Source organism: Nocardiopsis xinjiangensis YIM 90004, assembly GCF_000341145.1.
GTDB lineage: Bacteria > Actinomycetota > Actinomycetes > Streptosporangiales > Streptosporangiaceae > Nocardiopsis > Nocardiopsis xinjiangensis.
Genome location: NZ_ANBE01000044.1, coordinates 1 through 57,671, shown reverse-complemented (window position 1 = coordinate 57,671; position 57,671 = coordinate 1). Strand labels below are relative to the sequence as shown.

Here is a 57,671-nt window from a genome sequence, read left to right as displayed (position 1 = left end):
TCGGGACGCGAAGGCGGTCGACGCCGCCGTCGACGAGGCGGCACAGGCTTTCGGCGGGCTCGACGTCGTCGTCAACAACGCGGGCACCGGTTTCGTCGGAGCTCTCGAAGAGATCGACGAGCGACAGGCCGAGGATCATTTCGAGCTGAATCTGTTCGGAGCCATGCGGGTCTCCCGGGCAGCGATTCGTCATCTGCGGGCGGGAGGCGGCGGAGACATCGTCCAGATATCGACGGTCGGAGCCATCGGTTCGATGCCGATGCTCGGGCTGTACAACGCCGGCAAGTGGGCTCTCGAAGGATTCAGCGAGGCACTGTCCGCCGAGGTCTCGCAGTTCGGGATCCGCGTGACGATCGCCCAGCTCGGCGGGTTCGCAACCGACTGGGCCGGGTCGAGCATGCCGTTCGCCTCGCCCATGCCCGAGTATGACGAGCTGCGCACGAGTGTTTTCGGCACGGCGCAGATTCCTTGGCCGGCCGCCGATCCCGACGCTCCTCCGACCGACGCCGATCCTGCCGTGGCCGCCGAGGCGCTGATCACGCACTTGTCCGAGCCGGATCGCCCGCTCCGAGTGCTCATCGGCGAGGACGCCCGCGAGCACGCTGCTTTCGCATATGCGGCCCGCCGAGATTCCTACGGCACGCGCAGGGACTTCGACTGGCCGGTGTAGGAACGCTTTCCCCTCGGAGCGCACCGGGAACTTCGCCGGCAAGGCGCTTCTGTCGACCCGGGAGGCAGAGGTCGAACCGGGATTCCACCGAGTTCCGGTTCGACTTCTGCTCTGTGGCACCGATGAGGACTTCGCTCACATGACTCGCGGGAGTGCCCGTGTCGGACTCGAACAGCGTGGAGTCGGAAACAACCGGGTGGACGGCGGCCTGGAACGGCCGCCGGGCCGGGGCCGGCCTCCGGATCTCGGTCCCGCGCCCGGGCCGTTCCTCTCCGTGCCCGCCGCTGCCGACCGGTCGCTCCCCACACGGCCGGAGACGGAGCGGTATCGCCCTGAGCGGCACTGGGGAAACGGGCCTGCGGCAGTTCCCCGCGGCNGGTCGCGGGCCTGCCGGTGCATGAGGACCTTTCGACGTTGCCCGCGGCGGCCGATACCATGAGTGCCGCGCATCGTCGCATGGTTGGAATCGCTGACCGAGGACGCCGCGATCACGACGGTCGCGCTCGCGCAACTGCTCGCCTTCGATCATGACGCAGCGGATGCGTATGCCGATGTGCTCATCGCACAGGGACCGTGGCGCGGGACCACGCGGAGCCCGGTGCAGCTCTCGGGCCGGATGCTGTGCCGGAGCTTTCCCGAGAACATCGCTCCCTCTGCCGCATCGCCGCCGGTGAACCGGGATGTGAGCAGGAAGAGGGCAGACGTCCGGGCCGGGGCACATCGACGTGGACCCGGCCTCTCTTATGCAAAGGAAACGGTGCAGCGTGTCCGTCCCACTGAGTATTCTCGATCTCGTCTCCATCCCCGAGGGATCGACGGCCCGCGAGGCCATGGCTTCGTCGATGGCGGCAGCGGGAACGGCTGACCGCCTCGGCTACACGCGGCTGTGGTTCGCGGAGCACCACAACACGATGAACCTCGCCGCCAGTGCCACGGGGCACCTCATCGGCCGGGCCGCCTCGGTCACCGAGCGGATCCGTGTGGGTTCGGGCGGCGTCATGCTGCCCAACCACGCCCCGCTCATGGTGGCCGAGGAGTACGGCACACTCGCCAACTTCCACGGTGGCCGGATCGATCTCGGTCTGGGCCGGGCACCGGGCACCGACATGATGACGGCCCGCGCACTGAGCCGCTCCTCGGCCGAGCCGCAGGAGTTCGCGCAGAACATCTACGACCTGCAGGGCTGGTTCAGCGACGAGGGGGCCGCCCGGAGCGTGCAGATCTCCTCGGCGGTCTCCGCCGGTACCGAGGTTCCCATCTGGGTGCTCGGGTCGACCGTCAACGGCGCCTCGATCGCCGGTCAGCTCGGGTTGCCGTTCTCCGTCGCCTCGCACTTCGCGCCCGACCAGCTCGACGACGCGATCAGGACCTACCGGAGCAGCTTCAACGCCGAGGCCCCGACGGCGCAGATCGGCGAGCCCTACGTCATGGCGGGTATCAACGTCATGGTGGCCGACAGCGACGCCGAGGCCGAGCGCGAATTCACCTCGGTGGGCCAGATGTTCGCGGACGTCTCACGGGGCCGGTCCCGCAAGATCCAGCCGCCGGTCGATCCGGCCGAAGCACGGGGCCTCGACAACCCGATGCTCAGCATCAGAGCGGTCGGTTCCCCGCAGACCGCCGTGCGGCAGTTGACGGAGTTCGTCGAGCGCACGGGTACCGACGAGGTCATCACCACCACCTATGCCTACGACCCGGCCGTCCGCGAACGCTCACTCCGGCTGCTGGCCGAGAACTGGTTCTGAGCGTGCGGCGCACGGGCTGAACGCCGTCGCCACGGTCCTGGCCGCACTCCGGCCCGTGGCCGACCACCGCGGGACCGACTGTCGGCGCGGTTTCATCGAGGCCGAGGCGGCCTCCTTCGCCGGCCTCGTGCCGGCCGGCGACATGCGGACCGCGCGCTCGGCGGGGGAGGTCCGCATCGGGGGCAAGGAGTACGTGAGGTCCGACGGGAACGTGGTGGAGTTCCGCTTCGACGTGTGAGATCCCGGCCCGCCTGCAACTCCTGACAGCACTGAGCGCCCTGGTCGCCTCCCTGCGGAGACGACCAGGGCGCTGTGGTTTGCGCGGTGCTTCACGCTGCGCTGTGGGGCTCTGGTCCGAGGCTCGACCCGATGATATCATGGGCGATATCAATGACGGGGGTGATTGCGATGGTGTCCATCATCGTCCGAGGGCTCGATGAGTCCGTGAAGAGTCAGCTCGCCGCACAGGCGAAAGAGCACGGGCGCTCCATGGAGGCAGAGGTGCGCGAGATCCTCACGAGGTCCGTGTGCCGACCCCATATCGGGCTGGCACTCATGCAGGCGGCCCGTGACGTCGGTGGCGTTGATGATCTCCCGGTGCCTGAGCGCACCGACGCTGCGCGGGCGGTGGACTTCGGGTGATCGTCCTGGACACGAACGTGATCTCGGAGGTCTTCCGCCCGCAGCCGGATGCACAGGTGGTCTCGTGGTTGGAGTCCCTCAGTGGCGACGTCGCCATCACGGCTGTCACTCTCGCTGAGCTGCTGTCTGGTGTGCGTCGGCTACCGAGCGGCCGGCGCAGGGAAACGCTGACAACGAGAATCGAGGCTGCGCTCCAGCCCTACCGGGACACCCGGGCGGTGCTCTCCTTCGACGACAGGGCCGCCGATCACTATGCGGACATCCTCGTGGCGAGGGAGAGGGCCGGACTGTCTATCAGCACGGCCGATGCTCAGATTGCTGCGATCTGTCGGGTGTACGGCGCAACGTGCGCGACCCGGAACGTCAAAGACTTCGTCGAGACCGGAGTCGAGCTCGTCAACCCGTGGGCTGACTGAAGGGCGCACTCGAGTACGAAAGGTTCTCCAACCGCGGGAGTGCCGCGGGAACGTCGCGGAACTCCGCTGCGAGGTGTGAACCCCCGGCAGAGACGGAGACGAGCCACGGGTGGGCGGGGGAACCGCCCCCTGTGGCTTTTTCGTGGCCGCCGGTCCCGCTCCTCGCCACCGTCCCGTCCTCGACGGCGGCAGTGCGTGAGCTTTCCGGAAAATTTCCGCTCGTGATGTCGAGAACGTGTTCGCGGCTCCGTCTCCACAGTGAATGCGCTCACAATGAGCCGTAGCGAGGGGAAGGAAGAAGCGATGCCCAAGTACCTGTTGCTCAAGCATTACCGCGGTGGCAAGACACCGCTCAACGATGTTCCCGGCGATCAGTGGACGGCGTCCGAGTGGGAGGCGCACGTCGCGTACATGGACGAGTTCGCGGACCGCCTGCGGGATTCGGGAGAGTTCGTCGCCAGCGCCGCACTCGCGATGGACGGCGAGTGGGTCCGTTACGACGGGGAGGGGCGGCCACCGGTGACGGACGGGCCGTTCGCCGAGACGAAGGACCTCGTCGCCGGGTGGATGCTCATTGACGTCGATTCCTACGACCGCGCTCTCGGCCTCGCCTCGGACCTGTCGGCGGCACCGGGGGCCGGGGGGCGTCCCCTGGGCGAGTGGCTCGAGGTGCGGCCCGTGATGGAACCGGCGCCCACCATGACGGAGTGAGACGTGGGACGGGAGGTGTCGCACGAGGGGGATCCGATGGAGGAGCCCGGGCTCCGTGAGCGGGTCCCCCACGTGGTGAACACACTGGTCAGGAGAGGATTGTCGTTCGTGGCGGCCGAGGACGCCGTCCAAGCCGCCCTGGTGCGGGCAGTGGAGGTGTGGCCCCAGGACCCGCCCGGCAACCCGACGGGGTGGTTGGTCACCGCTGCGTGGCGTGCGTTCCTCGACCAGGTCCGCAGCGACGGTGCGCGTGCTCTGCGGGAGGAACGCAGCGCCGTGGAACCGCAGCCGGGCGCCGCCCCTTCGCGGGACGACACCCTGTGGCTGTACTTCCTCTGCGCGCATCCCGCCCTCACGCCCAGCTCGGCGGTCGCCCTCACGCTGCGTGCCGTGGGCGGGCTCACCACACGGCAGATCGCGGAGGCCTACCTGGTGCCGGAGGCGACGATGGCCCAGCGGATCAGCCGCGCCAAACAGCGGATCGCCGGTGTCGGACTGGACAGGCCCGGGACCGTGACGACGGTGCTGCGAGTGCTGTACCTCCTCTTCAACGAGGGGTACTCCGGCGACATCGACCTGGCGGCGGAGGCGATCCGGCTCACTCGGCAGCTCACCGCCCAGATCGATGAGACCGAGGTGAGCGGACTGCTCGCGCTCATGCTGCTGCACCATGCCCGCCGTGAGGCGCGTACGGGCACCGGGGGCCGCCTCGTTCCGCTGTCCGAGCAGGATCGTGGGCTGTGGGACACGCGCCTCATCGCCGAGGGGATCGACCTCCTGCAGAAGGCCCTGGCCCGTGAGCGGCGTGGCGAGTACCAGGTCCAGGCGGCGATCGCCGCGTTGCACGCGGATGCGCCGAGCGCCGAGGAGACGGACTGGCCGCAGATCGTGGAGTGGTACGACGATCTCGTGGCGCTGACCGGATCCGATGTCGTGAGGACCAACCGTGCCGTCGCGCTGGGCGAGGCCGAGGGGCCCCGGGCAGGGCTGGCCGCACTGGCCGCGATCGACGGGACGACGCCGCGGTATGCCGCGGCGTCGGCGTATCTGCACGAGCGCGCAGGCGATCTGGACATCGCCGCGCCCGCGTACGCCGAGGCGGCACGTCGTGCCACCTCCGAGGCCGAACGGGTCCACCTGGAACGTCAGGCGGTGCGGCTGCGCGGCGTGCAGGGGTGGGGACGTTCGGGGGAAGGGAGTACGTGAGGTCCGACGGCGGCGCCGTGGACCACTCCGATGTTTCGTCGGTGGCGACACCGCCGGGGCGACCGGGTCCCGGGCGCCCACCCGCCGGCCCGTCCGCTCGCCCCGATCCACGGGGCGCCGAGCGTGACGGGCCGGCCCACATCAGATCTGTGCGCCGCCGGAGTCCGCCCGCTGCGAGGAAACAGTGGCCTCGGTGGTCTCCGTCTGCCTGGTCTCCTTGATGAAGAACGCACCCACGATCCCGAGGGCCCCGATGACTGCGGAGACGAAGAAGGCGACGTTGACCCCGTGGATGAGTCCGGCCACGCCGTGCTCCGCCGGGTCCAGAGCGGCCCCGGTCATGACGGTGACCAGGATCGCCGTTCCGACGGAGGCGGCGATCTGGCGCATGGTGTTGTTCAACGCCGTGCCGTGGGGGACCATCCGCTGCGGGAGCTGGTTGAGCGCCGCCGTGGTCACCGGCATGATGATCATCGCCGTGCCCAGCATGCGGCCGGTGTTGACCGCCGCGATGTAGGTGAAGGACGTGTCCGCGGTCAGGGTCGTGAACATGAAGGTCGTTCCGGTGAGCAGGGTGAACCCGATGACGGCGAGCCACCTGGCCCCGAACTTGTCGTAGATGATCCCGGTCACCGGAGACATCAGCCCCATGAGTGCGGCACCGGGCAGGAGGGCCAGGCCCGCCTCCATCGCCGAATAATCGCTCATGTTCTGCATGAACAGGGGGATCATGATCATCCCGCCGATCATCGCGATGAACACGCACATGCCCAGCGCGGTGTTGAGCGTGAACATCGGGTTCTTGAGGACCCGGAACTCCAGGATCGGATCATCCAACCTCAGCTGGCGCCAGACGAACAGGGCCAGCACGATCGCACCGATGCTCAACGACAGGACCACCCCGGGACTCGTCCAACCGGTGTTGCCGCCGGCGCTGAAGCCGTAGAGGAGGCCGCCGAAGGCGACCGAGGACATGATGATCGAGAGAACGTCCAGGCGCGGGAAAGTGCGGTCGGTGACGTTCGCGAGGATGAAATAACCGATGATCATGGCGATCACGGAGATCGGCAGCATCATCAGGAACAGGATCTGCCACGGGAAGCTGTCGACGATCCAGCCGGAGAGGCTCGGGCCGATCGCAGGTGCGAAAGCGATGACCAGGCCGAACGTTCCCATCGCGGTACCGCGCTTGTGGCGTGGGAAGATCGCGAAGAGGATGGTCTGCATGAGGGGGATGATGATCCCACCACCGGAGGCCTGAACGATCCGTCCTACGAGCAGCACGGCGAACGTGGGAGCCATCGCACACACGATCGTCCCGGCGGAGAACAGGCCCATCGCGGTCAGGAACAGCGTGCGCGTGGTGAACTTCTGGATGAGGAACGCCGTGGTCGGGATCATGATCCCATTGACCAGCATGAAGATCGTCGTCACCCACTGCGCCGAGTTCGCGGTGATCTCGAAATCCCTCATGAACGCGGGCAGGGCGGTGTTCAGCAGCGTCTGGTTGAGGATGATGACGAAGGCACCCAGAACCAGGACTGCTAATACGACGTTGCGGTTGACCGGTAGGGCCTTCGGGGATTCCTCGCTCGCTCTCTCCGGTTCCTGAGTGGCGGAGGCGTCCCCCGTGGTTCTCTTCGCCAAGCGAATCGCCTTTCCAAGCGTGGCGCCCCGGGCGGCTCGCCGCCCGGAGGCTCTTCTGGTCTTCGACGGCCCGGAGGTCTTCCGACTGCCTCGTCGGGCCATCAGATCGTGGGCCGGACGGGGGGTTCGCTCGATCCCCCGTCCGCATCACGCCCGCCGAGAGGTCCTCAACAGCGCTGTGCTCAGGTCCCGGGCAGGGTGAGGTCGTGTTCTTCGATGGGCCTCCCGGACCGGCCCGCACCATCGATCGTTCCTGCGTCAGCTACCACGGCGACGGCGAGTGCTCTCGTGTCGGGTCCCCGCGCCGGCTCGCTTCTCCGGCCGGCGTGCGTTGTCGTGGCGCACCCGTTCGGGTGGCCCACTCCTGCAGCGCGCGGTGGCAGTTCGTCCGTCAGCCGGTCAACGGCCGATCGGCGCAGTTCGGTCCTGTCTTCGGGCTCTCGGTGGCCCGCGGGTCTTTCCGGGTAAGCATTGTTTACCCCCAGAGTATCGCCTTTGGCGACCACGCTTGTGGTGGTTTGGCACACCTGCTCCGAGCAGGGTGGAAGCCCCGGTGCAGGTGGTCCTGGCGCTGAAACGCCGACCACCGGAGGCTTCGTCCGTCCTTCAGTACGGCCTACCCGGCGCGCTCGGTGTCGATCCTGCGATCGTGGGGTTTCCTCTCTCCGGCCGCCGACGCGTCCGCTGCCGTCCCAGGCAGTGCACCGCCGCGAGGCGTCGCCGTCCCGGGCCCGCCGGTGAGTAGAACCGGTGCCGGGTGGTGCGGTGCGGGCGAGCAGGACCGGCGGCGGAGGAGCGGGATCGTTCCGGAGTTTCTCTGTTTCCGGGCCACGGTCGCGCGCGCGGCGGTACGATCACTCTGTGCAGCGTCGCGGACACGATGGTCGTGGGCCTCTTCCCGTGCGCCTGCGCCCCGGAACCGGGTCGTGTCCCTCACCCCTCCGACGGGCACGACCCCTCGCGGCTCCTTCCGCGAGATCTCGGCACCGGGGCCGGCGCCCTTTTCGGGGGCGGGGAAGCCGGCGGTCACCGCGCACGCCGCACCGCGCCCGCCTGAGTGTGTCGCTCACTCAGGCGGGCACCGGCTTGCCCGCCTCGGACTCCCTTCCCGGGGCGGGCAACCGGGCCCTGCCCCCGGAGGGGTAGGGCCGTGGTCAGTCGTTCGGCCGGCTCAGTTCGAACCGGCCCTCCGGGGTGATGCGCATGTGTGCGGTCGAGGGGTTGTGCGCGAACTCCCACAGGTGTCCGTCCGGATCGGCGGCGTAGCCCGAGTAGCCGCCCCATCCCTTCTCCACGGGTTCACGCACCACCCTCGCCCCGGCCTCGGCCCAGCGCGCGAGCATCGCGTCGACCTCGCCGGGGGAGTCGAGGTTGACCGCCATGGTCACGCCACGGAACCCCGTTCCGTCGGCGGGGAGCCCGGCGTCGGCAGCCAGGTCGTCCCAGTTGTAGAGCGCCAACGCAGGGCCGGTGGTGGGCAGGAAGACGATCGTGCCGAGGTCGTGGCGGCGCTCGAACCCGACCGCTTCGTAGAAGTCCGCGGCACGGGCCACGTCGTGCACGCCCAGTGTGAGTAGTGAGAATCGGTGGTCCATGGCCGGGAACCTTAACCCGCGCCCGTGACGTTCCCCGGCCCTTGCGCGGGACCAGCGCCTCCGGGTCGGCTCGCCGTGTCCACCAGGACAGCGGCAGAGGCTGTGACGGGAGGGGAACGAGGTGCCTCAGGGGCGGAGAACCTCGTCCCTGAGGTCACACCTTCCTGACCGACAGGCGACTAATGCCTTTACGGGCGAACCATAATCGGGTCATCCTCCCCACCCCGCGAGGGCGATTCCTGGACCTGAAGTGCACGTCGCACCATTTGAGTGGATTGCTCGGTGCGTGCAATGCACTGAAGTAGGGGAAACGCGGAGTCTTCATGGGCGATCGCAACCCGCACAATGCCTCACTATAGGGATGGGGTAGACAAGACCTTGGCGAAGCCCCGACAGAACGTTCAGTGAGGAGGCGGGATGGCGAAGGGCGCACGGCGCGGCACCGCCGTGCAGGACCGGGCGGAGGAGACCGGGTTCGACGGACCGCCCACGAAACCACCGGGCCGGTGGTCCGGCGGGCGATGGCTCGTCGGCCTGGGCCGCGTGGTCCTGTGGGTGTTCATCGCCGTCGTCATCGTCAACGGCATCATGATCCCCCTCCGAGGGGGCTTCGCCCTGCCCGCCGACGGCGACGAACCGGAGCAGACCGAGACGGTCGACTACCCCGAGACCGCCGCGGCCGCGTTCGGCCAGCGCTTCGCCGAGGTCTACCTCAACGCCGAAGACCCCGGTGAGGAACGCCTGGAGGCCCTGGCCGCCTACGTGCCCGAGGGCCGGGCCGCCGACCTCGAACTGCCCGCGGAGAGCCTCGCCGCCGAGAACCTCACCGTCTTCGCCGTCGACGTCGAGAACGAGAACAACGCGATCGTCGTCGTCCGCGCGGAGGTCAACGGCGAGGCCATGAGCCTGGAGGTGCCCGTCTACTCCGACGGCGGCTCCCTCGTCGTCTCGGGCCGCCCCGCGCTGATGGGCCCGCCCACCCGGGCCGAGCTCCCGTCCGGCAGCTCCTTCGAGACCGACGACGCCGCCGCCCAGGAGCTCCAGGAGGTCCTGCCCGGCTTCTTCGAGGCCTACGCGCAGGAACCCGGCCACCTCGACCGTTATGTGGAGGCGGAAGCCTCGATCACGCCGCTTCCGGACCATAGCCTGGAATTCGCCGAACTGTCCGAGATCACGGTGCCGTCCCGGTCCACGTCCGGGGAGGAGGACGTGCGCCGGGTGGCCGCCACGGTCCAGTGGGCCCTCCCGGACCCCGACGGGGACGACCCCGGGCAGCTGACCCAGGATTACCTGGTGACCGTCGTCGCCACCGGCGGCGAGTGGCACGTGCGCGACATCCAGGGTTCCCCGCGCTCGTACGGAGAATGACGGGGACCGCAGGCAAGGAGACGAGGAACGACATGATGACACCAGAGGCGACAGCGGGAGGCGGCGACTGACATGCTCCCCCTGCTCTCTTCCACAACGGACGCCCTGAGTTCCGGCGGTACCGAACTCCTCAACCTGGCGGTGGAGACCACCACCAACGAGGACGCCCCCGACACCGGCGGTCTGGCCGACTTCCTGCGCGGTTTCTTCGGCCCCCTCTTCCTCGTCATCGTTTCCATCGTGGCGGTGTTCTTCCTGTTCACGAGGGAGATCACGCGGTTCGCGCAGTTCATCATCCTGGCGATCTTCATCGGGATCGTCTTCTACGTCCCCGGCATCATCGAGGTCATCGCGGTCGCGCTCGCTCGGGCGATGGGCGTGTCGACGGAATAAGGCGAGGGAGGCCGGCAAGCGTGGATCTGCCCACGTACACCAACATCTGGCGTATCGAGAAGCGGCTCTACAAGCTCTACGACTTCCGGCTTCCCATGCCGCTCCCGGTGGGGACCTTCGGGGTCGCCATGGGGATCTTCCTCATCTGGGTCGTGCTGCTGAGCGTCCTCAACGCCCCGTTCGATTTCGGCAACGGCTGGCACCTGGTGCTGTGGGTCGTGCCGCCCGGGGTGATCACGGTGCTGGCCACCCGGCCGGTGATCGAGGGCAAACGGCTCACGGAACTGCTCATCTCCTATGCCCGGTTCTTCACCGAGCCGCGGGTCATGACGCGGTTGGCCCCCGAGTACGAGCCCGGAGAGGTGCGGGTGTCGGTACGTGTGTGGCACCGGAGCGCGGACGCCGGGCCGCTGCCGCTGCCGCTGCCGCGCCGGCACCGCGCGGAGGCCGAGCACGGCACGGAGGGGACGCACGAGGCCCAGGAGGCCGGGGGTGCCGCCGACGCCCCGCCGCTGCGCGGTGTCGCCGGTCCTGCGAAGGCGGCCCCGGTCCGTGCCGAGTCGCTGGAAGAGCTGTACACCCCTGCCGAGACGGACCGGACCGCTCGTTCGGGCTCTGTGGCCGACGGGGCCGCTGAGCCCGACGAGACCCACGAGGCAGCCGGTGCCGGGGGCAGTGCGCGCACCGCCGACGAGGACGGACTCCAGGAACCTTCCGGGGCCGGACACCGGGACGAGCAGGACCCCGGGGCCGGGCAACCGCCGGAACACGAGGGCCCGAGCGAGCCCGACCGACCGCGCGCACGCGAGCGGGTGCCGGCGTTCGCGGCCGCAGCCCCGGTCCACGGCGCCGCTCCCGAGGAGCCCTCGAGCGCGGCCGCCGCCCCGGCCTCCGCCGTACACGAGGAGTACCAGGAGGCCGATCCGCACTCCTCCACCCGCGCCGCAGGGGATCCGGGACCCGGCCAGGGCCGCCGGGGTGTGGGACGCAAGATGCTCAACTACTTCGGGTTCGCCCTGGAGCCCGGCTCTGCAGAGCCCTCCGGCGGCGGCAGCGGCCGTGGCAGCGGTGACGGAGCCGAGGAAGCCGGATCCTCCGACCGCCCCGGGGAGTCCGGCAGGCACGGCGAGTACGGCGAACACGACGAGGGCGGGGGCGAAGGCTTCGACGGGTTCGAGGAAGAACCGGTCTTCATCACCGAGGAGGACGAGGACCGCGACCGCGACGCCTGGTTCGCGTCCCTGCGCGCCTCTTCGGGACACACGCCCGTGGGCCTGACCTCCAAGAGTGCGTACACGGCCGGCGACACCGGGCCGATGTCCAGCGCGGAACTGGCGGAGGCCGCCGGGGACCCCGGCCGGGACGAGGCCTCGCGAACGCAGCAGGAATCCGCTCCGGCACGCCGTCTGCGCGGACGGACCCAGGGCATCCGTGTCGTGCGGGAGTTGGACGAGCGCCGGAGCGGAACCGAGCGTCTGGAGGCGTCCGAGGCGCCGGAGCAGGAGCGTGAACAGGCACCGGAGCGGGACGGTGCGCGTGGGAGCTCGGCCGGGCAGGGACGCGTCCGTGGGGCCGGCGACGGCCGTGCGCAGGAGAGGGCCTCCGACCACGCGGTCGAGCATGCGCCCGAGCGTGTCTTCGTCGAACCCGCCCCTGAACGCCGCCGCGCGCAGGGACAGGGCCAGGCCCTGCCGGCCGAGGCCGCGCCCCCCGAGGCGAGCGCCACCGGCGTTCCCGAAGCTCCTGGGCAGCCGCGCACGTCGAAGCGCCGTCCGCACGCGGCCCCGTGGGAACTGGACCGGGGACGCGAGCGCGGCACGTCCGCGAAGGACCGCGAGGGTCCGCAGGAACGCGAGAGCCGGCGGGAACGGCAGGGTTGGCAGGGAACCAGCGGGGGAGCGGAGCGGTCCGACGGTTCGGACTTCTCGGACCTCTCGGATTATGCGGCCCGGTACGCCGCGGCCACCGGCCGTCCGACCGCCGACACCCCCCAGACGCCGTGGTTGCCGCCCGCATCCGACACACCCACCGAGGAGGGGACGGAGCAGCGCGCCTCCCACGAGGAACCCGTGGCGCACGAGCCCCGGGCCGAGGACCGGGGCGAGGAGCGGGCCGCGCAGGCGGGCTCCGCGTCGGAGCCGGGTTCCGCTCCGGGGCAGAACACCGACTCGGAGCCGGGTTCCGGTGCGGCGGCAGGCGAGGCCGGACCGGCGCTCGAGCTCGACCACGGCACCGGCGAACACGACGCCATGCCGCTCCGCCGGTACGAGGATCCCGACGCCCGTGGTCCCGAGTGGAGCGAGCACATGTCCGTGCTCGACAGACACCTCAGCAAGGCCGACACCCCGGCCCCTCCGCGCCCCGAGTTCGCCGACGCCGTCCCGGGCAACGAGCGCGAACCGGAGCAGTCCGGGACCGCCTGGTTCGAGGACGGCGAGGACAACCACCCCGACCGGCCCCGAGCCGGGGACCGCGGCAACCCCGTCATCTCCGCGCGAGACCTGCGTGAGCGGGACCGTGGTGCGGAGGAGACCGAAGGGACCGACGGCGCCGAAGGCATCGACCGGGCCGATGGGGCTGCCGGGACCGACGAGACCACCGGGGACGCAGAGCCCAAGGACACCGAACCTGCCGAACCCGTCGGCGGGGAGGAGGACAGCTCCGCCCGTCCCGACGCGACCGACACGGCCGTGCCGACCGAGGACCCGGGTACGGCCGAGCCGACCGACACGAGGGACACGGCCGAGCCGACCGAGGACCCGGGTACGGCCGTGCCGAAACCGCCCACCCAGCTCGACCACGGGACCGGCGAGCTGGCGAGCTTCTCCGAGGTCAGGGGGGATCGGTCCGCCTCCACCGCCACGCCGGATACGCCGCACCGCCGCACCGCCGACGAACTCGAGCGCGCGGAGGCCCGGGCCCTGGAGGAACGCCGCCACGCCGCCTCCGCGCGGTCCGGTACTGATCACGGGAGCCAGACCTCCGACGAGCCCCGGGGCGCGGTCGGCCCCCGTCCGTCCGAGGAACCCCGCTCGTCCACGGAGACGGGGCCCGTCACCGACGGCGGCCGCGCGTCCGCGAGGGAGCTTTCCTCCACCGGGCCCGAGGGCGCACCGGCCGAGGACCACGGCCCCGGGACCGCACACCGCGCGGAGAACCCCGGCGCCCCTGCATCACACCCGCGCGCCAACCCGAGCCTGGCCGCTCTGGCCCATGACCGGCACTCCACCGAGGACCGGGCCACCGATTCCGAGAGCCATGACGGCCCCGGCACCGGTTCCGGGGCGTCCGATGCCTCTGACGGGTCCGACCCCGCCGAGGACCCGCACGAGGGCGTCTTCCATCGGGTCGCACAGAACGCCCGCCGCCTGGGACAGCTCTTCGTCCAGCCCTCCCCGGACGAGGACCCCGACTCGCCCGAGCGTGAGACCAAACCCGCGCTCGAGCTCGACCACGGCACGGGGGAGCAGGAGCGCCTCGGCGACACCCCCAACGGGGTTCCCGCCCAGCGCCCCGACCGAACCGACCGCACCGAGGCCCGTCCGGATTCCGGCGGTACCCGTGGTTGGCGGCGCCTGGCCCGCGTGGTCACCGGCGGCAGCGCGTCCCCGATCCGTTCCGATCTCCCGGACGGCGACATCGAGCGTCTGCGCACCCCGCTGCCCGGTCCCCGGAACCTGGTCGTGCTCGGCTGCACCGGCGGGGCCGGACAGACCGTGACCGGGCTGATGATCGGCCACACCCTGGCCGCCCACCGGGACGACCGGGTCGTGGCCGTGGACGTCAACCCCGGGCCCAACGGGCTCTCCCGCCGTGTGGGTGCCCAGACGCCCGAGACACTCACCGCGCTCCTGGCCAACGCCGACGGGGTCCAGGACTACGAACAGATGCGCTCGTACGTGAGCCGCGCCCCGACCGGCCTCGAGATCGTGCAGACTCTCGACGACCCGTACGTGCAGACCCTGGACGACCGCGACTACGGCCAGCTCGCCGGTCTGCTGGGCGGCTTCTACGGGGTCACGCTCATGGACCCGGCCGCCACGGGGGTCTCCCGCGCGCTTCCGGGCGCCGACGGCCTGGTCCTGGTCGCTCCGGCCAGTGCCGACGCAGAACGCGCGGTGTCGATGACCTTCGAGTGGCTGGACGGCAACGGGTACAGCTCCCTGCGCACCAACTCGGTGCTCGTCGTCAACGGTGTGAGCAAGCGCAGCCTGCCGGACGTGGACGCCGCGGAACGTGTGGCACGGGGCCGGTGCAGGGCGATCGTCCGGGTCCCGTGGGACGACCATCTGGGCGCCTCGTACACGCGGATCGACGTGGGGGCGCTGCGGTCGGCCACCAAGCGTGCCCACGGTGCGCTGGGCGGGGTGCTGGTGCGCGGCCTCACCGACTGATTCCCGGCCCCGGCGGTCTCGGGGCCCGGGAGCGAACCCGCGACGCGGACGGGCCGCGCGACCAGAGGGCCGCGCGGCCCGTCCTTGTTCTCCGGCCGGGGCGTATGTCGTGGGCACTCGCCCTGTTGCGGCACGGACAGCACCCACCAGACACGCCCGGTGGCGCCGGGACCGGCGCTCGACCCGGTACTCGCCCTGAGACCCCTAGTGTCCGACCGGCGTGAAGTCGGACGAGCCGAGGAACTCCGGGCGGGTGTTGTTTGCTGCGAAGGGCCTGGTGCGGGCGTTCTCCACGCTGTTGAACACGACGAAGAGGTTCGAGCGCGGGAACGGCGTGATGTTGCCACCAGAGCCGTGCATGCAGTTGCAGTCGAAGATGATCGCCCCGCCGGCCGGACCGGTGAGCACGTCGATGCCGTGCTGGTCGGCCAGGTACTCCAGGGACTTCTGGTCGGGTGTGCCGACCTCCTGGCTCTTCAGGGAAGCCTTGTAGTGGTTGTCGGGTGTCTCACCGACGCACGACACGAAGGTCTTGTGCGAGCCGGGCATGATCATGAGCGCACCGTTGTGGCTGTAGTTCTCCGTCAGAGCGATGGAGAAGCTGCAGGCGCGCATCCGAGGCATGCCGTCCTCGGCGTGCCAGGTCTCGAAGTCGGAGTGCCAGTAGAAGGACCCGCCCCCGAAACCGGGCTTGTAGTTGATGCGGCTCTGGTGAACGTAGACGTCCGAGCCGAGGATCTGGCGGGCCCGCTCCACCAGGCGCGGGTCGTTGACCAGGTCGGAGAAACGCTTGCTGATCCTGTGTGCCTCGAAGACCGAGCGGACCTCGTTCGAGGCCGGCTCGACGACGACCCGCTCGTCCCCACGAAGGCCGGGGTCGGAGCCCAGGCGCTGCAGTTCCTCGTGGAAGGCCTGCACCTCCTGGCCGCTGATGATCGACTCGACCTGGGTGTAGCCGCGCGCCCCGTACCCCGTGAGGTCGTTCTCACTGAAGGGTCCGTTGTCGGCGGCGCCCCAGACGGTTGGGTCCTTGCGGTGAAGCAGAGCCGGCTCGGTGGCCTTGCGGGTCGGGTACTCGTCCGCGGTCGGAACATCCATCTGCAGAGTCATGATCGTTCCCCCGTCAGGGGGCCATCCTCTCTGGTCGACGGTTTTCCTTACACCACGTGAACGTAACAAAATTCGGCTCCGCATTCGTGGGGCAATTTTGTGATCTATGTTTATCTTCTGCGTCTCCGGGTATTAGAGTCATACTATATGGGGGAATGCGCGGGGCAAATAAAAGCTTTATTTTTTAGTGATCGATGCTTTGTCGCGAACCTTTCCGGGTTCACCTGCGTGATGTCACTCAGGGTGAACAAACCTCCGACCCGGGGTTCATTGTCCCAGGTCGTCCACTTGCGCCCCTCTGGCGGTGGCAGTCCGGTAACTGTGTGCAATTTTCCCAGTGAGTTAGATCACAGAAAATTCATACACGGTATGAAACAGATTTCCCTGGCCCCGGCGCGGATTTCTCGCGAACTTCACCCGCGGGGACTGGTGTGAAAGGCGCCGCTGCAGCACAGTAAGGGGGGTCCATTGTTCTCACCCCGCTCAAGGAGAACGCGTGAAGCAGTCCCCCCGCAGCCCCCGTGTGTTCGCAGCCCTGGCCACCGCCGGCGCCGCAGCCCTCGTGGCCACCCTCGGCTGGTCCTCCCCCGCCGCCGCGGACACCCTCCCGCCCGGCATCCCCAGCGAATCGGCCGCCCAGGAGAAGCTCGACACCCTCGACGTCCGGCCCAAGGGGCCCCAGGACGGATACGACCGAAGCCTCTTCCCGCACTGGAACGTCATCGACAGCCCCTGCACCTCCCGCCAGGTGGTGCTGGAGAGGGACGGCCAGGACGTGGTCAGCGACGACAACTGCCAGCCCACCGAGGGGAGCTGGTGGAGCGCCTTCGACGACGAGTGGGTCTACGACGAGCCCTCCGAGATCAGCGCCGACCACATGGTCCCGCTGAGCGAGGCCTGGAAGACCGGGGCCGCCGACTGGACCACCGACGAGCGCGCCGACTTCGCCAACGACGTCGAGAGCTCCCAGCTGTGGCTGGCCACGCCGTCCAGCAACAGCGAGAAGAGTGACCAGGACCCGTCGGAGTGGATGCCCTCCAACACCGGCGTCCACTGCGACTACGCCAAGTCCTGGATCGACGTGAAGGACCGCTACGACCTGACGGTCACCTCCGAGGAACAGTCGAGCCTGCAGGGCACCCTCGACAGCTCCTGCTGACCCCGGGCGACCTGGGGCCGCGCCGGCCCGACCCGCCGGCGCGGCCCTCGCTCCCGCTCCAAGGGCTTCCGTGCTCCACCACACGAAGAGCCGGGCCCCAGCGCAGGTGCACCGTGCAGGGTCTCCTGAGCCACAAGAAACCCAGATGCCCAACCACACGAGGGGCTCAGCCCCAAGGCACGTGCACGGTGCTGGGTCTCCCGGTCCACAAGAAACAGGCCTGCTCAACCACACAAAGGGCTCAGCCCTCAGAGCAGGTGCAGGGTGCAAGGTCTCCCGGTCCATAAGAGACCCGGATGCCCAACCACACAAAGGGCCGAGCCCCCAGAGCAGGTGCACGGTGCAGGTTCCCCTGCGCCATAAGAAACCTGGATGCTCAACCATGTGAGGGGCTGGGCCCCAGGGCAGGTGCACGGCGCAGACTCTCCCCTCCCCCACAGGTGACAGGTTTGCTCAGCCACAGTCGGCGCGGGGTGCGCGCCCCCGGTGCCACGGAAACCCCGGAGCCTCCGCGCGTACCACGCGGTGGCCTCCCCAGCCGTCCTTATGCGGTCTCTGGACGCCCGGAGCCCCGCAACCATCCGGGCACAGAAGCGCGTGAGCCCGCACCGCGTCTTTGGGCTCGACCGGGGCAAGGCCCCTCCCCACAGAAAAGGGAAGAGACCGACACGGACCCTCGCGCCAGGGGGTTTCCGTGCTCAACCACACGAGGGGCTGGGCCCCAGGGCAGGTGCACGGTGCCAGGCCTCCCTCGCTCCGGACTCTCTCTTCTCTTCTTTTCAGGGCGTGTTCGTGGTTCCCCTCACCGCCCCTGTGTCCCGTTCCTGGGGTCGGGCCTGTCTGTGGCTGGGGTCCAACCCCCCTTGGCGTGCGGCTCTGCGCATGCCTTCTCCCACTCCTTCGGGGAGGGGCCTTCCCCCGGGCCAGGCCAAGGACAAAGCGCGGGCTCACGCGTCCCCCGTGCGTGAGTGGTCGAGGGGCTCCGGGCGTCCAGAGACCGCGTAAGCATGGCTGGGGAGACCACCGCGCGGAACGCGCAAGGGGGGCCTTCGGCCCAAGGGGCGAGGCACCGCGCGAGGGCTGTGGCTGAGCAAACCTGTCACCTGTGGGGGAGGGGAGAACCTGCACCGTGCACCTGCGCTGGGGCTCAGCCCCTCACATGGCTGAGCATGCCTGTTTCTTGTGGCTCAGGAGAGTCTGCACCGTGCACCTGCTCTGAGGGCTGAGCCCTTTGTGTGGCTGAGCATCCGGGTTTCTTACGGCCGGGGAGAGTCTGCACCGTGCACGTGCTCTGGGTCCCGGCCCTTCGTGTGGCTGAGCACTCTGTTCCTTACGGCTGGGGGACCTTGCACCGTCACGAGCCCACCTGGTCCGTGGCTCGGTCCCGCACCATCGGGTTCTGGCGCGCCGAAACCGACTCGGCTTCCCACCCCAGGCGGGATGCAGCACTATGGGGTGGAACCCGAACGAACGGGAGGAGCCCGCCACGGGCACTCTCCACGGGCGGGCGCGGGCGTGTGCCGGGGGGTGCACGGGCCCCCACCGCATCCGTCTCCGCCCTCTGATCAGAACTCGAGGAAGGGCTTGCAGATGACCGGCACCAGGGGCACCCGGAGCGCGACCCGCCTCGCGGTGCGTTACTTCGACGACCGTGTGCTGCTCAGCGACGCCGACGCGTGGGCCTATTTCCGGCTGCCGACCGTCTCCTACGAATTCACCACGCCCGAGGAACGCCAGGGCCTGGCCACCAACATCACCATCGCGCTCGCCGCCATCCGGATGAACGACGCCGAGGTGCACCTGCGCGTCGCCCACCGCACCTATCCGGCGGCCGAGTGGGCCACGACCCTCGACGCGACCTCCGACGCCGGGCCCGGCTGGTACGACTACCTCGAGGAGATGTACCGGCACGTGTGGGCGAAGGACTTCTGGACCAAGGAGGTCTACCTCGGCGTCCGGCTCGGTCCCCGAAACAGCGGCCCCGGCCTCGGTTTCTTCTCCCAGATCATGTCCGGCTACCAGCGCACCGAACAGATGCTGGGCCTGACCGACGACTCCGTCGACGACCGTGAGCTCGCCCGCTGGACCGACCAGGCCGAACGCCTCGGCCGCGCCCTGGCCGCCAGCTCCCTGCATGCCCACCACGCCACCGCCGACGAGATCGCCTGGCTCGTGCGCCACGCCGTCACCGGATCCGCCGAGGAACCCCGCCCCTCGGCCACCCCCAAACGCACCTGGGGGCGCGGCGAGATCGAGGCCCTCGTCGACGGCACCCTCGTCAACGGCCGTTCCTCCCTGCGCCTGGACCAGCCCTCCGGTCCCACGCACGTCGCCTACTTGTCGTTCGCGCGCTTTCCCGACCTCATGCCCTTCCCCGACGGGGAGCCCTGGATCCACCACGCCGACGCGCTCCCCTTCCCCGTGGAGATGTCGCTGCGGATGAAGCTGGTCCCGCCGGCGAAGGCCTCCAAGGACGTGGGCCGCAAGCTCGCCCACGCCCGTGACATGGACGCCCACATCCGCGAGGCCGGCGTGGAGGCCCCCATCGCTCTGGCCGAGCAGATCGACGCGGCCCGCATGCTCGAGCACGGCATCACGAAGGAACGCCTGCCGTTCGTCTACGGCTGGCACCGGCTCATGGTCTCCGCCCCCACCGAGAAGCTGCTCGACCAGCAGGTCGAGGCGGTCGTGGAGCACTACCGCGACATCGGTATCGACGTCATCAACTCCACCGGCGACCAGCTGTCCCTGTTCAACGAGTCGCTGCCCGGGGACCGGATCCGCCTCAACGCCTACGCCCAACGCCAGCCGCTGCGCACCATCGCCGGCGGCATGCCCACCGCGACCGTGGACGTCGGCGACCGTATCGACAACACGCAGTCCGGCGGCGGCTGGGTGGGCCCCTACATCGGCGAGACCGTGGGACGTGCGCGCTCCATCGTGCACTTCGACCCGCTGGTCGCCGCTGCCCGCAACCGTCCCACCGCCATCGCCATCACCGGGGAGCCCGGCGGCGGCAAGACCACGCTCGCGCTGCTGATGATCTACCAGCTCGCCCTGCGCGGGGTCACCGTCGCCGCCATCGACCCCAAGGGCGACGCGGAGTCCTTGGTGGAGCTCTTGCAGCGCCGCGGCCGCAAGGCCCGCATCATGTCGCTCGGCTCGGCCCAGCCCGGGTTGCTGGACCCGTTCGCGTTCGGCGACGACCTCGCCGCGAAGAAGACCATGGCCACCGAGACCCTGCGGCTGCTGCTGCCCCGGATGAGCGAGGAGCGCGAGTCGGCGATGATCCAGGCCGTCGCCGCCGTCGCCAACCAGCCCCAGCCGTCCCTGGCCAAGGTCGTGGACCACCTGATCGGGGCCGAGGACCCGGCGTCGAGGAACCTGGGCGCGGTGCTGCAGTCGATGTCGGAGATGCGTCTGGCGTCGCTGTGCTTCGACCCGCAGGGGGACGCCCGCATCGACACCGAGGGGTGGACGACCGTGTTCACCCTCGGCGGGCTGACCCTGCCCGATTCCGGGCTGCGCCGCGACGACTACTCCTACGAGCAGCGGCTGTCGGTGGCGCTGCTGTATCTGGTGTCGCAGTTCGCGCGGCGGCTCATGAACGGGCTCGACCGGCGCCTGCCGAAGGCGATCTTCCTGGACGAGGCCTGGGCGGTGACCTCGACGCCCGAGGGCGCCAAGCTCGTGCCGGAGGTCTCCCGGATGGGGCGTTCGCGGAACACGGCGCTGATCCTGGTGTCGCAGAACGCCGGGGACATGCTCAACGAGCAGGTCACCAACTGCCTGTCGTCGGTCTTCGCGTTCCGCTCGAGTGAGCGGCACGAGGTCGAGAGCGTCATGTCCCTGGTCGGTGTGGACCCGACCGAGGACCACCAGTCGGTGCTGCGCCACCTCAGCAACGGCGAGTGCCTGTACCGGGACCTGGACGGGCGGACCGGACGCATCGGCGTCGACCTCGTCTCGGAGAACCTGCTGCGCTGGCTCGACACCAACCCGACCCGTCGCCCTCCGGTCGTGGACGAGGACGGCCTGGTGCCCACCGGTCACCAGGACCCCTGAGGCCGCGCTCCGCCCGACCCTTGACCACCGGGGCCACACGGTGACCCCGCACGCATGCTGATATGATGATTTCATCATGCCATTCAGTCATAGTCAGCGGCCGCTCTACGAGATGAAGGCCGGGTTGTTCAAGGGGTTGTCCCATCCGTTCCGGGTGCGGGTGCTCGAGGTGCTCTCCGACGGCGAGGAACACACCGTGACAGAGCTGTTGGAGGACACCGGGCTGGAGGCCTCCCACCTGTCGCAGCACCTCGCGGTACTGCGCCGGCACCGCTTGGTGGTCTCGGAACGGCGCGGGAGCCACGTCCACTACCGGCTCGCCTGGCCGGAGGTCGCCGATTTCCTGGTGGCGGCCCGGAGGCTGCTCGTGCAGATGGTTACGAGCGACGAGAAGCGCATCACCGACGTGGCCGATCTGCCGGAACTCGCCGAATGACGAAGTCCCTCTCCTCACACGTTCTCCGGTTGCTGCCCCGGCGCCGGGACTACCAGGGCCTGCGGCACACCTGGCGAGCCGATCTCCTGTCCGGGCTGACCGTGGGTATCGTCGCCCTCCCCCTGGCGCTGGGCTTCGGCATCTCCTCCGGTGCCGGAGCCGAGGCCGGCCTGATCACCGCCATCGTCGCCGGGCTCGTGGCCGCGGTGTTCGGCGGTTCCCACGTCCAGGTGTCCGGCCCCACCGGTGCCATGGTGGTGGTGCTGGCGCCGATCGTGGCTTCGCACGGCGTCGCCGCGGTCGCCTTGGTGTCGGTCCTCGCGGGGATCCTGTTGCTCGGCGCCGGCCTCCTCCGGCTCGGCCGCGCGGTCTCCTTCATCCCCTGGCCCGTGATCGAAGGATTCACCGTCGGTATCGGTGTGATCATCTTCCTGCAGCAGGTGCCGGCTCTGACCACCCCCGAGGAGCACGGCGCCGGCCACACGAACGTGGTGGTGCGGGCGGTGGGTTCCGTGCTCTCGGCCGACCCCGTGTACCTGGCCTGGGCCGTGGGAGCGGTCGCCGTCGTGGCCGCGTGCATGGTGCTTCTGCCCCGGATCCACCCTGCCGTTCCCGGTTCGCTCATCGGCATCACCCTCGTCACGGTGGTGGCGCTGTTCGTCTCCACACCGCTGGCGGTGATCGGGGAACTGCCCGACGCACTACCGGCGCCGAGCCTGCCGCTCTTGGACCAAGCGGTCGTGATGAGCCTTCTGTTGCCCGCGGTGACGGTGGCGGCCCTGGCCGGGATCGAGTCGTTGCTCTCGGCCCGGGTCGCTGCCTCCATGGCCGACACCGGAACCTACGAACCGGACCGGGAACTGACAGGGCAGGGTCTGGCCTCCGTGGCCGCCGGGATGTTCGGCGGTATGCCGGCCACGGGCGCGATCGCGCGGACGGCGGTGGCGGTCCGCGCCGGGGCCAAGACCCGGTTGGCTGCCGCGAGCCACGCCGGGGTCCTGCTCCTGGTGGTGGTCGCGGTCGCGGACCCGGTGGGACACATCCCGCTGGCGGCCCTCTCCGGGGTGCTCATGGTGACCGCGCTACGCATGGTCGACCTGCGCACCAGCTGGTCCATCCTGCGCTCCACCCGTGCCGATGCCACCGCTTTCGTGGTCACCGCCGTCGTGACGGTCTCGGTGGACCTCATCGTCGCGGTGATGATCGGTCTGGTCGTCGCGGGCGTCTTCGCGCTCCGGGAACTGGCGCGAGCGAGCACGGTACAGCGTGAAGAACTCCCCGGCCCCGCGCAGCCCGATGACCACCGCGTCGCCCTGCTGCGTTTGGACGGACCGTTGTTCTTCGCCCCCGCCGACCGTGTACTGGAGGACATCACCGGCCTGAGAAGTGTTTCGGTCGTCATCCTGCGGCTGTCCCGGGTCCAGTTGCTCGACGCGACCGGGGCACGGGCGCTCGCCGAGACCATCCAGCGGCTCGAAGCACGAGATGTCACCGTCCTGATCAAGGGGGTGCGGGAGGACCACGCCCCCTTGTTGCAGCGCGTGGGCACTCTGGGGGTGCTGCGGCACCGCAAACACCTGTTCTCCGATCTCGCGGACGCCGTCGCCCATGCCCGCTCCCACACCGCCCGCGAACGGGCGGGGACGGCGGGGACGGCCTCGCAGGTGCCCCACGTCTGAGCCCGTCGCAGGCTCGGCACCGACCCGACCCGCAGGCTTCCGGCGCTCGACGGGGAGGGCCTGGTGCCGTCGGGAAACCCGGAGCGGTAGGGTCCGGTCGCCCGGGGCCGGGCATCGGAGCCGCGCGTCTTCGCTCTGGGTCAACGGCTCAGAGAAGCCGGTGTTCGCCACAGGGCCAGAGCCAGGCCGACACCGAGAGGGACGGACCACCAGAGCTGGTACCAGAACACCTCACCCAAGTGCTGCCAGGGCGTAGTGCCCGCAGCCACTCCGATCAGCACGCCCAGAGCCACAGCCTGGGGGATACGTGGCTGGGAACGCAGGAGCAGGCACACCGCCCCGAACACCGCCACCGCCACGTAGGCGCAGACGAAGACCTGATGCGCCAACGGATCGGGCACGGAGGCTTCCCACGAGGACCAGCCCAGCAGAGCTGCGGCCCCGAGGAAGACCCCCGCGCCGATGAAGGGCATGGCGGTGTTGCGTTGGCCGGTGGGTCGCTGCTGTGTCGACGCAGTCATATTTACGGGCTCCCCTTATTTCAGCTCTGCACCCTTGGTTCTATGCACAGGATTGACGCCACTGGCACCCCCGGGCGTTGCAGCACTGGTTCAGCGCTTGGCAGGCCGGCACCAGACTCCGAGACAACCCAGGCACGACGCAGCGTTTCCACATCCGGCCACTTTCGGCCCAATGAGCCTCTGTCAGGCTCTGACACCCGCCGTTGAACGGGGGAGTTCCGCGCGTCTGTGAACGAGAGAACCCTCGTTCGATGGGGAGAGGTGCTCGGGGTACCTGGCATGTCCCGTCCGTAAGCGGGTTGCCGGTCTCGGCCAGGCCAGGACATAACCCGGTTTCCCAGCCATGGGCTGCCTCCTCTCGCGATACTGGCGCGCATGAGCGCAAGGAGGCAGGATGTCTGTCATGACCACCGGGGACGCGGGTACGCCCGAGCGGCCGTTGACCGTGGGCGATCTGGAGCACACGCCGGAGGACGGACGCCGGTACGAGCTCGTCGACGGGCGGCTTGACGTGTCGCCCGCGCCCGGGTCGCTGCACATGCGGGTGGCCAACCGCCTGGCCACGCACCTCAACATCGTCTGCGGCGGTGAGTACGAGATCGGCGAGAACGCCGGCATCAATCTCGACAGCGCCCGCATCAACCATCGCATCCCGGACGTCGTCGTCTTCGACGGTGCTCCGCCCATGGACGGCTACACCGACGTGCCGCCGCTGCTGGTGGTGGAGATCATTTCCCCGGACAGTATTTTCCGGGACAGCAGCACCAAACGCGGAGAGTACGCCGCTTTCGGCGTCCCCTCGTACTGGATCATCAATCCGCTCGCGGACCGCATCGGCCTGCTCGAACTGCGTCTGGACCGCGGCGGGTACCGGGATGCCGCCCAGGTCCACGGCGACACCTTGTTCGGAACCGACGCTCCGTTCCCTGTGAGCCTCGTACCCCATTGGTTGACCGCGGACGGCCCCTGGCTGCGCCACCTCGGTGGGGACTGACAGGGGAGCATTCACATGCGGATGTGCCCATGGCCGCGTGGTGACGCTCCGACGGCCCTGGCCGTGTGTAGCCGTAAACCCTCGACCGGCCTGAGAGCCTGGGCCGCATGACGACCTCACCGGACAGCGAGCGCATCCGCCGCACGGCCATGGAGCTGACGGCGTTGTCGGAGTCGGCGTTGGCGTACTGCACCGACGCTTTCGACATCGAGCGTTTCCACCGCATCGGAACTCTGGCCCAGGACCTCATGCAGGCGGTCGCCTCGGAGGACCTGCCCGAATACGCCCCCCACATCGCCGCGGCAGCGGGATACGCCACCCCCAAACTCGACGTGCGAGGCGGGGTCTTCGACCCCCAGGGGCGGGTCCTGCTGGTGCGGGAACGCGCCGACGCCGACCGCTGGACCCTGCCCGGTGGGTGGTGCGACGTGCTGGAGAGCCCTCGGAGCGCGGTCGAGCGTGAGGTCCTGGAGGAGGCCGGGCTGCGCGTGCGGGCGCGCCATCTCGCGGGGGTGCTCGACCGCCACCAGTGGCCGCACGTGCCCGTCTACGACCGGCACATCTACAAGCTCTTCCTCGTGTGTGAGCCCTGGGACGATCTGGATGCCGGTTTCAGCAGTGACGAGACCAGCGCGGTGGGGTGGTTCGACGTGACCGATCTGCCGGAGCTCTCCGTGGCGCGTGTGTTGCCCGAGCAGATCGAACTGCTCCACGCGCACTGGAAGGAACCGGGGCCCGCGCACGTGGATTGAGTGGTGCCGCGGTGGCGGGGCCGGCCGAATGTGCTGTCACGGGCCCACCGGAGGAGCTCTGCGGAGCATGCCGCGCCCGCCCGGCCGCGGCATGCTCCGATGGTGTGTGGGAACCGGCTCAGAAGTTCAACACGTCGCCGTCCTCGGGCACCAGGACGCTCTCGCTGATCCCGCGGTCGGCGGCGAGGGAACGCACGTCGGCCCGAGTGACCGGGCAGTGGTTCAGCGCCTCCATGTGCACGGCGACGACGCGTGCCTGCGGGGCCAGCTGGTAGACCTCGAACACGTCCTGGGCCTCCATGAGGATCGGGCCCGTGGTGGGGAACTCCTCTTCCCCTGTGGCGAGTACCGCTCCTCCTGTGTTGAGCACCACGACATCAGGGGTGTGCTGCTCCAGGGCCGCGCGGACGTCCTCGGTGAGGACCGTGTCTCCCGCGAAGTACACCGCCGGCTCCTCGGGGTGGCTGACCACGACGCCCATGACCTGGCCCAGGGACGGCACGGCCTCGAGCGCAGCGTGGGTACCGTGCCGGCCCTCGGTGCGGTTGAAGGCGAGGCCGTCGATGGTGATCGGCTCGTCGAGGATCCGCACGTCGGTGAAACCGTCGTTCGTGATGAGTTCGGCGTCCGCAGCGTGCTGGACGAGCACGGGTACGTCGCGCGGCAGCAAGGAAGCGGCGGCGGAGTCCCAGTGGTCGGTGTGGGTGTGAGTGACCACCACGATGTCCGGCGAGAGCAGGTCGGCCAGGGGAACGGCCAGGTCGACGAGCGGGTTGCGCGCGGTATCGCCGGTGTTGCTGGGGAACGCCTCCATCGCGCCCTTGGCACTCAGCATCGGGTCGATCAGGACGGTCTTCCCGCCGGACTCGAGCACGGCCGTGGCGTTGCGGACCTGGGTCATCTTCATGGTGGATCGCACCTTCTCATGGATAAAAGCATGGTTTGGCGTGACCACGCTAGGCCTTGTTCACGTTAAAAACAAGCTTGTTACCATGAGGACGTGTCTGACCTCTCTTCAAGCATCGCGCTGCCGCTGCCGCCCGCCCCAGGAGCCGAGGAACACCCGGCTCTGGACCTGGCGAACTCGCGGCTGACACTTCCGGCCAGACGGGTGGTCGACGCGCTCGGAACCCCCGAGGCTTCGACGGCATGGTTGATCGAGCACGGGCTGACGGGGCCGGAACAGCCGCTGCAGGCCTACTGCGCATCCCGGCTCACCGGGTTGNGGCGGGGGAGCGCCCCGACCCCGCCGCGCTCGAGGCACTGAACGAGGCGATGCGCCTCGCCGCGACGGCGCAGCCGGTCGCATGGGACGAGCGCAGCGGGCTGCACCGGATCCAGGTGCACTCGACGACACTTGCGGTCGAATATGCGATGGCGCAGCTCGCCGACGACGCCGCGGCGCTGCTGACCGGCCCGGAGTCCGGCCTGTTGGTGCACTGCGAGGCGTCCTCGTGCAACCGCTTCCTGCTGCGCACGCACGCACGCCGGCAATGGTGCTCCACCCGGTGCGGTGACCGCGTACGCGCGGCACGGGCGTACGCACGTCGCACGGAGCGCGCCGCCGTGGCCGAATGAACCCTCCGGGAGCCCGTGGCTTTCCGACGGGAAGGCCGGCTGACCATGGTGCGCCGTACCCAGGAGGCGCCCGGGGCGGGTTCACGTGGACCGCGGAACTTCTGCCCCCGTCCGTGCGTCCCAACACGACCAGAGACCCCTTCACATCGCCGGTGACGAGCGGTCCTGGTAGGTGTAGGGTGCCGCGCCCCTCCTGGAATTCCGCGCTCGAGAAGAGGAGACCCCCACATGAGTAACGAAGCAGGTGGCAACCCGATCGAGGGGATGCAGGGCGGTGAGTACGCCGAAACGCTCGCGGCCGCCATGGCCGGGCTCGCTGACGGCTTCGACCTCCTCATGGAGGACGCCGAGAGCGCCGCCGGGAACGAGGACGTCAGAGCCGGATTCAGGACGTTCAAGGAGGAGGCGTCCCAGTCCCTCATCGACGTGCAGGAGCACGGTATGACGCTGGCCCACAATGTCCAAGCGGGCGCGGGGGAGATCGCCCAGAACGACCTGGACAACGCTGAGGGCTTCGAACACCCCTGGCAGGCCCTCGAGGACATCAACGCCCCGAACTGACCGCACCCCCGCTACCCCTTCCCCGGCCGCCCGTCCCCACCTTCTGTCCCTTCGAGGAACCCCGTGGCAACCTTCTCCATCGTTTTCTACGCCCGCGATTCCTACGCCGACTCCAAACGCATCTACGACTGCGCGGAAGACCTGGAAATCCTCAACGCACGTCTTCTCGGCCGCGCCGACGATCTCAGTGGGAGTTTCGACTCAGCGGCCACCCAGTTCACCGACGTCATCGCCTGGGATATCCAGACCCTGAACGAAGAGGATCTGCAGAACTGGCGCGACGCCGCCGTCTCCGTCACCTATGCCGCTTCGGTCACCGAGATGTGGGCGGACATCGTCGACGCCTTCCACAAGGAGCGCGATGACCAGCTCAGCACCTGGGACGGCAGAAAGACGGAGAAGGAGAACGCCGTCCCCGCCAAGTACCAGGGCGACCGCATCACCGAGTCCTACCCCGAGGCTGACGGCTTCCTCTGGACCGACATGGGCGCGGGGGACGAACGAAAGTGCCGGGACCTCTACGAGGAACTCGACACGGTCGCGGAAGGACTCAGGACCCGGGAGGACGACAACTGGCAGGCCCTCGAGGACGGCGCCGAGGACATCAAGACGATGCTCGAGGAGGGGCCGACCCCGGAGAACGTCCGCAAGCTCATGGAGGCGGGCAACGCCAGCTGGGCGTTCGTCAACCTCGACCCCTCCCGGTACTCCGAGCTCCTGGAGGACCGCGATCTGTCCCTCGAGAACGCCGAGGAGTACGCCGATGAGCTCGCCGACTACTGGTCGGGGGACAAACCGTTGGACGAGCGCTATCACGAGTTGATGCTCGTGCTCTCGATGGTGGGGACCAACGCCCGGCAGAGCCAGGAGAACGGCACGAAGCTCAGCGACGAGGAGATGGCGTTCCTGGAGGAGTTCTACGCCCAACTGGAGGAGCCCTACCTCAGTGACGGGGCCGGTGCGGGCATCATGGTCTACCCCGACCTCATGGACGAGTCCGACATGAGCGATCAGGAACGGGAAGATGCCCTCGGCATGCTCGGCGACGGGCTGCTCGTGCTCTCGGACCCGGAGCTGGGCGGGGGATACAACGAGCTGCCCCAGAGCTTCCGGTACGCCGTGGAGGGGTCGTGGATCAACCCCGACGCGGAGGACAAACTCCCCAGTCTGCCTGTGGGAAGTGACATGAAGGCGCTCTCGGCCTTCATGGAGCACACGGACGACAATCTGCAGGGCGGCTACGGGTTGTCGACCAACCTCCACCTGACCACGGGCGCGTTCCTCGATGCGTGGGGCGATGAGTCCGACCCGGACGGGGTACTGCCGAGCTCCGAGCAGGTCTCCCACCTGGTGGACGTGGCCAGCCGCAACACGGACGCGAACTACTACATGCTCACCGGCGAACACCGCAACGAGGAGGAGGGCGTCGACTACGGCGACGCCGACCTGCGTACCCAGGCGCTGGAGGGCACGCTCACCTACAACTGGCACGACGGCGGCCACACCGCCCGCCAGCTCACCGACTGGCTCGCCGAGGACATCCACAGCGACGACCCCGACGTGAGCCAGCGCGCCGGAGACGCCTTCGCCGGGTTCATGGAGACCATCACCGATTCGGACATGCACGAGGCCCTCGTCAATACCGGGGTGGATGTCCACGAGGGGGACAACGAGTACTCCGATGCCTCGTTCACCCAGGTCAACGGGGAACTGGCCGACAGCCTCGCCGACATCTTCGACGCCCACATCTACAGCTTCGCCAACGGAGAGGTGCTTGACGGCGAAAACGTGCCGAACTCGGGAATCGGGGAATTCGACCCGGAACAGAGCTTCGTGGAAATGGGGCCCGACGAACGGGCCATGTACATGCAGCTCCTCATGGGTGACGACGAGACCGCTGGACGCGTCGTCAATTCCGTGGACGCCTACCAGCAGGTCGAATCGATCGCCTTCTTGGAGACCGGGAACGAAGCGAGCACCGCACGTGGCTCAGCTCAGCTCCAAGGGTTGCTGGAGCGGGCCCTGTGGTTGGAGTCCGAGAACCGCGTCGCCGATCTCGATGAAGACGTCGATCGCAGGACACAGATCGCCGAGTTCGTGGTGAGCGGTGCAGGAGACCTGTCCGAGAAGATCCCGGTCATCGGCACGGCCGTGTCGAAGGGCCTGGGACTCGGTGAAGAGAGCATTGTGAACGCCGTCATCGACGGCGACCATGAAGTCTCCCCTCGGTACCCCGTCTACACCAGTGATACGTCCATCCAGCGGGAATTCCGGATGGAAACCCTCGACTACCTTGCGCAGAGCAACTCACAGGAATTCCAGGACGACACACAGCGCGGCGATTTCCGAACCCTGGTCGACAGCGGCGTGGTGACCATCGAGCGCGACGGCCAAGCGCTCGGCGCTTCCGACATCACCAACGACTTCACTTTCGATGACAACGTCACTGTGAGTGTCGCGAAGGAGACCGACTGGTCGGAGTTCGACGGTGACGGTCTCAGCTCCGTCGACGACGCCCTCTCCGGTATTATGGGCACGACGCATATCAGCGCTGAGTATGTCGATCCACATGGAGAGACCGTCGAGCGTGACGGCCCTGGCAACGACTGGGTGGAGGATTTCACCGGCGAATACACGAGCTACTACGACCAGACAAGAGAGTACTTCAACGGTGATGTCGAAGGATTTCGGGACCAGAACGAAGATTCCGAGGAATAATGAACTGGTCTGCGACCGCACCTTTGTACCCGGCGCGCCCTGGAGGAATCATTGACTCGTTGTGAGAGTCGTGCACCGGTCTTCATGGTGGCTGCCCTGGCCCTATGCATGGTTATGGCTGCGTGTTCCACGTCCGAACCCGAACCGGAAAGGGGAGGGGTGTCGCCGGACTATGTCTCCGAAGTTTGGGTCAAACGGGAAGCCATGCTTCACACTTTCGACCGCATGCTCATCGAAGGTGATCCCGAAGAAGTCCTCGAGAGTAGTACTGGTAGCCGGGGCGACTTGTTTGAATCCCATGTTCTCCATGAAGATGAAGATGGATACTCCATCGAGTTCGACAAGGGTGAATGGCGCACGGATGAGGCCGGCGGCATCGTGTCGGTGGACGTCGCTCTGGTCAATGCCATGGATTTCAACGAGGTCACTTGGTGTGAGGAGGCGGTCACCGGTGATGAGTTCGTCGATGCCTACATGGACGAGCACTGGGAAACCCTCGATTCCCAGGAGGAGTACACGGCGAGCATCGCTGATTACGTCGACTGCGGCGACGGGCGCGTCTGATCGGTCGATAGGAAGAGTTCGCTCTGGAGGAACCATTGACTCGTTGTGAGGGTCGGGTGCTCGCCTCTCTTTTGACTGCGTTGTCCATGTGTGTGGCTGTGGCTGCATGTTCCACGTCCGACCCCGAACCCGAAAGGGGAGGACTGCCGCCGGACTACGTCTCTTACTCATGGGTCAAACGGGAAGTCATGTTGCACATTCTCGATCGCATGCTCACCGATAACGAGCCTGAGGAAAAGGTCGAGACCATCACTGGTGGCCAGAATCCGCTTTTCGAGTCCCATGTCCTCAAGGAGGATGAAGGTGGGCACTTCATCGAATTCGACAAGGATGAATGGGATAACAAAGAAGTCCCCCTTCACCAGGTCGATGTCGCTCTGGCCGAGGCCATCAACTTCGACGAGGTCACCTGGTGTGGCGAACCTGTTGGCGGCGAGGAGTTCTTCGATGCCTATATGGAAGAGTTCTGGGACAACCTCGATTCCCACGAAGAGTACACGGCCAGTATCTCTGATTACGTCGACTGCGGCGACGGGCGCGTCTGACCGGTCGATAGAAAGAGCCCGCGCTGGAGGATCCGTTGACTCGTTGTGAGAGTCGTGCACCGGTCTTCATAGTGGCTGCCCTGGCCCTATGCATGGTTATGGCTGCGTGTTCCACGTCCGAACCCGAGACCGAAAGAGGAGGATTTCCGCCAGGCTACGTCTCCAAATTTTGGGTCGAGCGGGAAGTGATGCTCCACACGTTCGACCGTATGCTCAGCGAGGGTGACCCCGAAGAAGTCCTCGAGAACAGCACAGGAAGTCGGGACGACTTGTTCGAATCCCATGTTCTCCATGAAGATGAAGATGGATACTCCATTGAGTTCGACAAGGATGCATGGCGAACCGAAGAAGTTGGTGGCCTGAACTGGATCGATGCTGCTCTAATCAATGCCACTGATTTCAATGATGTCACTTGGTGTGGGGAGACGGTCACGGGGGATGTGTTCGTCGATGCCTATATGGAAGAGTTCTGGGACAACCTGGATTCCCATGACGAGTACACGGCGAGCATCGCTGATTATGTCGACTGCGGCGACGGGCGCGTCTGACCGGTCGATAGAAAGGATCCGCCCTGGAGGAACCGTTGACCCGTTGTGAGGGGCGCGCGCCCGCGTTTCTCTTGATCGCGTTGTCCATGTGCATGGCTGTGACCGCATGCTCTGCGTCCGACACTGAACCGGAAAGCGGAGGGGTGTCACCTGGTTACGTCTCCAAAGGATGGGTCGAGCGTGAGGTGATGTTGCACATTCTCGACCGTATGCTCACCGATAACGAGCCTGAGGAAAAGGTCGAGGTCATCACTGGTGGCCAGAATCCGCTTTTCGAGTCCCATGTCCTCAAGGAGGATGAAGGTGGGCATTACATCGAATTTGACAAGGATGAATGGGATAACGAAGAAGTTCCCCTTCACCGGGTCGATGTCGCTCTGATCTACGCCACTAACTTCGATGAGGTCACCTGGTGTGGCGAACCTGTTGGCGGCGAGGAGTTCTTCGATTCCTATATGGAAGAGTTCTGGGACAACCTGGATTCCCATGACGAGTACACGGCGAGCATCGCTGATTACGTCGACTGCGGCGACGGGCGCGTCTGACCGGTCGATGGCAACGTATCTCCCAGGGGATCGTCGGCCCCGTCCGCGGTACATGCAGATCCCGGATCTGCCCTCCGCGCGTGTGGAGTGGAAGCGCCTGGACTCCGCGTTGTGTGAAGGGGCGCCGTTGCCCGAGCCGTGGGCCTGTTCCGCACCGGTGAACCGGATCCGCTGACTCCCGCGCCCCATGGGCCCTGTGCCGGACGTTCCGGCCGGGGCCACACGCACATGTGGTCGGTCTCGCAAGCACGCGCCCACGTGAGAGGGCAGGCACGGGCTCTCCGGCGATCACTGGGTGTGGACCACTCCGTGCTCGCCGGGGCTCGTGCCTGCCCTCGTCGTCGGCCTCATCCGGCCGACACAGCATCCCTAAGGATCCCTACGGCCGGCCGCTGTCAGTCGGAGTTCTCCCCGAACTGGCCTCCGGACTGCGGCCGCTGCCCCGGTGGGTTCGGCCGGCGGACGGGGCGCCTCACCGAACCGGTCCGTGCCGGCAGCGTGCCGCGTCCGGTGACCCGGGTCTGGTCGACGTAGGGGTCACGCATCACGGGCGGGTCATCGAGGGCCTCGGGTTGGACGACGACTTCGGAGGTGTCGTGTTCGTCCTCGTCCTGGCGGCGTTCGTACTCCTCCGGGGGCAGGACCTTCTTCCACGAGCGTGTCCGCGTCACCGGCAGCTCTCCGGCGTCTTCCCGCAGGGCCCGGTACACCGCATACATCTGGAAGTAGCCCATCACGAAGAACGGCAGGCCCACGAGAACGACGATCTTCTCGAGCGCTTCCAGCCCGCCGGTCCCGGAGAACACCAGCAGGGTGGCGGTCACCACGGCGATGGCGATGGCCCAGAAGATGCGCTGGCCCAACGGGTTGAAGTCTTCGTGGCCGTTGGCCATCGTGTCGGTCACCAGTGCCGCGGAGTCCACCGAGGTGATGAAGAAGACCACCACCAGGATGATGGCGATCACCGAGATGAAGAGCGTGCCGGGGTAATGCTCCAAGAACGCGAAGAGGGCGCCGGGGATGTCGCCTTCGTCGACGACGCTTTCGACCAGTCCGCCTTCACCGTTGAGTTCGATGTCGATGGCGGAGAGCCCGAAGATGCCGAACCACAGTACCGAGAAACCGGACGGGATGAGGAGTACGCCGGAGACGAACTGGCGGATGGTGCGGCCCTTGGAGATCCGGGCGATGAAGATGCCCACGAACGGCGACCAGCTGATCGTCCAGGCCCAGTAGAACACCGTCCAGGTGTTCTGCCAGCCCGTGTCGGCGAAGGTGTCGTTCCACAGGGCCAGTTCCGGCAGGTTCACCATGTAGGTGCCCAGTGCCTCGATGGTGCCCTTGAGCACGAAGAGGGTGGAACCGGTCACCAGGACGAAGATCAGCAGTCCTACGGCCATCCAGATATTGAAATTGGACAGGCGCTTGATGCCGCGGTCCAGGCCCAACGCGACGGAGATCATCGCGACCCCGCCGACGACGCCGATGATGACCAGCTGCCACACGGCGTTCTCGGGGATGCCGAACACGCTGTTGATCCCGCTGTTGATCTGCAGGGCGCCCAATCCGAGCGAGACCGCGACGCCGAAGACCGTGCCGACGATGGCGACGATGTCGATGAACCGGCCGATCGGCCCGTGGATCCGCTCGCCGAGGATCGGCTGGAAGATCGAGCTGACACGCGGAGGCAGGTTCCGCTTGTGGATGAAGTAGGCGAAGCACAGCGCCGGCAGGGTGAAGATCGCCCAGGTGTGCAGGGTGAAATGGTAGAACGTGAAGTTCATCGCGTCCACGGCCGCGCCTGTCGTTCCCGGCTCTATGCCCAGAAAGGCGCCCCGCGGCGGATCACCGAAATGACTGACGGGTTCGGCCACGCCCCAGAACAACAGGATGCTACCGATGCCGGCGGCGAAGAGCATGGCGAACCAAGCCGGACCGGAGTGCTCGGGGGGTTCGTCGTCGGGGCCCAGTTTCACCCGTCCGAACCTGCCGAGGGCGGCATAGATCAGGAAAACCAGGAACAGGGTGAGGCCGAAAATGTAGAACCAGCCCAGGTTGGTGTACAACCAGTCCGAGGCGGTGGTGACGGCTGCATCCAGCGGATCGGTGAAGATGACGGTGACGAGCACGAACGCGATGATCACCGCGGCCGAGCCGAAGAAAATCGACGGCGACGTGCGCAGTCGTAGGAGATCGTGCAAACGGGTCAGCATGTAATCGACTCCTCGAACCAGACGCTGACTTACCGGGGGGTGCGGCAGGGTAGTTTTGTTAGGGTACGGGCCCTGTCAATGTTTTGTCTTCAACCGATAAGTCAGAGTGTCACCGTCGCGATCATTCAGAGAAGAGCTTTCTGCTTTCGCAATGTCCGTTTTAGTGTGGAATCCGTAGGACTTGCAGAGGCTGCTGTGGGTGCCGTGCGTGATACCCGCGACCTGGAGTCCACACCCCGATACCCTGCCAGCCGTATGGTGCCGAGCGCGAGGTTGCGCAGACATTCATGATCCGAGTCGCGCGCGTGGAGGCCCCGCGCGGCCGCCCGCGGACCCGCGCGTGGATCCGCCGTCCCCCGCTTGAGCTGGGTGGATACCCACGGACCGGCGTGGTGAGTGCCTGAATCGTCCGGGGTCGTGGAGGGCGGTCCCGGGGATGCGGGGCCGAACGGGTTCCAGGAGTGCGGGAACGGGCGAGGCCGCGCGCCCGCCCGAATCGTGAGTGCCAGGTTCACGCCTCGCTGGGGATGGGAACGCCCTTTTCTATCGGTTCGCCCGCCGGGCGCACCCGGCCACCGGTCCCCGACCCTCCACCCCCGCTCCCATCCCCCACCCCACCCCACCCCACCGCTTCCGTTCCTTCCTTCCCTCCTGACAGCCACACGCCTGCCCCGCCCCGACACGAAAGACGCACGCCCACGCTCCACCGAGCCGCCCCAGAGCCCCCACCCCCATCCGAGGGACCGCCCATGAGCGAGGACGTCCACCGGCCCCGACCCGTCGTCGATCCCTCCCTCGGCCCCGAACACCGGGAGGAGGCCCTCGCCGCCCACGTCCGCTCCCTGCGCCCGGATCCCCGCGCCGCCCGCCTTCGCGAGGGCAGCGCCCAACTCCTCGGCGTCGGCCTGACCCTCGGCCTGACCACGGTCCTCGGCGGCTGGTACCTGGCCATGGTCATCGCCACCATCACCGCCGTCGCCCACACCGTCGCCCTCCTGGTCCGCGACGAGGCCCACCCGGCCGTACGCGCCTGCGGATCCTTCCTGGGGGCCGGAGCTCTCGCGGCCGTCCCCGTCTGGCTCCTGGACCCCGCCGCCGCGACCGGCCTGCCCTGGCTGGTCTTCGCCGGCCTCACCGTCCTGGTCGCCGCCGACGGACTCGCCCGCCGCCCCCGCCCCGACACCCTCCTCTCTGACCACCTCGTCGGCCCGGACGAAGTGTGCGAGGCCGACCACCCTCTCCTCGTCGACGTCCAACACACCATCGACCGGGTCGCCTGCCACGCCCGCGAACTCGGCGAGGGCCCCGACCCCGACCGCACCCTCGCGGTCCTGCGCGAAGAGGAGTGGCGCATCGCCGGCGTCCTCGCCCGCCAACGCACCCTGCGCCGGGCCCACCTGCGCCGTTGGCAGCGCGCCGAGTCCGACCGGGTCCGCGAGGCCCTGTACCCCCAGCGCGAGTACCTGGAAGCGGTCGAGGACGCCGTCCGCCGCCGCGTCGACTCCATCCGCGACTACGGCCGCATGTTCGAGCGCGCCCTGGCCGCCCACCGCGAATGGGTCCAGTGCCGGGAAGCCCTCGACTCCACCCCCGACTACGCCCGGCACCTCGCCGACGCCGAGGCCCTCGAGACCGGGGCCGGTGACCTCTCCGACCTCGCGTGCGCCGCCGACGCCGCCGGGCGGGTCCGGGACGAGCACGTCCGCGCCCTCCTGGGCCACTGCCTCCACTCCGACCACTGAAGGGGGAGTTCCCCGACCCGAGAGGCGCCCCGCCCGGCCCCGCCGGCCCCCGCACCGTTCCGCACACATCCGGCCGCTTTGAGCCACACCCGCACGTGCCCGATAGTGGGGCAGAGCCGTCACCGAGAACGGGGCCGGTCCCGACGCTGCACGTCGGAGGCAGAGGCGGCACGACGGGGAGAGGAAGTCACGTCTTGGGAACGGACCTGTTCGAGGACAAGTTCGACGGCGCGGTGTGGGCGCTGGGCCACCTGCCCGGCGATCCCTTACCGCCGCCGGGGCCGAACCGTCCGCGGATGGACACCGACCTCCACAGCGCGTTGACCGCCCTGGTCGAGCACGGCTACGACGGGCCGTTCCAGGTCCTGGGCGCCGAGCACTGCGCCCTCATGGTCCTGCGCAGGGACTGGTCGTGGCTGCGCGGGCACGCCGCCGACCTGGGTCTGGACGAGGGCGACCCGCTCCCGCACCCCGACGACACCGGGCGCCCCTCGCCTTTTCCGACCGGACGCCCGCACGCGGTGGAGACCGGTGCCGAACTCGAACGTGCCCTGGCCGCCCTGGACATCCGAGGGTTCCCGGACCGCGCTTTCGCCCTGTGCCGGGAGTCGGGACGCCAGGTCCTGGCCGCGGTGCTCTCCGCCCGCGCCTACGAGGGCCCGGCCGCGTGGGCGGCCGAGCACGCGCCGAAGAAGGTCCTGCGCGGACTGCTGGCGGAGGTGGTGCTGGCCCTCCAGCAGATCCGTCTCACCGGACGCACCCGGGAACCGAAGGCCAACTCCGGTTTCGTGCCCGACGTCGGAGAGGTCCGTTCCAGCCGTCGCCCGCGCGCGGTGCATGGGGACAAGGCGCTGACCCTGCCGCTGTCGGTGCGGCGTGTGGTGCGCGGGGAGCACGGGACACGTGTGGAGTCGGAGGTGGTGCTCCCCAAGGCGGAGAACTCCCGCACCCTGGAGGACCCCGCCGAGCCGGCCGCCCCGGAGGGCATGGCGCCGCAGCCCTCACCGGACGGGCAGCCGGAGGGCCTTCCGTCCGGTTCCACGGGCGGCACGATGTACGGGCCGGCGGGAGGACCCCCGCAGCGCAGCGGTGTGCCGGGCCAGCTCGCGACGATCCGCTGGGAGGGTTTCTCCCACGCCTGGGACGATCTCGGGAACCGGTACCTGATGCTGTTCGAGGTGGAGAAGGGACAGCCGGGGCTGAGCTGGTTCCTGGGGACCGAGGTGGTCACGCAGACGCTCTTTCCGACGCTGGCCGAGGACGCCATGCAGCTGATGCTCACCAGCCCCGGACACCTGGTCTCCCGGGCCCCGACCATCGACGGTCAGGTGAGCGGGCGCCCCAGCGTGCGCACGGTGCCCGACGGCAACACGGTCACCGTGGAGCTGCGGCGCGGTTGGGCGCCCGGACCGCTCACGGCCCGGTGAGCACGTCCTCGGGGCCCTGGAAGTACTCCACGGTTCGGTCGGCGAGGTCCACGAGGTCCTCTTCCTGTGCCGGACGCACCTGCGTGGCCCATTCCGCCAGCTCCCGCGCCTCGAAGTCGGCGTGCCCGAGAGTGGCCCCGGCGCCCGGGCCGGACCCCGCTTCTCCACCGGATCCACCGGGACCCCCGCCCTGCGACCGGTCCGGCTCCTGCGTCCACGGCCCCAGGTACACCACACGGCCGGGTTCGTACTCGTACCGCACCGCGTCCGGAGCGCCCAGCGCCTCGGGATCCTCCGGGACCACTTGTTCCCCAGCGCTCTCAGACCCGTCGAGTGCCCACTGGGCGACCACCGGACCGTCGGCGCCTTCCACTTCCAGGTCCTGGCAGTACGCGCCCTCCCCGTCGCACCACTCGCGCAGCACCGCCTCCGGGTCCTCGGCCGTGCGCTCGTCGGCCCACGTGGCGGTGCGCAGGTACCCGCCGTCGCCGTCCTGGTAGAAGACGGTGAACACGGACAGCCACTCCTCCTCGCCGGCCCCGTCGGCGCCGCTCTCACCGGCGCCCGTGTCCCCCGTGCCGTGCGCGGCGTCGTTGATCTCGGACCGGTAGGGCTCCCATCCCCCCGCGTCCAGCACCGCGGCCTCGTCCTCGTGCCCCAGGTTGGTCTGCCGCTGCCTTTCCAGCATCGACTCTTCCTGTGCCTGGCTCTGCGCCCACGCCGTGGCACCGGCCACAACCAGCACCACCGCCGACACCGCGGCCGCCCAGCGCACCCGGGCCCCGCGCGAGGCCAGCATCACCAGTGCCGCCAGTGGGGCCGTGATCACCCCGGCCGTCAGGATCCCCTCGGCCGGTTCGCCGGTCCCGAAGGCCAACTGCAAGGCCACGTTCCACCCGAACGCCGCGAACACGACCGTGGTGAACAGCACCATCGCCGCGGTCGGCCGCGGGAACCGCGCCGCCGCGAGCATGCGCCGGAACGCCCAGAACAGGAACACCGTCAGCGCCAGCGCCACCACCGGCGCCACGATCAACAGTCCGGTGCCGCCGGTCAATGAGGCCAGGGTGAGGATCGGCAGGGCCAGGGCCAGGATCAGCGTCAGCGCCACGGCGTGCACGGTCGCGCCGATGAGGGCCACGATCCAGGTGGAGGCCGGCAGCCGCCCCGGAACCCGGCTCTCCCCGCCCCCGTCAGGAGGGGAGGACCAGGCCTGGGGGCGCGGCTCTGCCGACGTACCGTTCTGCCCGTCGCCGGATCCCTGGGAGGGCCCGGGCGGGCCGCTCCACTGTTGGCTCGCGGAAACCGGCGTACCGGCGTCCGTGGATCCTGCGGACCCGGTGGAGCGCGCGCGGTCCCCTCCCTGCGGTTCTCGGGGGGTCTCGTCGGAGGTCATCGGGCCTCTCTCGGATAGGGAGTGAGGAAGAGAGAACTCGCGCCTGACCGTACTCGGCGTATGGCGGGTCCGATGGACGCCGAGGGGTTGCCCACCATGGTTCCTGATGTGGCTCGTGTGGCAAGCGGCGGGGGTGGGTCAGTACCGGCGGCGGTGTGGCGTGTGCGTTGGGTGCGCGTCGGCGGGGGAGCGGTCCGGGAGCGCTGCCGCCGGACACCTCGTCCGCCTTCTGGCCAGGGGTGATCACGACCCCGTAGAGGAATTTCGGTCCTGCGACAATGTGCTCTCGGGTTCCATCGGAAGGTGGTACATCGACGCGCGGGAAGTCCGTTAAGCGGTCGAATGTCCATCTTTGGTGAGGAAAGTGGATGTGATGCCGCTCATACTCCCTGGGTGGCCAGTAAATTGTGGCCTCGCGTTACGCCAGAGTTCCCAAGCGCCGTCCAGCTCCATCACCTGCGGAAATAGTGGCTGGTGCGGCTCATGGGTCCCCGCCGAATGTCCGGATTGCCTGCTCGAGTGCGAAACCCGTCGCGTTGCGTACATCCCCCGACCCCCTGATGGAGCACCATGGAAGATGGGGTACATACATGCGGGGTCTGTGGTTCGCGCGCGGGGCTCTTCTTCGCTGTGCGCTCGACCAGGTCCCGGCATGACCCGTCTTCCGATGAACCCACGGCACTACCACGACGCGGGAGCCAGTAGATGACGACGCATCAGCCCAGCCCACGGCGGAGCTGGCGGCGCGTGGTGATGATGCTTCTCCTCGGTGCAGGCTTTCTGCTGCTCCCCATCACCGGGGCCCAGGCGAACCCCATGTGCCCCGGCGAGCCGGCGCCCGTGCCCGAGTCCGCGGGCAGCGGGGCGGACGGGTTGCTGGTGCCGCCGCAGTCGCAGTCCGCCATCGAGGGCGCCCCCGACGGTCTCCCGCCCGACGCGAGCATGTACGGACAGTACGGGACCGCCGGGACGCAGTGGCACATGATCACCGAATCCTGCGTCGACGGGATCTCGAACGGTGCGCAGGCGACACTGGCGAATACCGCCTGGGACCTCTCCAAGACCATCAACCAGTCGACCATCACGGTCTACCAGGCAGCCAATTCCGACGGCCTCCTGTCCAGCTTCAACGAAATGGTCGAGAACGTCGTCGTCGCTCTGCGAGAGGGTATCTGGCGGCCGCTGATCCCGACCATGGTCATTCTCGGTGCCGTGTGGCTGGGATGGTACGGGCTCATCCGCAAGCGGATGACACTCACGATCGAGTCCTCGCTCTGGATGGTGCTCGCGACGGCGCTGGGAATGTGGATCCTCATCCAGCCGGCCGCCGTCATGGGGCTCGCCAGCAACCTGGTCAACTCCGGCACGCAACTGGTGACGAGCACCGTGGGGCAGGTTCCGTACGGGGGCGGGTCCGGTGCCTGTCCGCCGGGCGCTAGTGAGCCCGATCGTGCTGATTGGGAGTCGGAATCTGATTTCCAGGTGAGGCGCAACGCCGACATGCTGTGGTCGAGCCTGGTTTGTCAGCCGTGGGTGGCTGGGCAGTTCGGTAACGGTGATGTCGCTGAAGTCGCTGCTCAGGAGCATGCTGTTGATCTTATGGGTACCCAGGCAATCAGCCGAGTGGAGCAGCAGCAGATATCTGACGGGGATCTGGATGCAGCGCAACTGAGTGACGAAAAACAGGAATCATACGGCGAAATTGCGTCGAATGTCGAATCATCCTTCCCTGGTGTATATACCTTGTTTTCTGGGGATGACCAAGGAAGTCGGCTCGGAGTCGCAACTCTTGCATTGTTCTCGTCGATCTTTGCAGGCGGCCTGATTCTAGCGGCTTCGGTTGCGCTCATTGTTCTGAAGATCGCGTTCCTGCTTCTCTTCTTGTTGGCGCCGGTCTTTTTGCTGATCGGAATCCATCCCGGTTATGGGCGTACGGTCCTCTTGCGTTGGCTCGAGCTGATGGTGGGGTTCCTGCTCAAGCAGATCTTCATCGTGCTCCTGATCGCCCTGCTCGTCATGTCTTACGGCATGGTGATGTCGAGCAACCTCGGCTGGGGGCTGCAGATGATCCTGCTGGCCCTGTTCACCCTGGCCCTGTTCATCTACCGGAAGCCGTTCGCGCACCTGTTCAGCTCGGTCAACGCCAACACGTTCACCTCGCGTGTGGTCAGCGATGCCGCTCAGAGCCAGGCACTGGGGCGGAGCGCCGCCGCCCTTCCTCCGGTCGCCTACATGAAGGCGCAGAACTGGGGCCGCCGGCGCGCCCCCCAGATCGCTGCCGGAGCTGCCGGTACCCCCGCGTCCAACGGGACCGACCAGGCGGTTCCCCAGGACGATGCGCCCGCGGCGGCCGACGAACCCACGCGGGTGCGTGCGCGAGGGGGCTACGGCCGGGTCCGGGACAACGACGCTCCGCCGCCGCTCAACGTCAACCGCAGCGGTGCTGCCGGGGGCGGCGGTGGCAACCGTCCGGGGCCGAGCAACAGGAGCACGGACGAGGCCCCGAACCTCAGCGGCTCCCAAGCTGGTTCGATCCCGCCCCGTCCCAGCGGTGGCTACACCGGAACCGGTGACAGCGGATGGGGAGGCGTCTTCGGGGGCGGATCTTCCGGTCGTTCCGGCGGTTCCGGCGACCGTGGCGGGGGCGGTGCCCCTGTGGGCGGCGCCGCCTCCGGTGGCGGCCGGGCTGCCGCCGCCGAGCGCCCGGATCCCGCGACCGGACGCGGAATCTTCCAGGGACGTGAAGAGACCCCGCCTCGGGGCAACATCGGCGGTCAGGGCTCGCGTTGGGGCGCCCCCCGGGAGAAGCGTGATCGCCGGGCCCCGGAACGTCGCCCTCGGCCCGCCCCCGCACCCTCCGCCGACCGTGGACGCCGCGACGGTGAGGGCAGCTGGTTGACCGGCTCCGGCAAGAGCAACGACAACGCGCCGATCACCCCCTTCTGGGGCGAGGGCGGATCCGGTGGCCCGCGGGACCGCAAGCGTGACGTCCCCTTCTGGCTGAGCGACGACTGACGGATGAAAGCCTCGACCCATGCCGAACCCACTCCCTGAACACACACAACGCAGAGTCGTTGTGGTGCTCGTCGTCGCCCTGCTCGCCTTCGGCGGTTACTTCGCCTTCGGCGGGTTCGGCGGTGACGAAGAGGGCGACCGTGCCGACCAGGAAACCGATCAGGGAGACCGGCAGGGCCAAGGCACCGCCGAGTCACCGAACGACTTGTCGACCGTGCCGCCGAGCCCCATACCCACGACCGCGGAAGAGGACATCGACGTTCTCGACTGGTTCCCCTTCAGCGAGGACGAGCTCTTGGCGGCCGGTGCGACGGCGCGGGCCTTCGGTGAGGTGTACGGGACCATCGACTACACCGAGGAGCCCGAGGACTACTTCGCCGGTATGGAGGACCTCGCAAGCGACGACTACGCCGAGGTGCTCTCCGAGAGCACCCGCGCCGGTGCCTTCTGGCAGGAGGGCGCCGAGGCCGAGGCCGTGGCCGAAGGGCGGGCCGAGGTCCAGTCGATCCGCACCTACGGCGGCGACTCGATCACTTTCGTGGTCGAGGTCCAGTCGATCACCGAGACCGCCGACACGGAGTTCGACGAGGAGCTCGGCGACTTCGCGATCACGGTGACCAGTGAAGGACAGGGCTGGCGGGTGCACGACTTCCAGCCCGCCGATGCCGGACAGCTCGGAGGGGAATGAGCCCCGTTGAAATCCCTCTTTGCCCCCGCCCCCGTTGATTCCGACCGTGGTGCAGCGCTGACCTGGACCGGCGTGGTCGTGGCCGTTTCCCTGGTCGCCGTCACGTTCGCCGCTCTGATGGTGGTCCCGGTGATCAGCAATACCTCGCAGCAGCTGGGTTCCCTCGTGGGCAGCGGTGCCGTCTGCTCGGAGAACGCCGACGCGCAGCAGCCCGACGCCAGCGGTTACGCCGACGACTCCGTGCCCGAGAACTACCTGGAGATCTACAAGGAGGTCGGGGAGGACCGGGGCATCCCGTGGAACGTCCTCGCCGGCGTTGGACAGGTCGAGTCCCACCACGGCCGCTGGGAAGGGCCGGGGATCACCGAGGGGCACAACGACTGGGGCGCGGCCGGTCCCATGCAGTTCGGTTCCCTGGACGGCTCTGCGGCGGGTAACAGCTGGGGCGGAGAACCGATCCAGTCCGTCGACGAGCGCCCCGAGGACGGATACGGGGTCGACGGCAACGACGACGGCGTCGTGAACGTCTACGATCCGGCCGACGCCATCCCCGCGGCGGCCGATTACTTGATCGCGCACGGTATCGAGGACAACGTGCGCGAGGCGATCTACGGTTACAACCATGCGTGGTGGTACGTGGACGACGTCCTCGAATGGGCCGGACGCTACGCCGAAGGCGACTACGACACCTCGGGCGCCATGCGTAGCGAAGTGGTGTGCACCCTGCAGGAGGACGGTGAGCCGATCGGCCAGGCCCCTGACGACGTTTCCCAGGCCGTCGTCGACTGGGCCCTCGACCAGCGGGGACTCCCTTATATCTGGGGCGGCACCGGGCCGGATGGCTATGACTGCTCCGGGTTGATCATGAAGGCGTACGAGGACATCGGGGTGACCATTCCACGGATTTCCCAGGACCAGTGGGAGTTCGGCCCCAGAATCGACCAAGGCGAAGAACAACCCGGTGACCTGGTCTTCTTCGACGTTCAGCGTGCGGGCGAGCCTCCGGGGCCCGGACACTTGGGAATGGTCGTGGGCGACGGGCTCATGGTGGAGGCCTGGTGCACCAACTGTGGGCCGATCGCCGTGCGAGAGTACGATGACCCCAATCGTGCGGACATCATGGGTTTCACCCGCCCGCTCGAACACCCCGATGTGAAGTCCCAGCTGGAGGCGCAGGGTTAACCGTGACTGAGACGGACGAGAAGCCCGAGGAGAAAAATCCGGCCAAGCAGGGGCTTCACGGCTGGAAGGCTGCCCTCGCGATGTTTGGGTGTGGGTCCCTCGCGGCCTTCAGTATTTTTGGTGTTCTGACGCTACTTGTAACATCGATTTTTGATTTCACTTCGTCTGGTGTGCAGGGGAGTGGAGGGACTGAAGGCGCTGTTCCCGAAGGAATTGGGGAGGCTCGTTCATCTCTCGAGGAAGAGGAGATGAACGTCTGTGACGATAACCTTGACGAGCTCACGAAGATTAATGTCGAACGTCAGGACGAAGGTGAAAATTATCTGGACACGCGCTCTGAGGATGAGATAGAGATTCCTGGGGCCACTCGTGTTGTTCAGGATGAATGCTCTTGGGTTCTGCAGCCCAGTAGCGGGTCTTCTCCTTGGGTGTTCCATTTCAGCTACGAAGCCGCCATTGAATCTGATGGGAAAGATTCTACTGAGGATTTGGCCTCTGAAAGGTTTGAGCAGCTTTCTGGGGATCTTTCTGAGGGGCTTGGTTACGTTTCATCCCAAGGTGTTCCAGGTTTTGATGATGGTGCCCAGTATGTCTATGGGGAAAATGAAGATGGCGAGCAGTCGTACATCGTCATGTTGCAGTCGAAGAGTGCAGTTTATTCGATTCACTTCGAGAGGCAGGAGGAGGATTCGATCGGTGAAGTGACGAAGAATGAGTTCGAAGGGGAGGCTCGAGAGATCGCGTCTTTCCTGGATAGTGGTTTTGACTACTGGATACCGGACAGCTAGATAGCCTCTTTGGAGAGCGCCTTTAAGCCACACCAGCCATGAAGTGGTGTCGGCACAGAGTCGTGTACGACTCTTTCCCTCCGATGTGTACCTGTTCGCCCTTGTACACCATGACCCCGTCCACCACTCGGGCGTTGTGTGTGGCCCGGTTCCCGCNAGCGCCAGGAGCCTCTTCGACCCGGGAAAGAGCTGTCCCTGGAAGTCGGTGAGGATCCCGTAGCAGTACACGTCGATCTTGATCCCGTCGACGACCCCGGCCAGCTGTCCGACCTGCTTGTGCGACAAGAACTGTGCCTCGTCCACGATCACGTACGGCACCTTGCGGTCGGCGATGTCGTCGTACAGGTCCAGCAGGTCGCCGATCTCCTCGGCGGTCGCCTTGAGCCCCAGCCGTGAGGAGATGACCCCCGAGCCGGCCCGGTCCTGTTTCGTGTAGAGCACGCCCTCACCCCCGCGGGAGTGGTGTTCCTGGAGGGCCATGGTGCTCTTGCCCGAGTTCATCGAACCGGTGAAGTACTTGAGCTCGGCCATGCGTGGGGTCTTCCTGCGTCCTCGGTCCGGGCTGCGGCGGTGTCTGGGGGATGGGCGGATCGTGTCGCCGACGGGTCGTGCGGTCCCCGTCGGCCGTCGGCCCTCGATCGGGCCAGCAGCGAACATACCAGCGAGACCTCTTGGCCTGGGACGGGAGCGGGGCCGGCTCGGTCTCGACGCTCGCCGGATCGATGACCGGGCCAGGACCGGAAGCGCTTCTCGGCCGATCCCGATCCGGGGACACGGGAAGCCGGGTCCAGGCACCGCCGACCGTCGGACGGCGGGGCCTGGACCCGAGGGAGGGCTACGGGCGCTCCCACGGGCCCGGCAGCGGACCCCCGGCCTCCAGCGAACCCGTCAGAGCCTTCCACCCCGACCAGGCGTCACGGAGAGCCCGAAGGCACGTCGCCGCGTCCCCGGTCGCCCTCAGTTCCTCACTCACGCCGTCGTAATCGACGTCGGCGAGCACCATCCCGGTGACCGACACGAACGTGCCGGCGGCCGCCCAGCGCGCGGGAAGCTCCCCACCGTCGCGGAGCAGGCGGTCGAGACGGCCGAAGCAGACATCAGCGGTGTTGAGCGCGGTCACCGCCTCGCGACTGTCCCAGCGGCGCGACAGCACCCGGGTCAGCACGGCCACCAGCGCGTCGACGTCGGTCGTGGGCAGGTGAGCCGGGTGTGGGCGGGCAAGCGTGCCGCTGTCGTCCTCGTCGTCGGCCGTGCACATGTCGTCGCCACGCGTCGCCGGTGTGGGAAGGGTGACGCTCCCGCCCGTGGTGGATTCGTGTCCGTCTTCGTGAACGTGCCCGACAGCGCAGAACGCTGTCGCTCGGAGGTTGGGGAGGGCGGAGGTCCACCAGTCGCGTGCGTCGTAGTCGTAGCTCATCAGGCGGCCCCTTCCGTGATGGGGGAGAGGCCGAGGAGTACGGCGGCCCCCAAGCGGTCCCGCTCGGCCGCGAGGCGGGTCATGCGTCGCTCATGCGCCCGGTAACCCGGCCGCACCATCGCGGCGGGCGACTCGACCTCCCGGGGGTCGACCACCGAGGCCACGGCGGACAGGGCCGTACGCACAGGAGGGCGCCCGTCGGCAGGCTTGCGCGGGGCCGGGATCAGCGGGGTCGGCTCGGTGCTGCTCTCCGTGGTCGCGGGGGCCGGTGGCGCGAACCGTCGTACTCGGGTGGACCGGCGTCGGCGAGCCTCGGAGGCCAGTGCGCGGAAGTACCCGCATGGGTCCGCGTGGAGGCCGTCCGAGGGACGGAGCAGGCGGACGATCGCGAAGACCAGGACAAGTAGGCTGTTCACGGCAACGCTCCTTCCAGCGTTGTCCAGCGGCCCTGGACGTGACGGCGTCCGGGGCCGCGTTATTTGGTTCTGGAGCAACCACCCTACAGTGCCCTAGTGATGTTCTGCCAGCCCTACTGGGGCATCCTAGGTATCCATGCAGGCCATAGCGGCCTACTGTGGATCCATGAGCACCGAAATGCCGCACATCGACCCCAAGGGACCAAAACTCGTGTACGTGGTCATCGCGGACCACATAGAGGCTCGGATCAAAGCCGGAGAGCTGAAGTCCGAAGACCGCATTCCCGGGGAGATCGACATCGCGGCCAAGTACGAAGTTGCTCGCATGACCGCCGGACGCGCCGTGAAGGAACTTCGGGAGCGCGGCCTTGTGCACACGGTTCGTGGAAAAGGGACCTTCGTCGTTTGAACCCCACGCGACCTCGCCGGGGCAGCGAACCGACCGGGCCGGCTGAGCCGCGCGGGCCGTTGACGAGAGGCAGCCAGGTACCCGACCACCCCGGAAGGCAGGAGAGCGCTCCTCCTACGGTTGCCGGCCAAGGGCGGGCCGCCGCAGGGTGTCCAGGAGTCCGGCGCCCGGAGTCCGGGTACGGGCACAGCGCCCGCTGAGACCGAGAAGGAGAGCTGAACCGTGCCCGATCCCGTCCGCGTCGCCGTTCTCGGTGCTGGAGGCAGGGGAGCGCAGACCTACGGCCGTTGGTTCCTCGAAAACCCCGGCCGCAGCCGTGTGGTGGCCGTCGCCGAGCCCCTGGACCACCGCCGCGACACCTTCGCCGACCGAGCAGGCGTCCTGCCCGAGAACCGTTACGCCTCCTGGCGCGGCCTCATGGCCGACAGCGCCGGCCTCGGCCTGGACGCGGTCGTGGTGGCCCTGCCGGACGAGGACCACGTCGAACCGACCGTGGCGGCGGCCGAACGCGGTCTGGCCGTCCTGCTGGAGAAACCCATCGCCCCGGACCGGGCCTCACTCCTGGACCTGGAGGAGCGGTTGTCGGGACTGAAGCCGCGCATCGCCGTCGCGCACGTGCTGCGCGAGGCACCGTTCTGGCGTTCGGTCCGACAGGCGGTCTCCTCCGGCACGATCGGTGACCCGGTCACCATCCGCATCGAGGAGAACATCGGGTTCTGGCACTTCGCCCACTCCTACGTGCGGGGGAACTGGCGCCGCACCGACACCTCCAGCCCGATGGTGCTGGCCAAGACCTGCCACGACCTGGACATCATCCGGTGGCTGGCCGAGCGCGCGCCCGAACGGGTCTCCAGCATGGGCAGCCTCGTGCACTTCCACTCCGGCAACGCCCCCGAGGGCGCACCGACGCACTGCGCGAAGGGCTGCCCGGCGGCCGACACCTGCCCGTTCCACGCCCCGCGGTACTACGCCGAGGCCCTGGCCGACGTCGACGGTTGGCCGGTGGCCCTGCTGGGGCCGGACGTGAGCCCGCAGGGCCGGATGGCGGCGCTGGAGGACGGGCCCTACGGGCGGTGCGTGTACCGCTCGGACAACGACGTGGCCGACCACCAGCAGACCGTGTTCTCCTTCCCCGGCGGCCTGACGGCCTCCTTGACCACCTCGGCCTTCACCGGCGCCAACACCCGCACGTTCCAGATCACCGGCTCGCGCGGGGAACTGTCCGGGCGCATGGAGAGCGGGGAACTGCGGCTGGAGAGTTTCGCCCCCGGCCCCCACGACCTGTCCCGCCTGGGTGAGGACATGCGTGTGTCCGCCAACGGCCCGCTCGGCCACCCCGTGCACGAGTGGAACGCGGTGCCGTCCAGCTCCGAGGCGGCCGACCACCGCGGGCACGCCGGCGGCGACGACGCGCTGACGGAGAGGTTCGTCGACGCGGTGGCCTCCGGCGACTTCGAGGGCCACGTGGCGACCACGCTCGAGGCCTCACTGGACAGCCACTGGATGGCCCTGGCGGCCGAACACTCCCGCCTCACCGACCGCACCCTCGCATGGGGCGAGCTACGGACCTGACCCGCGCCGGCCCTCGCCCTGAGCGGGCTCCGAAGGCGGAACAGGTTCCGTTCGGTGCTGTGGCAACTACTTTCGGTTTCGCCCGAAACGCATGCAGTGCCAAAGCGAAGGGGTCGGCGTTCGAGTGCGTGCTCACCGGATGCCCGCCCGAAGGGACGCACACCGCGTCGCAGAGGCACCCAGGGCACAAGAGGTATGCGGAAGGAACAGGACACGATGGCCCCCAGCTCCGACCCGGGCAGTGTCCGGGCAACGGCGATCGACACCCATACACACGTCTATCCGACCTGGTACCTGGACCGGCTCGAGGAGATCGGCGTCCCGCCGGACAGCACGAGGAACGCACGCGGCCTCGGCGCCGACACGACCGACCAGGACCTGTCGACACGGTTCGTGTGGATGGACCGTGCCCAGGTCGGACTGCAGGTTCTCGCCGTGACGCCCCAGGTCCCCTCCGGCCCCGACGCTGCGTCCTCGCTGGCCCTCGCCCGGGACATCAACGACGACTACGCCCGGCTCGTGTGCGAGCACCCCGACCGTTTCCTCGCGTACGGAACGCTCCCGCTGCCCCACATCGACCAATCCCTCGCCGAGATACCGCGCATGTTCGACCAGCTCGGCATGGCCGGTGTCTCGCTGACGACTCTCGCAGGCGGGCTCTCGCTCGCCAGTGACCGGCTCTCACCCGTGTGGGAAGCCCTCGACGCGCGCGGCGCCGTCGTCAACGTCCACCCCACCGGGTGCGGGGCCCGTTCGCCCATGATCACCGAGCACCGACTGGAGTGGGTCAACGGAGCCCCCGTCGAGGACGCGACAGCAACACTCCACCTGCTCAAGGCCGACGTCCCCCGGCGGTTCCCGCGCCTGCGGTTCCACATCGCGCATCTGGGCGGGGACCTTCCCTTCCTCGCGCAGAGGATCGAGGACAACTACACCGACTGGAACGCCTTCCCCGCTTCGCCGGACGCGACGCTGCGCACCATGTGGTTCGACGCCGCCAACTTCCACACCCCGTCGTTGCGGCTCGCCTCGGACACCCTGGGCGCGGACCGGCGGATCCTCGCGGGGTCCGATCACCCCTACTTCCAGCAGGAGAAGTACCTCAGGGCGTTCGACTACATTCGTCAGGCGTCGTTGCCCGCTCAGGAGATCGACGCGGTGCTCGTCGGCAACGCCGCCGCGCTCTACGGCCTCGGCGCGAGCGGCCGGTCGGATCAGGCGTGAAGGAAGGGGCGGACCGTCGGCGATCGGACCGGGTGAACCTTCCGCCGCCGCGCACCGGGCGCCGAGCCGGCCTTGCCGGCGTGCACGTGTGGCACGAGCAGACGGGCGACCCTCGCGGTCGTCGGCCCTGAAGAGCCTCGTCGAGCGGCTCCGGTAGGTGGCCGACGGCGGTCAGGACGGGCCGGAGCTGAAGCTACCGACGACAACGGCCCGGATCATCGTGAGCCCCGAGGCGATCGGGACCGTGGACGACGTCCCCGCCAGAGCGCTCGACCTCCTGGTGTGCCTGGACCAGCCCTGGGAGCCGTACAGCGACCGGATCGTCGCGGCCACCGCGCCGGCAGGGCTATCCACAGCTGCCGTAACCGAAGAAGACTCTGCGCGCGTTGAGATGGTCTCAGAAGATTTCGGGGTCGCCATCGGGCCAGAGGCAGGGAGAGCCGACGGTGAGTGAGAGCGTGCCGTTTTTGTTGTATTGGGTTGCTACGAGAAAAGAGTCTTCTTCGTTTCTTGCGTTGATGAAGGTGTCATCCGGGCGACTGTCGTTGAGGATCTGGTAGCCGTTGTCGGTCCAGTGGTCGTGCAGGAGTTCGAGAGTGGTTTCGTTGTCTTCTTCTGGTATTTTATGGATCCAGAAACTTACACCGACGGCGACGCGGTCATTGGGGCCGAAGATTGTTCCATCTCCGCAAGGGGAGGAGCTGGGTTCGCTTAGTTCTTCGAGTTCGGCTTTTTGGGGGAGGGCGGCGAGGGTGTTTTGTGCGTGTTCTTGGACTTTTTCTGTTGCTTCTTCTTGGGTGATGGTCGGTGTGGCATAACTGCATCCGCTCAGGAGAAAGGCGGTGCTGAGTGCGCAGACTGGGAGGATCACTGCTCGTTTCACTGTTCTACCCCCTCTCCCACGATCATTCTGTCTATGTTTCTCCAGGTCCTGTGTTTTCGTGGGAGTGGTTGGAGTGCGGTGATTTCGGCGGGATGGTCTCAGAAGATTTCGGGGGTGCCGTCGGGCCAGAGGCAGGGGGACCTGACTGTGAGGGCGAGATCTCCGTACTTGTTGTATTCGATTGCTACCTGGAAGGAGTCTTCTTCATTCTCTACGTTGATGAAGGGGTCGTTCGGGCGGTTGTCGTTGAGGATTTGGTAGTCGTTGGTGTCCCAGTGGTCGTGCAGGAGTTCGAGGGTGGTTTCGTTGTCTTCTTCTGGTATTCCGCGGATCCAGAAAAATTCGCTGACGGTGACGCGGTCTTCTTCGCTCAGCATGCTTGGATTTCCGCAAGGGGGTGATCCAGGGCCGCCCCGCTTTTCGAGTTCGGCTTTTTGGGGGAGGGCGGCGAGGGTGTTTTGTGCGTGTTCTTGGACTTTTTCTGTTGCTTCTTCTTGGGTAATGGTCGGTGTGACGTAGCTGCATCCGGTCAGTAGTAGGGCGGTGCTGAGGGTGCAGGCCGGGAGGGTCGCTGCTCGTTTCACTGGTTGATGTCCTCTCCTGCGATAATCCTTCCCAAATTTCTCCACGATTCTGTATTTTTGTCGAAGTAGTCGGAGTGTCCAGAATGCCAATCGGATCCCAATTCTGTGGCTCCGAACCCCCAGCCGGTAGGGTCGGCGCCGTGGACGGTTCCACTGGTCGTTCTGATGAGGAGGTCGATCTTGGACGTTGTAGTGTGTGCGTCCTCGGGGCGGAATCCGAGCTCGGACACATGGTCGGCGTCCGCCCCGGGGCTTCCCACCAGAGCGATACCGTCCGCGTCGAGACCGCCGTCGCCCTGAGCGGCATGGCCGACCAGAGTAGAGCCATAGCTGTGGCCGATCACGGTGTTGTGTGAAGGTGAAGTGCCTTCATGGGTGGCCCTCAGCCCGCCCTGGAAGCTACCCAGAGCCTCCTCCCCGCGTACCGCGCTCGTTTCTGCTCCTGCTCCCGCCCCCTGAGGAGGGTCGTACCCGATCCAACTGATGACGGCATGGTCAGCCTTGGGGTCCGCCGTGCTGGCCGATTGCCTGAGATCACTTGCCCGGTCCATCTGACCGGGTCCGCTTTCCCAAGAATGCCCGGTTCCCGGGACGAGTGTGGCCACGTTGTCAGCGGTGTCAGGGTTCCCTTCAGAGACGATCAGGCGACCCTGCTGATGGCCTGGAGCAGGACTGGGCACGGAGAAGGAAAGCAGATACTTGTCGTCGTCGCTTGCGCTCTCTCCGAGGTCGCTGTTCAATCCGTTCATTCTCGAACGCTGATCTTCAAGCTCCTCGATCTCATTTTCCAGATCAACACTGTCTGGCCAACTCAGATCGGGGTCGTCTCGTTTTTCTTCGAGTTCTTCGATCTCGCCCTCGACGCGGCTTATCTCGTCGTCCAGGTGCTCCCGGTTGAGCCGATCGCGTACGACCGCGGGGATCCCGTCGAGATCGCGCAGATGATTGGAATCTTCCTCCATGGCCTGTTCGCGTTCTTCTTCCGACAAGGAGTCCCACCAAGCCTTGACCACGTGCGGAGGGTGGTCCTCCCACGGCTTGACATCATCGGGCACCAGGCCTTGGCCACCATAGATGGAGAGCTCTCCGCCGTTGAGGAGCCCCATCTCGGACATGCGTTCCAGCGTTTCCTTGCCGGGGCCGTTACGCAGATCGGATTTGAGCTGCTCGGCCTGGTCCATCAGCGTGCCCCAGTGTGTGGCGTGCTCCGAGCGCAGTTCTTCCCGGATCTCCTGCAGCTCTTCTACCGGGTTCACCAATGGCGTAGGTATCACCCCTGGCACCGCTTGCACGGCAGCTCTGCGCATGTGGTACGTCGGGTCGGCATTGAGTTCCTCCATCTTCAGGGCCGCCTCCTTGGCCTCGCCCCACCGGGTCTCGATGGAGCTACGTTCGGCCAGGTAGGTGTCGATGTCCTCCGCCCAGAGCCGTAGTACGCCGGCGCCGTGGGTCAAAGCTTTGGATGTCTCTTCCCAAGCCATGAGCTCATCACCGGAAGCTGAGCTGATGTCCCAAGCGATGAGGTCGGTGAACTTGTCAGCCGAGGCGCACGTCTGGGTGTAGGTGTCATCGGACTGGCCGAGCATGTCCTCTCGCAGTGTTTCCAGATCGTCGCACCCGGTGCGTAGCTTCGCCGTGTCGGCCTCGATGGGGTCGGGAAGGTCCAGAGTAATGCCTTCAACACTTGCCACGGGTATCGCTCTTCCAAGGATCAGAAATTGACGGGGATATCGAGCTCTTCGACCCCTTCCCTGAAATCTTCGGCGTTGTCGTTGTCGGTAGCAGCGATCTCCAACACCGAACCCTGGACATCCTGGGCGAGGGCGATGCCGCTGCGGGCGGTTTCCTGGATGTTTTCCAATGTGTTTTCGAGGTAGTCGGACAGGGCGGAGCTCACATAAGAAGAGGCGGGTGCGCTCATGTCCTCGACAGTCGTTTCGAAGCGACCACCGAGAAGAGCCATTGTCTCGGCGAGGAGTTCGGCTGCTTCCGCTTCGGGAAGGGCGTCAATACTCGTCCCGATTTCATTGGACACAGGAGTTCCTGGGAGTGGGAGATATGCAGGGCCAACGGAACCCTACCAATGACGCGAGTAGCTCTGGAGGCCCCAATGCGCCTTGTGGGGCTCTGTGCTGCAGAGAAAACGAAAATGTGCTCTGTGCGGAACCGTGGCCACATTCGGCCAGCGCCAAATATCGCTTGGCTGTGCGCCTTGTGGGAAACAGCACGTCCGGGCGGTATCAGTCGAGTATGGCGGGGCCCGGACAGTCACTCGACCGTTTCAGCCCTGCGGCGGGGTGGCCGGGCGGCCTGACGACCGAGTTCCACAAGGACGCCCGCCTGGTGCGCCTGTTCGTGGATTACCTGCGCAACGGGCGGGAGCAGTTGGCCGTGGCACCTACGCCGTGCGGGCCCGGCCCGGCGCACCGGTGGCCATGCCCGTCACGTGGACGGAGCCGGAGCGGTTGGAGACCGCCGCGGACTTCCCCATCGCCGGCGAACGCACGGGGAGCCCCTTCAGAGCTATGGTCGGTACACGCGCTCGTCGACCTCGGTTCTTCAGTGGTGGTCGCTGCGTGATTGGGCTTTGGGCTCGCCCCGGTTTGTCCCGGCAGGGTCGGATCCGAGGGAGGGCTACGGGCGGACCCCGGCCTCTGGAGAAGCCGTCAGGGCCTTCCACTCCGGCCGGGCTTCATGGAGAGCCCGGCGGCACGCCTCCGCGTTCCCGGCTGTCCTCAGCCCCTCACTCACATTGCCGTAATCGACGTCGGCCAGAACCATCCCGGGCACCGTCACGAACGTGCCTGCGGCCGACCAGTACGTGGGGATCCGGCCACCGTCGCGGAACAGGCGGTCGAGACGGCCGAAGCAGACAACAGCAGTGTTGAGTGCGGTGACCGCCTCGCCGCCGTCCCAGCTGCGCGAGAGCACCCGGGTGAGCACGGTCACCAGCGCGTCGGCGTCGGTTGTGGGCGGGTGGCCCGCTGCGTGCGGGCAAGCGCATCTGCTTCCTCGGGGTATCCGCGAATGTGCCCAGGGTGGCACTCTTGCTTGTGGTGGATACGCGCCCGCTTTCGTGGTCGTGCCGAGGGAGCTGAACGCTTCCCTGCGGAAGCCGTGCAGAGCCGAGCTCCGAACCTGAGCCGCCCGCGCGTGCACACGGTCCGTGCTGCCGGTGTCCGCCGACACCGGGCCGCCGGCGTGAGGAGCTTCGTTGGTCGCCGAGCTGGACTTCTGCCTTGATCTGCTCGGCGACCCGGTGTAACAGGCGCCGCGCACCAGGTGGTTCGACGCCGCGGTCCTCCACCTGCGTCCTCACCGCGGCCGGCGGGGCGGGGGAAGGCCGAAAACCCCCTCTGCCAACGCTTTCCCGCACATGCGCGTCCCACGAAGCGGTGGCACGGAACCGCCATGACACAGCACCGCTGCAACAGCCAGGGGACGTGAATGGGGAACAGACCTACCGACCAGACCGAAGCGAAGACACACCGACGACACGCTCGCACCGGCATCGTCGCCGTGGCCGGGGTCGCCGCCGGGGCCGCTGCCGTGGCCGGGGTCGTCGCCGTGGCCGGGGCCACCGACGCGGCACCGGACCCGGTCGCCCAGACGCAGGCCTCACCCGCCCAGGCGCAGGAGGGGTGGGAACACATCCACGGATCCGTCGAACAGGGCGGCTCCTACGGCGCGGTCGCGGCGACCGCGGCCGACGAGGTGTGGGCGTTCGGCAGCGACCCCGAGGACCCCGAGGCCCCGCGGATCGAGCTCTGGGACGGGCAGCGGTGGCAGGAGGAAACCGCCCCGGACGGCCTGACCGCTCTCCCCGTCGTCGCCGACGCCGGCAGTGACGGACAGGTCTGGGCACTCGCGCACTCCTACGACGCGGGCACCTCAGCCGCGCACTACGACGGGCAGAGCTGGACGGCTTCCGCGATCGACTTCGCCCCCGAGATGGAACCCACGGCCCTCGCCGCCGTGGGAGAGGGCAACGCCTGGGCGCTGGCCGGTTCCATCCTCGGCGGGACCGAAGCGGCCTACTTCGACGGCCAGGAGTGGACCTCTCAGACCGCCCCGACCGTCGCCGAGGGCGTGGGCGCCGCCGAGACCGGGGAGGTCTTCGCGGTCGGAGGCCAGGGCGGGGAACTGATCGTGGAACGCTGGGACGGAACCGGCTGGACCCCCGAGGAGATCCCCGCGGTCGACATCCCCGAAGGCGAAGCCGGGGCCTCCTTCAACGACGTGCTGGTGCGCTCCGCGGACGAGGTGTGGGCGGTCGGTGCGGTCACCTGGAAGGACGCCGACGAGAAGAACCACGGCAAGCCGGTGCTGGCCCGGTACGACGGTACCGAGTGGACCGTGGAGGTCGGTGAGGAAGAGGGCTCCTACGACGCCGTCGCCGACGACGGCGAGGGCGGCCTGCACCTCTCCAACGGCGACTGGAACCCCGTGATGGAACACCGGGACGCCGACGGCCGGGTCACCGACCAGGAGATCGTCCCCGACGACCACGAGATCCGCCTCGGTGGGCTGGCCGGCCTCCCCGGCGGCGCCGGCGCCGTCCTGGCGGTCACCGCCCTCGACCAGGGCGACCCCGAGGTGTCCACCAGCCACGCCCGTGTCTACGGCACCGGGGCCTGGTACTGACCCACGGCCCCGAGGGCCTTCCCCCTACCGCAGTCACGGACCCGGCCGGCGCATCCCCGGCCGGGTCCGTCGTCTCCGCCGCCGTTCCGGGCCACGGGCTCCGGCGCTGTCGCCTCACCTCCGATGTCTCCGGTGCGGTAGGCCGCATCGGAGACCCCTGCACGGGCTCGGCTCAGGCCGGTGGAAGCACGTCGACGATGTCGATGACGTACACCAGCGTCTCATCGGGGCCCACGTCCACCGCTTCGTTCCCGCCGGATCCATACCCCGACTCCGGCGGGACGGTCAGCATGACGCGGCTGCCGGACTGCACGCCCTCCAGCCCGTCGAGCCAACCCTCGATCACCGAGGACGGCTCCAGCGCGAAGTTCTTGGGAGAGGCCCCGTACTCCCACGTGGAGTCGAACTCCACCCCGTCGTCCCAAGTCAGTGCATGGAACTGGGTGACCACCGTGGCCCCGGCCGTGGCGGGTTCACCCTCCCCATCGATCAGGGTGACAGTGATCAGTTCTTCCGGGGGCTCGGTGTCCGGAACGGTCACCCGAGGCTGCTGCCCCTGTGGGACACGAACGTCCGGCAGCTCACCGTCGCCGTCGAAGACGGCCTCCTCTTCCTCCTGGTCCACGGTCGCCCCGGCCTGGTAGCGGTCCACGATGTCGTAGACGAACAGCGACGACGTGTCTTCCTCGCCGGCGCCCCCCGTGCCCCCGGGGTCGGGGGAAAGCGCGGAATGCGACGGTGGGAAAGCCATGGCCAGGCGCGTTCCCACCTCTTCACCCTCGAAAGCCTCGGCTGCCTCAGGGGCCGCTTCGGCCAGGTCGGCCACGGAGATGAGCAGGGGAGCCTCATCGAAACTGGAGTAGGTTTCGCGTACGTGTCCGTCCGGGCCCCGCTCGTAGATCACCTGGTGTGATGCCACCAGGTCGTCCGAGGCGACCGTGCCTTCGGTTCCGTTGGTGACGACGAGGGTTTCCACGCTCTCGACCTCGGGGTCACCCGAGAACTCGACGGTAGGGGTTTGTCCGACCTCCCCGGAGATGTCAGGGAAGGTGGCCGTGGCATCGGACGAGTCCGAGCCGTTGGAAGAGGGGGCCGGATCGTCGGACGAGCACGCGGTCAGCGCGACAAGCAGGACCGCGCTCGCGCTGATGGTTCGGTACGAGTTCGCGGGAGGCAGAGTCAGGCCGAAGACGGGGGGCATAGTCACATCTACCGTCCATATTCCTCTGCTACGGCCCATACTGAAACCCGCTCCCCTTCAGGAAAGCTGAAAACAGCGCTGCGGGCGACTCGCTCGCCTTGTTTTACTGACGAGCATTGTTTGGGATCCACTAGTTCTATGTCCCCGATGAAGTGCCGCTCATTCTCTTCCTCATTCATCTCACCTGCAGCCACGATAAGATAATTCCCGATCTTTCCGCTCCGGCAGAAAGATCTAGCGTCTTCTTCGCTGGTCAGGGTAAAGGTGGCGACGTATGTCGGGAATGGTTCGATTTCGCCGACGGAGAA

The 57,671-nt window shown here is 67.8% G+C and carries 48 protein-coding genes and 3 pseudogenes (1 of these 51 running past the window's edge); 34 read left to right on the top strand and 17 right to left on the bottom strand.

Annotation, left to right across the window (positions count from 1 at the left end; genetic code table 11):
* The 7 genes and pseudogenes from D473_RS0119590 to D473_RS0119560 form a co-directional block, all read left to right on the top strand.
* Positions 1-670: the 3' portion of an SDR family NAD(P)-dependent oxidoreductase gene (locus D473_RS0119590; protein ID WP_033353668.1), read on the top strand. 191 nt of this gene lie to the left of the window's left edge; 670 of the gene's 861 nt are visible here — the last part of the coding sequence; its start codon lies beyond the left edge, outside the window; it ends in the stop codon at positions 668-670.
* Positions 671-1,434: 764 nt separating this feature from the next.
* The gene (locus tag D473_RS0119585; RefSeq protein WP_017610747.1) at positions 1,435-2,415 is read left to right on the top strand and encodes an LLM class flavin-dependent oxidoreductase; all 981 of its coding nucleotides are present in this window, start codon (positions 1,435-1,437) and stop codon (positions 2,413-2,415) included.
* Positions 2,416-2,488: 73 nt separating this feature from the next.
* Positions 2,489-2,653: pseudogene (locus D473_RS28570) on the top strand (DUF933 domain-containing protein); the annotation flags it as partial.
* A 170-nt stretch (positions 2,654-2,823) separates the two neighbouring features.
* A complete protein-coding gene (locus D473_RS0119575) occupies positions 2,824-3,057 on the top strand; it encodes a FitA-like ribbon-helix-helix domain-containing protein (protein WP_026127125.1) in 234 nt (77 codons plus the stop codon).
* The gene (locus D473_RS0119570; RefSeq protein ID WP_017610744.1) at positions 3,054-3,473 is read left to right on the top strand and encodes a type II toxin-antitoxin system VapC family toxin; all 420 of its coding nucleotides are present in this window, start codon (positions 3,054-3,056) and stop codon (positions 3,471-3,473) included. Before D473_RS0119575 ends, D473_RS0119570 begins: the two co-directional genes overlap by 4 nt.
* Positions 3,474-3,776: 303 nt before the next feature.
* Complete coding sequence (locus D473_RS0119565) at positions 3,777-4,184, top strand: YciI family protein (RefSeq protein WP_017610743.1); 408 nt, start codon at positions 3,777-3,779, stop codon at positions 4,182-4,184.
* Positions 4,185-4,220: 36 nt separating this feature from the next.
* Complete coding sequence (locus D473_RS0119560) at positions 4,221-5,390, top strand: RNA polymerase sigma factor (RefSeq protein WP_017610742.1); 1,170 nt, start codon at positions 4,221-4,223, stop codon at positions 5,388-5,390.
* Positions 5,391-5,531: 141 nt separating this feature from the next.
* On the opposite strand, the gene D473_RS0119555 is transcribed toward D473_RS0119560, so the two are convergent.
* Together D473_RS0119555 and D473_RS0119550 are read right to left on the bottom strand one after the other, a co-directional pair.
* Entirely contained in the window at positions 5,532-7,037 is a 1,506-nt protein-coding gene (locus tag D473_RS0119555) for a DHA2 family efflux MFS transporter permease subunit (RefSeq protein WP_017610741.1), read from the bottom strand.
* 1,154 nt (positions 7,038-8,191) lie between these two features.
* Positions 8,192-8,632 carry a VOC family protein gene (locus D473_RS0119550; protein ID WP_017610740.1) on the bottom strand — a complete coding sequence of 147 codons (441 nt, stop codon included), beginning with the start codon at positions 8,630-8,632 and terminating at the stop codon, positions 8,192-8,194.
* 417 nt (positions 8,633-9,049) lie between these two features.
* Here D473_RS0119550 and D473_RS0119545 point away from each other — a divergent pair, with 417 nt between their 5' ends.
* From D473_RS0119545 to D473_RS0119535, 3 genes are all read left to right on the top strand, one after another.
* Positions 9,050-10,000 (top strand): conjugal transfer protein, encoded by a 951-nt coding sequence (locus D473_RS0119545; protein ID WP_017610739.1) that lies wholly within the window; start codon positions 9,050-9,052, stop codon positions 9,998-10,000.
* Between the two features lie 72 nt (positions 10,001-10,072).
* On the top strand, positions 10,073-10,393 hold the full coding sequence (locus D473_RS0119540; protein ID WP_017610738.1) for a hypothetical protein: 321 nt from the start codon (positions 10,073-10,075) through the stop codon (positions 10,391-10,393).
* A gap of 20 nt (positions 10,394-10,413) precedes the next feature.
* On the top strand, positions 10,414-14,787 hold the full coding sequence (locus tag D473_RS0119535) for a TcpE family conjugal transfer membrane protein (RefSeq protein ID WP_026127124.1): 4,374 nt from the start codon (positions 10,414-10,416) through the stop codon (positions 14,785-14,787).
* A gap of 204 nt (positions 14,788-14,991) precedes the next feature.
* Here D473_RS0119535 and thpD read toward each other — a convergent pair whose 3' ends face one another.
* Complete coding sequence (gene thpD / locus D473_RS0119530) at positions 14,992-15,897, bottom strand: ectoine hydroxylase (RefSeq protein WP_017610737.1); 906 nt, start codon at positions 15,895-15,897, stop codon at positions 14,992-14,994.
* Between the two features lie 496 nt (positions 15,898-16,393).
* Between thpD and D473_RS0119525 the strand changes: the two genes are divergently transcribed.
* The 4 genes from D473_RS0119525 (at position 16,394) to D473_RS0119510 (ending at position 23,236) form a co-directional block, all read left to right on the top strand.
* Positions 16,394-17,056, top strand: a complete 663-nt coding sequence (locus D473_RS0119525; RefSeq protein ID WP_017610736.1) for an HNH endonuclease family protein — start codon at positions 16,394-16,396, stop codon at positions 17,054-17,056.
* A gap of 1,590 nt (positions 17,057-18,646) precedes the next feature.
* Entirely contained in the window at positions 18,647-21,121 is a 2,475-nt protein-coding gene (locus tag D473_RS0119520; RefSeq protein ID WP_017610735.1) for an ATP-binding protein, read from the top strand.
* Between the two features lie 76 nt (positions 21,122-21,197).
* The gene (locus D473_RS0119515) at positions 21,198-21,557 is read left to right on the top strand and encodes an ArsR/SmtB family transcription factor (protein WP_026127123.1); all 360 of its coding nucleotides are present in this window, start codon (positions 21,198-21,200) and stop codon (positions 21,555-21,557) included.
* The gene (locus tag D473_RS0119510; RefSeq protein WP_017610733.1) at positions 21,554-23,236 is read left to right on the top strand and encodes a SulP family inorganic anion transporter; all 1,683 of its coding nucleotides are present in this window, start codon (positions 21,554-21,556) and stop codon (positions 23,234-23,236) included. The genes D473_RS0119515 and D473_RS0119510 overlap by 4 nt, the downstream gene beginning before the upstream one ends.
* Positions 23,237-23,376: 140 nt before the next feature.
* Here the strand turns inward: D473_RS0119510 and D473_RS0119505 are convergent, their stop codons facing one another.
* A complete protein-coding gene (locus D473_RS0119505) occupies positions 23,377-23,757 on the bottom strand; it encodes a hypothetical protein (protein ID WP_017610732.1) in 381 nt (126 codons plus the stop codon).
* Positions 23,758-24,160: 403 nt separating this feature from the next.
* On the opposite strand from D473_RS0119505, the gene D473_RS0119500 reads away from it, so the two are divergent.
* Entirely contained in the window at positions 24,161-24,751 is a 591-nt protein-coding gene (locus D473_RS0119500) for a Uma2 family endonuclease (protein WP_017610731.1), read from the top strand.
* A 107-nt stretch (positions 24,752-24,858) separates the two neighbouring features.
* Positions 24,859-25,503 carry an NUDIX hydrolase N-terminal domain-containing protein gene (locus D473_RS0119495; protein WP_017610730.1) on the top strand — a complete coding sequence of 215 codons (645 nt, stop codon included), beginning with the start codon at positions 24,859-24,861 and terminating at the stop codon, positions 25,501-25,503.
* A gap of 118 nt (positions 25,504-25,621) precedes the next feature.
* On the opposite strand, the gene D473_RS0119490 is transcribed toward D473_RS0119495, so the two are convergent.
* Positions 25,622-26,410: an MBL fold metallo-hydrolase gene (locus D473_RS0119490; protein WP_017610729.1), complete on the bottom strand. Its 789-nt coding sequence runs from the start codon at positions 26,408-26,410 to the stop codon at positions 25,622-25,624.
* A 93-nt stretch (positions 26,411-26,503) separates the two neighbouring features.
* Between D473_RS0119490 and D473_RS28730 the strand changes: the two are divergent.
* The 8 genes and pseudogenes from D473_RS28730 to D473_RS0119455 all read left to right on the top strand — a co-directional run.
* Positions 26,504-26,862, top strand: a pseudogene (locus D473_RS28730) (ABATE domain-containing protein); the annotation flags it as partial.
* A 15-nt stretch (positions 26,863-26,877) separates the two neighbouring features.
* Positions 26,878-27,081 (top strand): CGNR zinc finger domain-containing protein, encoded by a 204-nt coding sequence (locus tag D473_RS28725; RefSeq protein ID WP_394296774.1) that lies wholly within the window; start codon positions 26,878-26,880, stop codon positions 27,079-27,081.
* A gap of 228 nt (positions 27,082-27,309) precedes the next feature.
* The gene (locus D473_RS0119480) at positions 27,310-27,642 is read left to right on the top strand and encodes a hypothetical protein (RefSeq protein ID WP_017610727.1); all 333 of its coding nucleotides are present in this window, start codon (positions 27,310-27,312) and stop codon (positions 27,640-27,642) included.
* A gap of 63 nt (positions 27,643-27,705) precedes the next feature.
* Positions 27,706-30,360 (top strand): TPR repeat region-containing protein, encoded by a 2,655-nt coding sequence (locus tag D473_RS0119475; RefSeq protein ID WP_017610726.1) that lies wholly within the window; start codon positions 27,706-27,708, stop codon positions 30,358-30,360.
* Positions 30,361-30,444: 84 nt separating this feature from the next.
* On the top strand, positions 30,445-30,924 hold the full coding sequence (locus D473_RS0119470) for a hypothetical protein (protein ID WP_241474829.1): 480 nt from the start codon (positions 30,445-30,447) through the stop codon (positions 30,922-30,924).
* 188 nt (positions 30,925-31,112) lie between these two features.
* A complete protein-coding gene (locus tag D473_RS0119465) occupies positions 31,113-31,469 on the top strand; it encodes a hypothetical protein (protein ID WP_017610724.1) in 357 nt (118 codons plus the stop codon).
* Between the two features lie 71 nt (positions 31,470-31,540).
* Positions 31,541-32,017 (top strand): hypothetical protein, encoded by a 477-nt coding sequence (locus tag D473_RS0119460; protein ID WP_241474828.1) that lies wholly within the window; start codon positions 31,541-31,543, stop codon positions 32,015-32,017.
* Between the two features lie 92 nt (positions 32,018-32,109).
* A complete protein-coding gene (locus D473_RS0119455; RefSeq protein ID WP_241474827.1) occupies positions 32,110-32,562 on the top strand; it encodes a hypothetical protein in 453 nt (150 codons plus the stop codon).
* Positions 32,563-32,957: 395 nt separating this feature from the next.
* Here D473_RS0119455 and D473_RS0119450 read toward each other — a convergent pair whose 3' ends face one another.
* A complete protein-coding gene (locus D473_RS0119450) occupies positions 32,958-34,775 on the bottom strand; it encodes a BCCT family transporter (RefSeq protein WP_017610721.1) in 1,818 nt (605 codons plus the stop codon).
* 749 nt (positions 34,776-35,524) lie between these two features.
* On the opposite strand from D473_RS0119450, the gene D473_RS0119445 reads away from it, so the two are divergent.
* On the top strand, positions 35,525-36,517 hold the full coding sequence (locus tag D473_RS0119445; protein WP_017610720.1) for a hypothetical protein: 993 nt from the start codon (positions 35,525-35,527) through the stop codon (positions 36,515-36,517).
* Positions 36,518-36,711: 194 nt separating this feature from the next.
* The gene (locus D473_RS0119440; RefSeq protein ID WP_017610719.1) at positions 36,712-37,944 is read left to right on the top strand and encodes a hypothetical protein; all 1,233 of its coding nucleotides are present in this window, start codon (positions 36,712-36,714) and stop codon (positions 37,942-37,944) included.
* Here the strand turns inward: D473_RS0119440 and D473_RS0119435 are convergent.
* Positions 37,931-39,340, bottom strand: coding sequence for a hypothetical protein (locus D473_RS0119435; RefSeq protein ID WP_017610718.1), 1,410 nt, complete (start codon positions 39,338-39,340; stop codon positions 37,931-37,933). The two genes, D473_RS0119440 and D473_RS0119435, sit on opposite strands and share 14 nt — an antisense overlap.
* Positions 39,341-40,045: 705 nt before the next feature.
* Here D473_RS0119435 and D473_RS25110 point away from each other — a divergent pair.
* The 4 genes from D473_RS25110 to D473_RS28565 are packed head-to-tail and all read left to right on the top strand — an operon-like array spanning position 40,046 to position 45,013.
* Entirely contained in the window at positions 40,046-42,355 is a 2,310-nt protein-coding gene (locus tag D473_RS25110) for a type IV secretion system protein (RefSeq protein WP_241474825.1), read from the top strand.
* A gap of 19 nt (positions 42,356-42,374) precedes the next feature.
* On the top strand, positions 42,375-43,043 hold the full coding sequence (locus tag D473_RS0119425) for a hypothetical protein (protein WP_026127119.1): 669 nt from the start codon (positions 42,375-42,377) through the stop codon (positions 43,041-43,043).
* Between the two features lie 6 nt (positions 43,044-43,049).
* Positions 43,050-44,225 carry a C40 family peptidase gene (locus tag D473_RS0119420; protein WP_026127118.1) on the top strand — a complete coding sequence of 392 codons (1,176 nt, stop codon included), beginning with the start codon at positions 43,050-43,052 and terminating at the stop codon, positions 44,223-44,225.
* Between the two features lie 2 nt (positions 44,226-44,227).
* Positions 44,228-45,013: a hypothetical protein gene (locus tag D473_RS28565; RefSeq protein ID WP_152436883.1), complete on the top strand. Its 786-nt coding sequence runs from the start codon at positions 44,228-44,230 to the stop codon at positions 45,011-45,013.
* A 22-nt stretch (positions 45,014-45,035) separates the two neighbouring features.
* Here the strand turns inward: D473_RS28565 and D473_RS25855 are convergent.
* From D473_RS25855 to D473_RS0119400, 3 genes and pseudogenes are all read right to left on the bottom strand, one after another.
* Positions 45,036-45,544 (bottom strand): annotated as a pseudogene (locus D473_RS25855) (thymidine kinase).
* A gap of 304 nt (positions 45,545-45,848) precedes the next feature.
* Entirely contained in the window at positions 45,849-46,430 is a 582-nt protein-coding gene (locus D473_RS0119405) for a hypothetical protein (RefSeq protein WP_017610712.1), read from the bottom strand.
* A complete protein-coding gene (locus D473_RS0119400) occupies positions 46,430-46,846 on the bottom strand; it encodes a hypothetical protein (RefSeq protein ID WP_017610711.1) in 417 nt (138 codons plus the stop codon). The genes D473_RS0119405 and D473_RS0119400 overlap by 1 nt, the downstream gene beginning before the upstream one ends.
* A 166-nt stretch (positions 46,847-47,012) precedes the next feature.
* Between D473_RS0119400 and D473_RS0119395 the strand changes: the two genes are divergently transcribed.
* From D473_RS0119395 to D473_RS0119385, 3 genes are all read left to right on the top strand, one after another.
* A complete protein-coding gene (locus tag D473_RS0119395; RefSeq protein WP_017578539.1) occupies positions 47,013-47,255 on the top strand; it encodes a GntR family transcriptional regulator in 243 nt (80 codons plus the stop codon).
* 222 nt (positions 47,256-47,477) lie between these two features.
* On the top strand, positions 47,478-48,827 hold the full coding sequence (locus D473_RS0119390; protein WP_017610710.1) for a Gfo/Idh/MocA family protein: 1,350 nt from the start codon (positions 47,478-47,480) through the stop codon (positions 48,825-48,827).
* Between the two features lie 216 nt (positions 48,828-49,043).
* Positions 49,044-50,051 (top strand): amidohydrolase family protein, encoded by a 1,008-nt coding sequence (locus tag D473_RS0119385; protein ID WP_017610709.1) that lies wholly within the window; start codon positions 49,044-49,046, stop codon positions 50,049-50,051.
* A 397-nt stretch (positions 50,052-50,448) separates the two neighbouring features.
* Here the strand turns inward: D473_RS0119385 and D473_RS27305 are convergent, their stop codons facing one another.
* The 5 genes from D473_RS27305 to D473_RS27745 form a co-directional block, all read right to left on the bottom strand.
* Positions 50,449-50,922: a hypothetical protein gene (locus D473_RS27305; RefSeq protein ID WP_161626430.1), complete on the bottom strand. Its 474-nt coding sequence runs from the start codon at positions 50,920-50,922 to the stop codon at positions 50,449-50,451.
* A gap of 110 nt (positions 50,923-51,032) precedes the next feature.
* Positions 51,033-51,518: a hypothetical protein gene (locus tag D473_RS27300; protein ID WP_152436881.1), complete on the bottom strand. Its 486-nt coding sequence runs from the start codon at positions 51,516-51,518 to the stop codon at positions 51,033-51,035.
* Positions 51,515-53,209: an alpha/beta hydrolase gene (locus tag D473_RS26775; protein ID WP_083918045.1), complete on the bottom strand. Its 1,695-nt coding sequence runs from the start codon at positions 53,207-53,209 to the stop codon at positions 51,515-51,517. The genes D473_RS27300 and D473_RS26775 overlap by 4 nt, the downstream gene beginning before the upstream one ends.
* 20 nt (positions 53,210-53,229) lie before the next feature.
* Positions 53,230-53,553 (bottom strand): hypothetical protein, encoded by a 324-nt coding sequence (locus D473_RS0119360; RefSeq protein WP_026127115.1) that lies wholly within the window; start codon positions 53,551-53,553, stop codon positions 53,230-53,232.
* Between the two features lie 599 nt (positions 53,554-54,152).
* Complete coding sequence (locus D473_RS27745) at positions 54,153-54,467, bottom strand: hypothetical protein (protein WP_017610702.1); 315 nt, start codon at positions 54,465-54,467, stop codon at positions 54,153-54,155.
* A 498-nt stretch (positions 54,468-54,965) separates the two neighbouring features.
* Here D473_RS27745 and D473_RS0119350 point away from each other — a divergent pair, with 498 nt between their 5' ends.
* Entirely contained in the window at positions 54,966-56,162 is a 1,197-nt protein-coding gene (locus tag D473_RS0119350) for a hypothetical protein (RefSeq protein ID WP_017610701.1), read from the top strand.
* A gap of 172 nt (positions 56,163-56,334) precedes the next feature.
* On the opposite strand, the gene D473_RS0119345 is transcribed toward D473_RS0119350, so the two are convergent.
* Both D473_RS0119345 and D473_RS27870 read right to left on the bottom strand, forming a co-directional pair.
* Positions 56,335-57,363, bottom strand: coding sequence for an FKBP-type peptidyl-prolyl cis-trans isomerase (locus tag D473_RS0119345; protein ID WP_017610700.1), 1,029 nt, complete (start codon positions 57,361-57,363; stop codon positions 56,335-56,337).
* Positions 57,364-57,371: 8 nt separating this feature from the next.
* Positions 57,372-57,671: hypothetical protein (locus D473_RS27870; RefSeq protein WP_206539033.1), on the bottom strand; the 300-nt coding region annotated here is incomplete at its 5' end.

What these genes read in the sequence shown, in the direction of transcription:
- D473_RS0119575 (WP_026127125.1), top strand. Translation starts at nt 2,824, where the DNA reads ATGGTGTCCATCATCGTCCGAGGGCTCGATGAGTCCGTGAAGAGTCAG.
- D473_RS0119565 (WP_017610743.1), top strand. Translation starts at nt 3,777, where the DNA reads ATGCCCAAGTACCTGTTGCTCAAGCATTACCGCGGTGGCAAGACACCG.
- D473_RS0119560 (WP_017610742.1), top strand. Translation starts at nt 4,221, where the DNA reads ATGGAGGAGCCCGGGCTCCGTGAGCGGGTCCCCCACGTGGTGAACACA.
- D473_RS0119550 (WP_017610740.1), bottom strand. Translation starts at nt 8,632, where the DNA reads ATGGACCACCGATTCTCACTACTCACACTGGGCGTGCACGACGTGGCC.
- D473_RS0119545 (WP_017610739.1), top strand. Translation starts at nt 9,050, where the DNA reads ATGGCGAAGGGCGCACGGCGCGGCACCGCCGTGCAGGACCGGGCGGAG.
- D473_RS0119540 (WP_017610738.1), top strand. Translation starts at nt 10,073, where the DNA reads ATGCTCCCCCTGCTCTCTTCCACAACGGACGCCCTGAGTTCCGGCGGT.
- thpD (WP_017610737.1), bottom strand. Translation starts at nt 15,897, where the DNA reads ATGACTCTGCAGATGGATGTTCCGACCGCGGACGAGTACCCGACCCGC.
- D473_RS0119520 (WP_017610735.1), top strand. Translation starts at nt 18,647, where the DNA reads ATGACCGGCACCAGGGGCACCCGGAGCGCGACCCGCCTCGCGGTGCGT.
- D473_RS0119515 (WP_026127123.1), top strand. Translation starts at nt 21,198, where the DNA reads ATGCCATTCAGTCATAGTCAGCGGCCGCTCTACGAGATGAAGGCCGGG.
- D473_RS0119510 (WP_017610733.1), top strand. Translation starts at nt 21,554, where the DNA reads ATGACGAAGTCCCTCTCCTCACACGTTCTCCGGTTGCTGCCCCGGCGC.
- D473_RS0119505 (WP_017610732.1), bottom strand. Translation starts at nt 23,757, where the DNA reads ATGACTGCGTCGACACAGCAGCGACCCACCGGCCAACGCAACACCGCC.
- D473_RS0119500 (WP_017610731.1), top strand. Translation starts at nt 24,161, where the DNA reads ATGACCACCGGGGACGCGGGTACGCCCGAGCGGCCGTTGACCGTGGGC.
- D473_RS0119495 (WP_017610730.1), top strand. Translation starts at nt 24,859, where the DNA reads ATGACGACCTCACCGGACAGCGAGCGCATCCGCCGCACGGCCATGGAG.
- D473_RS0119490 (WP_017610729.1), bottom strand. Translation starts at nt 26,410, where the DNA reads ATGAAGATGACCCAGGTCCGCAACGCCACGGCCGTGCTCGAGTCCGGC.
- D473_RS28725 (WP_394296774.1), top strand. Translation starts at nt 26,878, where the DNA reads ATGGCGCAGCTCGCCGACGACGCCGCGGCGCTGCTGACCGGCCCGGAG.
- D473_RS0119480 (WP_017610727.1), top strand. Translation starts at nt 27,310, where the DNA reads ATGAGTAACGAAGCAGGTGGCAACCCGATCGAGGGGATGCAGGGCGGT.
- D473_RS0119470 (WP_241474829.1), top strand. Translation starts at nt 30,445, where the DNA reads ATGGTGGCTGCCCTGGCCCTATGCATGGTTATGGCTGCGTGTTCCACG.
- D473_RS0119465 (WP_017610724.1), top strand. Translation starts at nt 31,113, where the DNA reads ATGTTGCACATTCTCGATCGCATGCTCACCGATAACGAGCCTGAGGAA.
- D473_RS0119455 (WP_241474827.1), top strand. Translation starts at nt 32,110, where the DNA reads ATGGCTGTGACCGCATGCTCTGCGTCCGACACTGAACCGGAAAGCGGA.
- D473_RS0119450 (WP_017610721.1), bottom strand. Translation starts at nt 34,775, where the DNA reads ATGCTGACCCGTTTGCACGATCTCCTACGACTGCGCACGTCGCCGTCG.
- D473_RS0119445 (WP_017610720.1), top strand. Translation starts at nt 35,525, where the DNA reads ATGAGCGAGGACGTCCACCGGCCCCGACCCGTCGTCGATCCCTCCCTC.
- D473_RS0119435 (WP_017610718.1), bottom strand. Translation starts at nt 39,340, where the DNA reads ATGACCTCCGACGAGACCCCCCGAGAACCGCAGGGAGGGGACCGCGCG.
- D473_RS25110 (WP_241474825.1), top strand. Translation starts at nt 40,046, where the DNA reads ATGACGACGCATCAGCCCAGCCCACGGCGGAGCTGGCGGCGCGTGGTG.
- D473_RS0119425 (WP_026127119.1), top strand. Translation starts at nt 42,375, where the DNA reads ATGCCGAACCCACTCCCTGAACACACACAACGCAGAGTCGTTGTGGTG.
- D473_RS0119405 (WP_017610712.1), bottom strand. Translation starts at nt 46,430, where the DNA reads ATGAGCTACGACTACGACGCACGCGACTGGTGGACCTCCGCCCTCCCC.
- D473_RS0119395 (WP_017578539.1), top strand. Translation starts at nt 47,013, where the DNA reads ATGAGCACCGAAATGCCGCACATCGACCCCAAGGGACCAAAACTCGTG.
- D473_RS0119385 (WP_017610709.1), top strand. Translation starts at nt 49,044, where the DNA reads ATGGCCCCCAGCTCCGACCCGGGCAGTGTCCGGGCAACGGCGATCGAC.
- D473_RS0119350 (WP_017610701.1), top strand. Translation starts at nt 54,966, where the DNA reads ATGGGGAACAGACCTACCGACCAGACCGAAGCGAAGACACACCGACGA.
- D473_RS0119345 (WP_017610700.1), bottom strand. Translation starts at nt 57,363, where the DNA reads ATGCCCCCCGTCTTCGGCCTGACTCTGCCTCCCGCGAACTCGTACCGA.